This is a genomic window from Nocardia sp. CC213A, from assembly GCF_030766805.1.
GTDB classification, from domain to species: Bacteria; Actinomycetota; Actinomycetes; order Mycobacteriales; family Mycobacteriaceae; genus Nocardia; species Nocardia otitidiscaviarum.
In genome coordinates, this window is the sequence record NZ_JASFXA010000018.1 from 113,263 (window position 1) to 168,722 (window position 55,460).

Sequence of the window (55,460 nt, forward strand, 5' to 3'; positions counted from 1 at the left end):
GCCTTGGTGGCGCAGATGTCGGGGTGGCAGTCGATATGGACTTGCATGGCGAGGTTGGGGCGGCTGCGTCCCCACTCGTGGTTGTCGTGGCGCAGGTAGTCCAGGCTCACGACGGCCACCCCCGCGACGGCAGGTAGGTGCGCTGCGCTTCGGTTTCCAGGCGGGCTTGGATGTCGGCGAACGACAGACCGTGACGGTGCCGGTTGGCACGCCGGGTTGGGAAGGGCGGATGGAGCGGATGGTCCAAGACCTTCGCATCGAGTTGGAGACTTCTCGGCGGTCTGGCGAGGCAACGCCCTGTGGATAACCGTCCAGTGATGGCTGTGGCGACGATTTGGGGCATCCGACGGCAATCGCGGCTAGGGTCGTGGGCCAAGTGTGATCGGCTCTGCCGTGAGTCGGTCAACAGACCGACCACGCGGTAAAGTCCGATTTGTCTGAAACGCGGTGGGTGTCGGGAACTGACAGTCGCCGCCGGACGTTGGAGACTGTAGAACGAGGCCACGAGTGTCGTGAGCCACGACTCCAGAAAGGGACGCGCCTTGCGCACCACAAGCAACCCGGTCTTCCGGAACCTGTCGCCGCAACAGCAGCAGGGCGGCGGCTACGCCGGATTTGGTTCGGCGGCCGCTGGAGCCGGACAGTTCGCACAGCAGCAGCCGTACGGGTACGGCCAGCCTCCGGGCGGCTACCCGCCGCAGGGCTACCAGCAGATGCCGGTGCCGACCACTCGGCCGATGACCATCGACGATGTGGTCACCAAGACCGGCATCACGCTGGGCGTGGTCACCCTCGGCGCGGTCCTGTCGTACGGCCTCACCTCCTACAACCACAACCTGGCCCCGCTGTTCGTCATCGTCGGCGGCCTGGTGGGCCTGGGTCTGGTGCTGGTCGCCAGCTTCGGGCGCAAGCAGGACAACCCGGCCATCGTGCTGAGCTACGCGGCGTTCGAGGGCCTGTTCCTCGGTGCGCTGTCGTACATGTTCACCGGCGTCGAATTCGGCGGCGTGGGCGGTGCGGGCATGATCGCGCAGGCGGTGCTCGGCACCTTCGGCGTGTTCTTCGGCATGCTGGTCGTCTACAAGACCGGAGCCATCCGGGTCACCCCGCGCTTCACCCGCATGATCGTCGGCGCCATGATCGGCATCCTGGTACTGGTGCTGGGCAACTTCATCGCCGCGTTCTTCACCCCCGGCGGCTTCGGCCTGCGCGACGGTGGCCCCATCGCCATCATCTTCAGCCTGGTGGTCATCGCCATCGCCGCGTTCAGCTTCCTGCTGGACTTCGACGCCGCCGACCAGCTCATCCGCGCCAACGCCCCGGCGAAGGCGGCCTGGGGCGTCGCCCTCGGCCTGACCGTCACCCTGGTGTGGCTGTACATCGAGATCCTGCGCCTGCTGTCGTACTTCCAGAACGACTAGCGGCCCGATAGCCGAATGCGGGGCGGGCACCGGAGCACGGTGCCCGCCCCGCAGTGCGTCTGGACTCTCCCCTTACGGGAGGGCGCATGCTGGAGCGGCCGCGCGAGCGATGCCCATTACCCGGCGGGTAATCGCCTTCGCGGCCCGCACCGGGAATTATCGGGTGCGGTAACTGAAATCTCCTCCAGGAGCCCGCCATGACCGCCTACGCCGTCGCCCACATTCACGACCTGGACCTCAATGCCGACATCGTCGAGTACCTCGAGCGGATCGACGAAACCCTCGCCCCCTTCGGCGGCCGCTTTCTGGTGCACGGCGGCCGTCAGCAGGCCACGGAGGGCCCGGAGGAGGCTTTCATCGTCATCCTCGAATTCCCGGAGTACGACCGGGCCGTGCAGTGGTACAACTCCCCGGCCTACCAGGCGATCCTTCCGCTCCGCCTGAAGAACTCCGTCAGCGTGGCGGTACTCGCCGACGGCTGCCGCGCTGACCACCGCTCCACCGATCTGCTCACCGAGTTAGGTCTTCGCTGACCCGTCCGGCCGCACATCGACCGCCCGCGCGGCGTGCATGCCCGCGCGGCGGCCGGAGAAGACGCAGTCCGCGATCGACAGTCCGCTGACGTAGCCGTTCGAGCAGACGCCGACGGCGGCGCGGCCCGCGGCGAACAGCCCCGGGACGGGTGCGCCGGTGTCGGTGAGCACCGCGCCGGTGGATTCGTCGACGCGGACGCCGCCCAGGGTGAGCATCGGCGTCGGATAGGTGAGCGCCGCACGGATCGAGATGTCCAGCAGTGTGAACGGCCCCCGCTGGATCGGGCGGCGGATATCGGCAGGCTTGCCCATCGGATCGGGGCGGTCGGCGGCGATGGCGGCATTGTGCGCGTCCACGGTGCGCCGCAGCCCAGTCGGGTCGATACCGGCCCGCGCGGCGATCTCCTCGAGCGAACCGCCGGTGATCCGGCCGAACCGCAGCAGTCGTTCGGCCTGCATGCGCTGGAACCACACCGACTGCGTGGCGAGCTGCCCGCGGGCCTCGGCGAGCAGGTCGGCGTCGAGCACCAGCCACGCCCGCTGGCCGGGCCGGGTGACGATGGCACCGCCGAGCGCCGCGCCGTAGCGGGACTCGTCGATCATGCGTTCACCGTTGACGTCCACCGCGAGCGCGCTGAAGAAGGCGCTGGACGGCGCGATGAACCGCCAGGTCGAGATGGTGCCCATCTTGTCGGTGGCGGCACCGAGTTCCTGCGCCATGCGGATGCCGCTGCCGTCGTCGGCCGCCGTGCCCAGTGGCAGACCGGAGGCCCAGGGATACTCGGGTGCGTGCCGTCGTACCATCTCGCCGTCGGCGATGAAACCACCGGTGGCCATGATGACGGCGGAATCGGCGCGCAGCCGCGTCACGGTGCCGTAGCGCTGTTCGATGCGGTCGAGACGGCGCTGCACCATGCGTCGCAAACCCGGGTGGTACACACCGGGTTTCGCCGAGATCCGCGCCAGCGCCGCGAACTGCCGCCGCACCGCGCGGGGTGCGTGCGCGAGCGTCACGGCCTCCACACCGACGACGCGCCCGTCCTCCTCGACGAATCGCGTTGCCCTGGTGGCGGTTCGCACGTCCACGCCATGTGCCGCGGCCGACGCGGCCAGCGGCGCGAACACCTTCTTGCCCGAGACGCCCGGCCCGTGGGCGCGATGCCCGCGCTGCGCCGGAGCGGCCAATTCCCGGAAACCACCGGCGATTTCGCTGCCCGAGTAGTACAGGTAGTGGTTGTCGGTCGGATACGAGGTCTTGTACGGGCACAGTGACGCCTCGAAGGGCACACCGTGCTCGGTCAGCCAGTCGATCATCGCCGGTGACTCCTCGCAGAACCGGCGCAGCGTCGCCTCGCCCACCGCGTCGCCGACCTCGGCACGCAGGTACGCGTACATGGCATCGACGTCATCGACGACCCCGGCCGCCCGCTGCACCCACGTCCCGCCCCCGGCGTAGATGATGCCCCCGGACAGCGCGGTCGCACCCCCACCAGCGAACCGATCGATCGCCAACACCCCCGCCCCGGCCTCCCGCGCCGCGAGCGCCGCCGCGACCCCCGCCCCGCCGTACCCGACGACCAGCACGTCCGCCGCCTCGTCCCAGGTCCGCACCATTGCTGTCACCCTCCCACGCCGGTCCCCCGGCCGCTCGGAACACGTGGGGCAGACTATAACGCGTTCTAGTTTGGGGTGCGTTTCGGGCGCGAGAGCCGAGACTACGGCGGATACTCGTCCTCTCCCCGGAACGGCGGAAGGCCCGCCCGACGGTCAGTCGGGCGGGCCTTCCGGCTTTGCGGAGACGGTTCGATCGGGTGCGGCTCAGCTGAGGCGTTCGATGATCATCGCCATGCCCTGGCCGCCGCCAACGCACATGGTCTCCAGGCCGAACTGCTTGTCCTGGGTCTGGAGGTTGTTGATCAGGGTGGCGGTGATGCGGGCGCCGGTCATGCCGAAGGGGTGGCCGAGGGCGATGGCGCCGCCGGAGATGTTCAGCTTGTCCAGGTCCATGTTCAGTTCGCGGGCCGAACCGAGCACCTGCACCGCGAACGCCTCGTTGATCTCGTACAGATCGAGGTCGTCGATGGTCATGTTGGCGGTCTTCAGGGTCTTGCGCACCGCCTCGATCGGGCCGAGGCCCATGATCTCGGGCGACAGGCCCGAGACGCCGGTCGCCACGATGCGGGCCAGCGGGGTCAGGCCGAGCTCGCGGGCCTTGGTGTCGCTCATGACCACCAGCGCCGCCGCACCGTCGTTGAGCGGACAGGCGTTACCGGCGGTAATGGTGCCGTCGGGGCGGAAGACCGGCTTCAGCTGCGAGATCTTCTCGTAGGTGGTGCCGGGGCGGGGGCCGTCGTCGGTCGAGACCACGGTGCCGTCGGGCAGCGTCACCGGGGTGATCTCACGCTCGAAGAAACCGGACTTGATGGCCTCCTCGGCCCGGTTCTGCGACCGCACACCCCAGTGGTCCTGCTCCTCGCGGGAGATGCCGGTGAACTGGGCGACGTTCTCGGCGGTCTGGCCCATGGCGATGTAGACGTCGGGCAGGATGTCGTTCTCGCGCGGGTCGGTCCACACCTGCGCCCCGCCCTCGGCGCGCTTGGCGGTACGCGCCTCGGCGTCGGCGAACAGCGGGTTGTGGGTGTCGGGCCAGCCGTCGGCGGTGCCCTTCGGGAAGCGCGACACCGTCTCCACACCGGCGGAGATGAACACATCGCCCTCACCGGCCTTGATGGCGTGGAAGGCCATCCGGGTGGTCTGCAGCGAGGACGAGCAGTAGCGGTTGAGGGTGACGCCGGGCAGGGTGTCGTAACCCAGCTGCACGGCGACCGAGCGGGCCATATTGAAGCCGCCCTCACCGGCGGGCTGACCGCAGCCCAGGATCAGATCGTCGATATCGGTCGGCGCGAGGGCGGGCACCTTGTCCAGGGCCGCGCGCACCATCTGCGCCGTGAGGTCGTCGGGGCGCATGCTCACCAGCGAACCCTTGCCTGCGCGGCCGATAGGTGAACGGGCGAACGAAACGATGACGGCCTCTGGCATGAGGACTCCTTACTCGCAGGGGTGGAACCGCATTCGAATCTACGACGGCCGTGTGAGCGGGGAAACATCCGGTATGCCGGTATCCCGTTCAGTGACGGTGGGATTTCTCACTGCTCGTCGGGCTCGGCGGGCGGCGGGGGCGGTGCGGGAACGACGAAACTGCCGTGCTGCGGCACATTCGGCATGTCCGTGAAGATCGTCACGTCGACCCGTCCCGGCCCGGTGTCCTGGAACTGCGCGTACTGGATGCTGCCGTAGATCCCCGCCACCACGGTGACCCGGTACTCGCCCGCCGCGCCGGTGTCCACATTCCGCCAGGCGACCGTGGTGACCGTCTCGCACAGCGGTGCGGCCGAATACGTGCCCGGCCCCAGCCCGCCGATCGGCAGCGCCTGCACATTGATGATCGCCCGGCCCGGATACTCCGGCCCGGTCTCCGCCCAGCTGCGGATCGCGCCTCCGCAGTATCCGTTCCGCATCAGGCTCGGCACCTGCGGGAATTCGACGGCCGCCGCGGCCGCGGGCGTGGCCGCGAACACCGTTGCGGCACAGGCGAGACTTCCGAACACCGCGGCACTGCGAACGCTCGTCGGCGACGTCATAGCTGCCCAGGGTAGTGTGGCGCGCCCCGCCATCGGCCGATGTGCGCGCAGGCCCCGATCTCCTTTCTGCAACGATGGGGGGCATGCGCATTGCTGACCATGTCGTCGATCTGATCGGAAACACCCCGCTGGTCCGGCTGAACTCCGTGGTGGGTCCGAACTCGGGACTGGTGGCCGCGAAGGTCGAGTACCTCAATCCCGGCGGCAGTTCCAAGGACCGCATCGCCGTCAAGATGATCGACGCCGCCGAGCAGGCCGGGCTGCTACGGCCGGGCGGCACGATCGTCGAACCCACCTCCGGCAATACCGGCGTGGGTCTGGCGCTGGTCGCGCAGCAGCGCGGCTACAAGTGCGTGTTCGTCTGCCCGGACAAGGTGAGCGAGGACAAGCGCAACGTCCTGCGTGCCTACGGCGCCGAGGTCGTGGTGTGCCCGACCGCCGTCGCGCCCGAGGACCCGCAGAGCTACTACAACGTCTCCGACCGCCTGGTGCGCGAGATCCCGGGCGCGTGGAAGCCGGACCAGTACTCCAACCCGGGCGGTCCGGACTCGCACTACGAGACCACCGGCCCGGAGATCTGGCGCGACACCGAGGGCAAGGTCACCCACTTCGTGGCGGGCGTCGGCACCGGCGGCACCATCACCGGCACCGGTCGGTACCTCAAGGAGGTCTCCGGCGGCACGGTGAAGATCATCGGCGCGGATCCGGAGGGTTCGGTGTACTCCGGCGGCACCGGCCGCCCCTACCTGGTCGAGGGGGTGGGCGAGGACTTCTGGCCCAGCGCCTACGACCCGGCCGTCCCGGACGAGATCATCGCCGTCTCCGACGCCGACTCCTTCGATATGACCCGTCGCCTGGCCCGCGAGGAGGGGCTGCTGGTCGGCGGCTCCTGCGGTATGGCCGTGGTGGCGGCGCTGCGGGTGGCCGAGCGCGATCCGGACGCGGTGGTCGTGGTGCTGCTGCCCGACGGCGGCCGCGGCTACCTGTCGAAGATCTTCAACGACGACTGGATGAGCTCGTACGGCTTCCTGCGCTCGCGCCTGGACGGTTCCACCGCCACCGAACCGCTCGTCGGCGACGTGCTGCGCGGCAAGTCCGGCGCGCTGCCCGATCTGGTGCACACCCACCCGCAGGAGACGCTGCGCGACGCCATCGAGATCCTGCGCGAATACGGTGTCTCGCAGATGCCGGTGGTCGGCGCGGAGCCGCCCGTCATGGCGGGGGAGGTCGCGGGCAGCGTGTCCGAACGCGATCTGCTGTCCGCGGTGTTCGAGGGTCGTGCCCACCTCACCGATTCGGTCAAGCAGCATATGAGCCCCGCGTTCCCGCTGATCGGTTCGGGTGAACCGGTGTCCGCCGCCACCAAGGCGCTGGAGGAGACCGACGCCCTCATGGTGGTCGAGGACGGCAAGCCGGTCGGGGTGATCACCCGCCACGATCTGCTCGGCTTCCTGAGCACGGGAGCCCTCGGGCACTGAGCCCGCGGCACGGTCGCCGAAGCCCGTCCGACCGGGAGGTCGGGCGGGCTTCTTCGTGTCGCAAGGGAATAGCTGTGCGGCGAAACGAATCTCGTCGCCACAATGCCCGCGCACAATGAAGCGATCGAGCTAAATGATCGAAATCCCGAGGTGGAGGTCACATTTCGGGATATCGGCCGGGGTCGTGATCGGGGTGCGACTCGAATCACCGTGGCGTGTCACAGGCGATAACTACCGTGTTACTGCTTGTTCATACTCGGCGAGAACGATCAGCACGCATGAGCCGGTGGCAGGTGGTTTCGTGGGCGGCCCTTCTGGGCACGGTGCTCGGTCTCGCCGAGCTGCTGGAACGCGTCCGGTTCCCCGCGCCGCAGATGATCGTGGCGATCGTCATCGGAGCCGGGTTGGCGTTGCTGGGTCGGCTGCCCGCGCCGCTGCCCCGGGAGGTGTCGCTCGGCGTGCAGGCCATGCTGGGTGTGCTCATGGGCAGCTATCTCGAAGTCTCGCTGCTGGTTTCGATCGGATGGGATCTGCTGCCGGTGCTGGCGGTGACCGCCGCGACGGTGCTGGTGAGCATTCTCATCGCGCTGGTGTTCGCGCGAATTGCCAAGGTGGAGTTGCCGACTGCGACGCTGGGACTGCTGGCGGGCGGGTCGGCGGCGGTGGTGTCGGTGGCCGACGAGTTGGAGGCCGACCCGCGGCGGGTGGCGTTCATGCAGTATCTGCGGGTCGCCCTGGTGGCGTTGACCGCGCCCGCGCTGGCGGCGTTCCTGGACGACGGCGAGCGCGGCAGCTACGGGGCGGCGGTGCTGGGCGGCGCGGTCACCGATCCCGATCTGCCGTCCTGGATGATCGTCGGCCGCGGCGATCAGGTCGCCGGGCTGTCCATAGCGATCATGTTGTGCCTCATCGGTCTTCGGCTCGGACGTTGGCTGCGGCTGCCGAGCCCGGCGCTCATCGGCCCCATGCTCGTCACCGCCGTGCTCACCGCGCTCGGCATCAGCCACGGCTACGCGCCCACCAACCTGTTGAAGGAGTTGCTGTTCGTCCTCATCGGCTTCGAGGTCGGCACCCGCTTCACCCGCGCCGTGGTGGTCGAGATGGCGCGCATGATCCCCGGCATGACGGCCGCCATCGTGGCGCTGTCCGGACTGGTCGCGGCGTTGGCGTTCGGATTGGCGTGGGTGGTCGACCTGGAGCTGTCCGACCTCTACCTGGCCACCACTCCGGGCGGCATCAACGCCGTCCTGGCCACCGGAGAGGGGATGGACGCGAACATGCCCCTCATCACCAGCGTGCAGAGCGTGCGCCTGCTGCTCATGGTGCTGCTGCTCCCGCTGATCATGCGCGTGCTGCGCCGCCGCGCCGATCCGGAACCCGAGCGGGCGGTGGTGCTGCCCGAGCCGGTCCGGATGGCCGCGTGAACCTGGACCGTGGCCCACGCCTGGCCGTCGCGCGCGACCCGGCGATTCCGCGCTGCTTGCGGCCCGCTTGCCGGTGAGACCGTGCCGGGCACCGGTGTGGCGTGCTCGCGCATACGGTGAGTTACCGCGGGTTCGCGGGGTGAACCGCGGCTGTCGGCCCTTGCCATCGGCCCGGTAGCGGCGCGGTGCGCCCCGGCCCTGCGGCTCGGCGTAGGCGACTACGACCGGCTCGGAATCGAGACGTTGCCCCCGCGCGACCGTGGCCCGGCGTCGTCCGAACCGTTAGCCAAACGATCGCGACACGCCGAGAATCCGGCGATTCGGGCTCATGTCCAGCGCGATGCGATAACTTTCTAAGTGAGCTGCATCACTTTCAGTTTGGAACAGGATGACCAGGTCAGGGCTGGAATTCGAGCAGGTGAGCGAGACTTACACTCGCGTGGTTCACCTGTAGTTCAACTGTGGTTCAGGCAGTGTTCATGTAGCGCAATCAGGCTGTGACCTTGTCAGAAACAGACCACAAGTCTGATCGACGCGAGGAGTTCCAACGCCTATGCGGAAAACGAATATGACGCCGGCGCCGGGAGGCGCCACGGCCGCAGCGGCCGCCCGCGTCCCGCACTGAACGCCTCGCGCACGCTGCACAGGAATTGATTCCTCTTCGCCCGCAACGGGTTTGAACGCAGCTCCCACAACAGACCGATAGCGCGTCCGACGAGCGCCGCCCCGGCGCTCGCCCGGTGTGGCGCGCTGTCTTCCAGGCCAAGCGACGGCCGAGACCGAATAGGAATCCAACTTCGCCATGCCCACCAACACCCTGACCGCTCTGCGCTGCCCGCATAAACGTAGCAAGGTGGTTGCCGCCGCCCGCACCGCGAGTGCCGCCGTGCTCGCCGTGGGCGTCTTCGGCGCCATCGCCACCGCGGGCGGCAACGCCAGCTCCTCCGAGATCCAGAAGGTCTCGCTCGCCGAGACCCTCGCGGCCACCGCGGAGCCCGCCGCTCCGGCCGAAAAGGCCGCCGAAGCGCCCGCTCCCGCGCCGATGCCCGCCCCCGAACTTCCGGCCCCGGCTCCCGAGCCCGCGCCGGCCCCCGCCCCGGTGTACGAGAACAATCTCGACGGCTGGATCCGCGAAGCGCTGGACATCATGCGCGCGCACGGCATCCCGGGCAGCTACGAGGGCATCTACCGCAACATCATCCGGGAGTCGAGCGGCAATCCGCAGGCCATCAACCTGTACGACTCCAATGCGGCCATGGGCATCCCGTCCAAGGGCCTGCTGCAGGTGATCGACCCCACCTTCGCCGCCTACCACGTCCCCGGCACCCCGTACGACGTGTGGGATCCGGTCGCGAACATCGTGGCGGCCTGCAACTACGCCGCCGCCCGCTACGGATCGATGGACAACGTCTTCGGCGCGTACTGACAACTCGCCGTCGCGGCCCTCGAACACCCTATTTGGCAACTTTTTCGCAAACTGCCATTTAGGGTGTTCGTTCAGGGGTATAACCCCCCTTGGAGCGAAGTTCTGGCAACCCGGCTGGAACAGATAGCGAAGGGATGGGGTTTGATGAACTCCTCGAGTCTGGCTATCGATATCCAGGGTGGGCTTTCCGACGCCTGGAGTTCCGTCGCCACGTTCGTGCCCAAACTCGCCGGCTTCCTGGTCATCCTGGTCGTCGGCTGGCTGGTGGCCAAGGTGGTCGCCAAGCTGGTGTCACGAATACTGCACCGGATCGGTTTCGACCGGATGGTGGAGCGCGGCGGCATCAATCGGATGCTCGAGAACAGCAGCTACGACGCGGTCGATATCCTCGCCAAACTGGCGTACTACGCGATCCTGCTGATCACGCTGCAACTCGGCTTCGGCGCCTTCGGGCCGAACCCGGTCAGCGATATGCTCAACGGCATCGTGGCCTGGCTGCCGCGGGCCTTCGTCGCCATCGTCATCGTGTGCATCGCCGGCGCGATCGCGAGCGCGGTCAAGGATCTGGTCTCCAATATGCTCAGCGGGCTCGAATACGGGCGCATGCTGGGCCGGGTCGCGGCCGTCTTCATCTGGGGCATCGGCATCATCGCCGCCCTGAACCAGATCGGGGTCGGCACCTCGGTGACCATGCCGATTCTCATCACCGTGCTCGCCACCATCGGCGGCGTGCTGGTGGTCGGCTTCGGCGGCGGTCTGGTGCGGCCCATGCAGCAGCGCTGGGATCGCTGGCTGAACACCATCGAGGGCGAGATGCCCGAACTCAAGGGACACGCGCAGGCGTACCAGCGCGGCCGGGAGGACGCCGCCCGGCAGCGGGAGGCCGCGCGGCAGCGGTCCACGTCCGGGCAGCAGATGCCGCCCGGTAAGTGGGCAGACCAGCCGGTCGGTGCGTCGGGCTACGGCGCGCAGCCGGGATACGGTGGTGCGCAACCGAGTTCGGGCGGATCCGAACAGCGCGGCTACGGCGGGCAGTCCGGCCAGGGCGGCGGGCAGTCCGGATACGGCGGCGGTCAGCTGGGGTCCGGCGGTGAGCGGATGGATTACAGCGGCGGACAGTACGGCGGCGGTGATGTGTCCGGCTGGCACCGCCAGGATCCGCCGATGGGCGGCCGGGGGCGCTACTCCGGCCCGGCCGGTGGCGATACCGGCTGGGACGATCCTTCCGTCGACCGCTGAGGACACTGCCCGCAGCGGCTTCGTACGGGCGGCTCGCACAGCTCGAAATACACGGTCCGAAAGCATCGGCCGCGCACCTTCCGTGCGCGGCCGATGCGCTGCCGGGAAGGAATCGAGCGATCCGGAGGAGTGGTCGGGCCGTGCGCAAATGCCCGGCAGCCGACCGTTGGGACAAGTCGGCGCGGTGGCGTGGACGCTGCCAGCACACGGCGCGGGCGGCGGTGGAGAGGCATCGCGGGGGCGGTGGCGGCGGTGGAGAGGCATCGCGGGGGCGGTGGCGGCCGTGGAGAGGCAGACTCCCACGTCGTCGGCGACGAGTGTCGTGGTCGCTGGATCGGTTGCCGCGGCAGCGGGCGGCGGCCCGCCGGGCGGGTGCGGGACCAGGGCGAACGATTCGGCCGGGCGGGCGTTCTCCGATACCGGAGAGTGGGCGGCGGTGGTCTCAGGCGCTGTGCGCGAGCTGACACACGCCCGCGAGCCGCAGGTGCAGCCAGTCGGCCGCGATCCAGTCGTGCGGCGTGGCGGGGGCTCCGCTCAGTTCGCGGAAATTGTCCAGCAGACCGCGCGCATAGCCCGCGAGCAGGACGCTCACCGGCACATTGCCGGAATTCTCCACACCCAGGTCGATGATGTCGCGGACGGCGGCGGCGTGCTGGTCGACCAGCGCCGAGACCGCCGGGTAGGCGGAAGCGGCCAGGGTCGCCGGAGCTCCGTGCGTCCGGTGCAGGCTTTTCAGAGTCTTGCGCGCCGACACTTCGAGCAACGCGGAGCCGAGCAAAAACACCCGCTCATGCTAGCAATCGGCGGGCATTCGCCACTGTGAGTTTCCGCGCACCGACCGATTCCGCACGAAGGTGCCGGAGGCGCGTTTCGACGACGGTCCTGGCGATGGGCGGCTGTGTCGGGGTGTCCGGTCGCGTCAGCGGAAGGCTTTGGACCCCGTGAGCGCCTCGCCGAGCACCAGTTGATGCACCTCCGCCGTGCCCTCGTAGGTGAGCACCGACTCCAGGTTGTTGGCGTGCCGCAGCACCGGATACTCCAGGGTGATGCCGTTCGCGCCGAGGATGGTGCGGCATTCGCGGGCGATGGCGATGGCTACCCGGGTGCTGTTGAGCTTGCCCGCACTGATCTGCTCGGGGCGGATCTCGTGGCGGTCCTTGAGTCGGCCCAGGTGCAGGGCGAGCAGTTGGCCGGTGCCGAGCTCGACGGCCATATCCGCCAGCTTGGCCTGGGTGAGCTGGTAGGCGGCCAGGGGTTTGTCGAAGACCTCCCGGGTGCGCGCGTAATCGATTGCGGCGGAGAGGCAGTCGCGGGCCGCGCCGAGTGCGCCGAAGACGATGCCGAACCGGGCCTCGCTCAGGCAGCCGAGCGGTCCGGCCAGGCCGCGCGCCTCCGGCAGCAGTGCGTCGGCGGGCAGACGGACGCCGTCCAGGGACAGTTCCGCGGTGATCGAGGCACGCAGCGACAGCTTGCGATGCATCTCGCGGGCGCTGAAACCCGGTGTGTCCGTGGGGACTACGAACCCGCGGACGACCTGTCGCTCACCCTCCTGCGTCTGCGCCCAGACGATCGCCACGTCGGCCACCGAGCCATTGGTGATCCACATCTTGGCGCCGTCGAGAATCCAGTCGTCCCCATCGCGCCGGGCCCGGGTCCGCATACCGCCCGGGTTGGACCCGAAATCCGGCTCGGTCAATCCGAAGCAGCCGATGAGCTGACCGGACGCCATCCCCGGCAGCCACCGCTGCTTCTGCTCCTCCGACCCGTACTTGTGGATGGCGGTCATGGCCAGCGACCCCTGCACCGAAACCATGCTCCGCACACCGGAATCCACGGCCTCCAGCTCCATGCAGGCCAGTCCGTACGCCGTCGCGGAGGTACCCGCGCACCCGTACCCGTCCAGGTGCATGCCGAGCAGCCCCAGCTTCCCGAGCTCGGGCGCGATCTCCCGAACCGGGAAGGTGCCCGCCTCGAACCAGTCCGCCACATTCGGCCGCAGCCGCTCCGCCGCGAAGGCCCGCACGGTATCCCGAATGTCGGTCTCCTCGGCGGACAGCAGGGACTCGATCGCGAACAGCTCGTCTACGGTGACCATTGCGCCAGCCTATGAGGGTGAGCCCGGTGCCACAACGCCCCCGATCACAACCCTCGATAGATGTCGCGTCGCCAGCCACCCGCGACCACGAGAATCACGAGGATGCCGTTGTCGACCCGGTAGATAACGCGAAAACGGCCTACCCGCAGGCGGTACAGTTCGTCCGCTCCGGTCAGCTTTCGGACGTCCAGCTCGGGTGCATACGGGTCCTCGCCCAGCGCTGTGATCGCCAGCAGAATGCGGCGTGCATCGGCAAGAGCGATGGCGCGCAATTCGCGGCGGGCGGCCGGATCCCATTCGAAGCGGTACTTCACGTCCTTTCCCCGAACAGGTCCGCGATCACCTCGGCCATCGAGACGGTCGGCTCGTTCGCGGCCAGCCGATCGCGAGCGATGCGGGCGAGCATCTCGTCCTCGGCGGCATCGAACGCTTCCACCATCTCCAGCGGAACCAGCGCCGCGGCGGGAGCGCCGTCCCGGAGGATGATCACTTCCTCCCCGCCCTGCGCCTCGGTGACATAACGGGCGAGGTTGGCGCGTAGCTCACGAATGCTGATCTCGGACATACCTGAAGTGTACACGTGATGTGTACACGGCGGGTTGCGGTGTCGAACGGTGATCAGGCGCGTGGGCCGAAGAGTTCGAGGAGGTGGGTTTGGCCGAACATCTCGGCCGCTTCGCGGGCGGTGGGGGCGCCGGCGTCGGGGCTGGCTCCGGCGGCGAGGAGGTCGCGGATGAGGTCGGCGTCGCCCTTGAAGACCGCGCCCGCGAGCGGGGTCTGGCCGGCGTCGTTGGTCTTGTCGGGGTCGGCGCCGCGGTCCAGCAGGACCTTCGTGGCGTCGCGGTGGCCGTGGTAGGCGGCGAGCATGAGCAGGCCGTCGCCGCGGGCGTTGGTGAGGTCGAGGGGGACGCCCGCGTCCAGGTAGGCGGCGAGGGTGGCGGCATCGCCCTGGCGGGCCAGGTCGAAGATCTTGGTGGCCAGCTCGATGACGTCGGCGTCGGGCTGCGGGGTGTCGGCGTTCGCATCGCTCATGAGCCCAGTACTACCACCACCGGCCGATCGCGGCGGCGGATCGTCACCGAGACGAACCGCGGCCGCCGCGCGGCGTGCACCCACCGCGAATTCGGGGCGATCGGCACGCGCAATAGACTCGGCTCATGAGCGATCAGCTGGGTTTCTCCACACGGGCCGTGCACGCCGGGTTCGACCCCGACCCTCAGACCGGTGCGGTGAACGTGCCCATCTACGCGAGTTCCACCTTCGCCCAGGACGGAGTGGGCGGAATGCGCGGCGGCTACGAGTACGCGCGCACCGGCAACCCGACCCGGACGGCTCTCGAAGCCAATCTGGCGGCGCTGGAGTCCGGCAGCTACGGGCGGGCGTTCGCCTCCGGCATGGCCGCCACCGACTGCGCGCTGCGCGCCACCCTGCGGCCCGGCGATCACCTGGTGATCCCGAACGACGCCTACGGCGGCACGTTCCGGCTGATCGACAAGGTGTTCACCGAATGGGGCATCGAGTACTCGGTCGCCGCGGTGAGCGACGCCGACGAGGTGGCGCGGGCCATGCGCCCCAACACCAAACTGGTGTGGATCGAGACCCCGACCAATCCGCTGCTGAACATCGGCGATATCGCAGCCATCGCGGAGGTCGCGCATCGGGGCGGCGCGAAGCTGGTGGTGGACAACACCTTCGCCTCGCCCTATCTGCAGCAGCCGCTGCTGCTGGGCGCGGATATCGTGATCCACTCGACCACCAAATACCTGGGCGGGCACTCCGATGTGGTCGGCGGTGCGCTCATCACCGACGACCAGGAGCTGGACGCCAAGTTCGCGTTCCTGCAGAACGGCGCGGGCGCGGTCCCCGGCCCCACCGACGCCTTCCTGACGTTGCGCGGCATCAAGACGCTGGCCCTGCGCATGGACCGGCATTGCGACAATGCCGAGACGCTGGCCGAATTCCTCGCCAACCATCCGAAGATCGCCCAGGTCATCTACCCGGGGCTGCCGGAGCACCCGGGGCACACCGTGGCGCAGAAGCAGATGCGGCGCTTCGGCGGCATGATCTCGGTGCGCCTGCACGGGGGCAAGGACGCGGCGCTCGACTTCTGCGCCCGCACCAAGATCTTCACCCTGGCCGAATCGCTGGGCGGCGTGGAATCGCTCATCGAACATCCCGGCGCGATGACGCACGCGTCGACGGCGGGCTCGGCCCTCGAGGTTCCGGCGGACCTGGTCCGGCTGTCGGTGGGCATCGAGGATGTGAGCGACCTGCTCTCCGATATCGAGCAGGCGCTGGCCTGACCGGAGGCCCCATGTACACGAAACGGCCGCATCGGATGAGATCCGATGCGGCCGTTTCGTGTTCGACAAGCGGGGCACCTCCCGGGCCGGCCGTGCCATATGGCGGGCGACCCGCCCCGCGGTCATCGCGGTATTCGGTTCGTCGAATTGTGCTGTGCGCGCCCACTATCGAGTGCGGCCCCCGGTCGGTGAGGACCGGGGGCCGCGATGCTCGATGCGGTCGGTCGTCAGCTGTGGTAGGGCTCCGCGCTGACCAGCGTCACCTTCATGGTGTTGCCGTTGGGCAGCGTGTACTCGCGCGTCTCGCCCACCTTGGCGTCGATCAGAGCGCCGCCCAGCGGCGAGTTCGGCGAGTAGGTTTCCAGGTCGGCGCGGCCCAAACCCTCTTCGCGGGTCGCGATCAGGAACGTCTCGGTATCGGTCTCGTCACCGTCGTAGTAGACCTTGACGACGGAACCCGGCAGGGCGACACCCGACTTGCTCGGCGGCACACCCACCTTGGCGTTGTTGAGCAGTTCCTGCAGCTGGCGGATGCGCGCCTCCTGCTGGCCCTGCTCTTCACGCGCGGCGTGGTAGCCGCCGTTCTCCTTGAGGTCGCCTTCTTCACGGCGTTCGTTGATTTCGGCCGCGATGACCGGACGGTTGGCGATGAGCGCGTCGAGTTCGCCCTTGAGCCTCTCGTGCGACTCCGGGGTCAGCCAGGTCACGTTCGTCTCAGTCATCTCGATCACTCCCTAGTAGTTGTTCCCGGCATGCCGGGATTCCCTGATACCCGTCGCCGAAACCGCCTCGAGCGGGCACAGCGACAGTGAGCGGCTAGAGCGATCTCTGGGGGAGGTACCCGACAGCGCTGGCCGCCAATGCAGCAAACACGGCTCCGAGGTCCGGAACCGTGTGTCGGATCATTTTAGCACGATTCGGAAATGCGCAGGTAGAAGCGCCAAAGCGGGTCGCTTACCGGACTTTTCAGCCAGCGTGCAGGTAGGCGGGTACCTTGTCGCTACAACCGTAGACGCTGGCCGCGCCCGTACGGGCCGAGGTGCGGATGACGGTATCGATCCGGACGGTTTTGTCCGTTGAGCCCGCGATCAGCACTTCGCGGCGGCCGACCTCGACCTGGTCGGGGTCCAATGCCCGAACGTAGCACACGACCGGTTTGTTCGGATCCGCACGCGTGACCTTGAAGTCGAGGGTCACGGTGGAGTCGTCGATGATGTCGTAGCCGATGCGCTCGGCCACGATGTCCTGCGGTCCGTACTGGCGATAGCCCAGGTAGGCGACCACGAGACCGGCGACGACGACCAGAACGCCGAGCAGGATCAGGACCGATCGGGGGGCCTTGCGCGGTGCTGTTCCGTACCGGTCGGCCGGTCTCTGGATCACCACTGCGCGCTCCCGGGGGGTAGGTCGGAACAAATAACAATCGGATGGAACTATAGGGAATGAAGATCTGACACCCCCTGCCTGGACTACCCGGCGGAGAGCATTGAGGTGAAGACTGTGATCGGTGAGGTGAACGAGAAGTGAGCGGACTTCGCCTCATGGCGGTGCATGCCCATCCCGACGACGAATCCAGCAAGGGCGCGGCGACCACGGCCCGCTACGCCGCGGAAGGGCACGAGGTCCTCGTCGTCACCCTCACCGGCGGTGAGCGCGGCGACATCCTGAACCCCGCCATGAACATCCCCGGCATTCTCGACCGGATTTCCGACGTGCGCCGCGAGGAGATGGCGGAGGCGGCCAAGGCGCTCGGCGTCCGGCAGACCTGGCTGGGATTCGTGGACTCCGGGCTGCCCGAGGGTGACCCGCTGCCGCCGCTGCCCGAGGGCTGCTTCGCGCTGGTGCCCCTCGACGAGGCCACCGAGGCGCTGGTGAAGGTGGTGCGCGAATTCAAGCCGCACGTCATCACCACCTATGACGAGATGGGCGGCTACCCGCACCCGGACCACATCATGTGCCACAAGGTGTCGGCGGCCGCGTTCGACGCCGCGGGCGATCCCGAGCGCTTCCCCGACGCGGGCGAGCCGTGGACGCCGCTGAAGCTGTACTACAACCACGGCTTCAGCCTGGCCCGGCTGGAACTGTTCGCCGAGGAGTACGAGCGCATCGGCGAACCGTTCCCCATGCAGGACTGGATGGACCGCATGCGCAAGTACGCCGCCGAGCGCGGCGATATCATGGCTCGGGTCACCACCCAGGTCGAATGTGCCAAGTACTTCCCGCAGCGCGACGACGCCCTGCGGGCGCACGCCACGCAGATCGACCCGAACGGCGCGTTCTTCGCGATTCCACTGGAGATGCAGCAGCGGCTGTGGCCCACCGAGGAGTTCGAGCTCGCCCAGACCCGGGTGCGCACCGCCATCCCGGAGACCGACCTGTTCGCCGGAATCGAAGACGCCGACGAGGAAGCCCCCCGATGATCACAGCCCTGCTCGCCCAGACCCCCGGCACCCCGACCGGTCCGGAGTTCGGCAAGGCGTCTCCGCTGGGCCTCGTCATTGTCCTGGTGCTGCTGGCGGGCACGGTGCTGCTCATCTGGAGCATGAACAAGCACATCAAGAATCTGCCCGCCACCTTCTCCCCGGAGCATCCGGAACCGGACCAGGCGGCGGACGAGGGCACCGACCCCGGAGCGGTGCACGCCGACGCGAAGACGGTCGAGCAGGGCCTGAAGAACGAATCCTCGGGCGCTTCCTGAGCGTCGCCCGACCCGATCGGAGCCCGTGCCGGACATCCGGCGCGGGCTCCGATCGTGCGTAGCGGAAGTTTGGTCGCCCTGAGAGCCGGTACCTGTGCACTCGGGCGCGGTGGACGACTGTAGTGGTAGCGACCCGGACGTCGCATCCGATTTTCGGCGGGCGGGCGGCGACACCTCTGCGGATGTCGTCGCTCGACCGGGCGGCGATATCGACACCGCCGGTGCGCGCGCCGCACCGGTGTCCAGCCGGACGCGGTCTCCCGGCTCGACGCCGAATAGTGCTGCCGCGCAACGATCGTCAACTCTGACGCCAGGTCACACCGGGCACGAAGTACACGTCGTAACGCTGTTGCTCCGGCAGCAGGCTCGCGAATTCGGCCTGTCCGTGTCGGATGCGGCCGAGCTGGCGGAAGTATTCGAACCGGTCCACTCCCGGCCCGAGGACGATGAGCACGTCGGCCGTCGATCCGGGTGCCGCGCCGAAGGCGTGCGGCATGCCCGGCGGCACGATGATCAGGCTGCCCGCCGTCACGGTCGTGGATCGACCGTCGAGGTAGAACTCCATGGTGCCGTCGAGGATGTAGAACAGTTCCGCGGACCGGGCGTGACAGTGCGGTGCGGCGCCGTCCGCGCCGGGGCCGAGGGTCAGTCGGTTGACGCTCAGCGCGCCCGCGGTGTCACCGGCCTCGGCGAGCAGGTGGAAGGCGCCGCCGTGCGGCAGTGTCACGGTTTCGGCGGTCGCGTTCGGGACGATCAGGGCGTCGGCGGTGGTGGACGACATGGTGTGCTCCTTCGTTCGGTGCCGATATCAGTGCACCTCGGGAAGAAAGCGGGAACCAGAAGCGGTTGCCGCACACAGTGATCACGAATCCAGATCGGTCGGAGGCACGGTGGAACTGCGGCAGCTCGAATACTTCGTGGCCGTGGCGGAGGAGGGCGGCTTCGGCCGGGCGGCGCAGCGGTTGACCATCGTGCAGTCGGCGGTGAGCCAGCAGATCGCGCGACTGGAGCGCGAGTTCGGGGTGCGCCTGTTCGACAGGTCGACCAGGCATGTGCGGCTCACCGGGGCGGGGGAGCGGTTGCTGATGGAGGCGCGGGCCGTGCTGGCCGCTGCGGACCGCGTGCGCGAGGTCGCGACCGATATCGCGGCGGGGGCCGATGGCGTACTGCGAGTGGGCACCCTCCACGCGCCCGACGACCGGGTCTACCGCGCCCTGAACGAATTGGCCGGAATCGCACCACGCCTGCGGGTGCGCCCCCGGCGGCTGCCTCCGGCCGAGCGGCTGGCCGCGGTGCGGGCGGGTGAATTGGATGCCGCGCTGGTGCGCGCCCTGCGTCACGCGCCCGGCCTCGAGGTGCTCGAGGTCTGGGACGATCCGCTGTACGTGGCGCTGCCCGCCGCCCACCCCCTCGCCGCGCATCCCGGACTGCGGCTCGATCAGCTGGGGCGAATTCCCCTGCGACTGGCGGCCCGTGCGGCCAATCCCGCGTTCCACGATCTGATCACCGAGTCGTGCCGGGCCGCCGGTATCGCCCCGCCCGCCGGTCCGCCGTTCACCACCTTGCAGCAGACGCTGGCCGAGATCGCTTCCGGCACACCGTCGTGGACGGTGTTCTACGCGGTCTCCACCCTGCCGCGCATGCACGGGGTGGCGATCGTGCCGTTGACCGGACTGTCGGTGACCACGGCGCTCGCCGTGCCGCCCGGCCCACCCACCCCGGCCGTCCGGCATCTGCTCGAGGCATTGCGCCGCACCCCGATCCGGGCGGCGTGAATCGTTCCGCGCATGGTGCACGCTCGTCGCGGGGCCGTCTTCCCGGCTCCCGAAGTCAGGACGCGCAGGCGGCGGCGTGCGGCGTTTCGGATGCGACCCTGGTCGGTGCGACTGGTGGGTACGGCGCGGCCTACCGGTGTGCTGGGCACTCGGGCTCGGCCGCGGTCACTGCGTGCGTCCCACTCCTCTGTCCACGCGTCGAACGGTGTGACGGCCGCGTACTGGCCCGAGCCGAGCGGGCCTCCCTCCGCTGCGGCGGGTGCCGGAGCGGCCGTGCGATCGGCTCTCACCACTGGCCGGGCACGTACTCCCCGCCCGGCAGCCCCGCGATGACATTGAGGCGATTCCAGGCGTTGATGGTGGCGATCAGGCCGATCAGTGCGCCGATCTGGTTGTCGTCGTAATGCTTGCGGATCTCGGACCAGGTCTCTTCGGAGATGCCGCGGCCGTTGTCGGCCAGGCGGGTGCCTTCCTCGGTGAGCGCTAGGGCGGCGCGTTCGGCCTCGGTGAACACCGTCGACTCGCGCCAGGCGGCGACCATGGCCAGGCGCAGCGGCGTCTCGCCCGCGTGCGCCGCGTCCTTGGTGTGCATATCCAGGCACATTCCGCAGCCGTTGATCTGGGAGGCGCGGATCTTCACCAGCTCCTGGGTGGCCATGGGCAGTGTGGACTCGTCGATCACGCGGGCCGCGGTCACCAGGCGCTTGGTGAACTTGGCGGCGACTTCGTTCTCGTACAGGGCGAACCGGGTCATCGTCTTCTCTTTCCTGTTCGGGTTCGTGGTGCTTCGACAGGTTGACGACGCGGTCGGCCGAGGTGTGACATCGCTCGGCGATACAGTGCGGGGAGCTGATCGGGAGGAGCCGAGATGACGAAGCCGCCACTGTTGTTGCTGCACGGCGTGACCATGTCGGGGCGGGCGTGGAAGGAGCTGTCGCCCAGCCTGTCCGAACGCCACGACGTGCTCGCCCCGACGCTGCGCGGGCATCGGGGCGGCCCGCCACCGGAGCGGCGGCCGGTGCGAGTGCGCGACCTGGTCGACGATATGGAGCGGCTGCTCGATGAGAAGGGTTGGGAGACCGCGCATCTGGCCGGTAACTCGCTCGGCGGGTGGATCGCGGTGGAACTCGCCCGGCGTGGTCGGGCGCGCACCGTCTGCGCGCTGTCGCCCGCCGGGTTCTGGTCGGCCGGAGACGAGGAGCAGACGCACGGCACCACGATCCTGCGGTGGCTGGCTCGATTGGCCTCGGCCACACACACTCTCGCGCCGGTGGGGCTGGCCGTTGCGCCGGTGCGCACACTGGTGCTGCGCTCGGTCGCCCAGCACGGCGAGCGGCTGTCCCGCGCGGACGCCACCGCCGTCGTGCGCGATCTCGTCGGCTGCGCGGTGACGGGCGACATCCTGTCCTCCACCGAGGAGATCGCACCCCTGGACCCGGTGCCGTGCCCGATGACGATCGCCTGGTCGGAGCATGACCGTATCCTGCCGCTGGACGTCAACGGGGCTATCGCGCGGGAACGGGTGCCTGGGGCGCGGTTCGAGGTGCTCACCGGGGTGGGTCACGTGCCGATGATCGACGACCCGGCTCGGGTGGTCCGCGTCATCGAGGCCGCCACGGGTGTGCGCGACGCTTCCGGAGCGTCGGGGGAGTAGCGCGTGGTTCGGATTCGAACGGGTGGTCACCGGGGTGGGTAACACGCCGTCTCGTGCGGCCGACGGTATTGATACAGGCCGACCGGTCGGCCCGTCGTGTCCGGCGTGATCGACAACCGTGGTAGACACCGCCGGTAGCAGTGCACGACAGCTCGTAGACAACCGCCCGACGTCGAGTGGAGTACGACCATGAAACGCACGATCCGGTACCTGACCGCCGCCACCTTCCTGGGCGCCGGCGTGGCCGTCGCCGCCGCACCAGCCAATGCCGAGCACCCCGGCAGCCCGTGCCAGCTCGGCTGGTCCAATGTGGAGCCGCGCTCCTGTGAGCAGAACAGCTTCAACCTCGCTCCCACCTGGACCCTCGGCAACGGATTCTGTGCCGGGATGTTCACCACCGGCGGCACCGCCTTCGACGGCCCGCTCTACGAGTACTCCGAGGCCCCCGGTGCCACGCATGCGGTGGTCCTGCGCATCACCCAGGGCTTCTCGCCCGTCGGCTACTGGGGGCCGCAGTTCCTCGCCTGCGATGTCACCGCCGTCGTCGACTGGCACAACCTCGACACCGGTCAGTCCGGCAGCGTCAGCCAGTTCGTCCCCGCGGGCCAGCGCTCGGCACCGGCAATCCTGGTGGCGCACACCGGGTCCGGGCGAGTGCAGCTCACCGTGCGGACCGACCGGCCCTCCATCCCGGCCACGGCCGAGGTCTTCGTGCCGTAACCGACCCGGCCGGACCGCCGCCCGTCGCGGGCGGCGGTCGAATCTCGCCCAGCGGGTGAGCCAGCTCGCGCACGGGTGTCGGTCAGTTCGCGCACCGGGGCCAGTCAGCTTCGCGCACCGGTGTCGGTCAGCTCGCCCATCGGCGTCGGCCAGCTCGCCCATCGGCGGTGGCGGCCATGGCGACCCAGGTCATGGCCGCCACCGCGACCGGACGGGAACGCCAGCCTTCCAGCAGCGCGGCGTCATGGACCCGCCGCTGCCGCTGTTCGGCTGGGCGAGCCAGCGGGGGTGAGGTGCTCACCGACTGGCGAATAGGGCATTCGACCGATAGTGCGGTCCCGGTTCGCGCCATACGGTGACATCGCCGCGCGATTGTCGAATCCGGTTCCGGGAGCGCGCTTTCGGGCCGCCTAGCTGGAGGTATCGGCCGACCATGACACGAACTCGTGAATTCCACGCCACCCCGCGCCCCCTGGGCGGTGCGCGGACCACCGCACTCCGCATGGCAGCGGTGCTGGGTGGCGCTGCGTTGGCGCTGGCCGGCTGCACCACCGACTCCACGGGCAGCGCACCGGCTCCGGGCGGGACCACCACGGTTCCGGCCGCCGCGCCCACGACGGTGGGCGACGGCGGCACCAAGGCACCGGAGCCCACGCGTGCCGACACCGCTCCGATCGACAGCCCCGGGTCGGAACCCACGCGTGCCGACACCCCCGCGCCCGCTCCGATCGACAGCCCCGGGCCGGAACCCACGCGTCCCGACACCACCGCGCCCTCCACGGAGCCCGCGTCCGGTGCCTTCTGGGATCCCTGTTCGATCCCCGAATCCGAAGTTGTCGCAGTGGGGCTGGATCCCGCGACCGAGGTGCGAACGACCGAATCGATGTTCGCGTCCTGCCAATGGCTCGCTACCGATCGAAGCTTCGACCTGATCCTGACGCATTCGGGCGACTCGATGGATTATGTCCTCACGCCCGGAAACTACAAGGACCTCCGCCGCAGCGAGTACTACGGTCGCGAGTTCGCCGTTTTCCGCGCGGTATCCGACAGCGACAATATCGGCTGCCTGATCGTCACCCCGGCCGCCGCCGGCAGCTTCGTATTCACCCTCCGGAACTCCCGGCCCGATGGCGAGGACGCGTGTCTCACCATCCAGCGAGTCAGCGCCGGACTGTTCCATTCCCTGCCCTGACCAGCTCCTCCTTCGGCCGAGAGCCGCGACGACGGTGGTCGGTGTGGGCGGCTGTGACACAGGAACCGATTAGGTGGGTGCCACTTCGTCCCCCTCCGCCTGCTGTTAGTCATATTTTCGCAGGTAGATGCCATTCTCTGGGGTTCCCTTCGGTAAAGATCCGTCGTGGACCAGCTTCCGGTAGCATGTTTCCTACTTCAAGTAGTAAACTCGCGGTGTGACTGCACTACCTGAGGACTACTCGCCGGGCCACGGACCGGCGGCGAAGGTCAGCGTCTCGCTGCGGGCAGGGAATATCCGAGCCGTCAGGGAGCGTGTTGGCTCGCGGGGGTTCTCGGCCTATGTGGATGCCGCCGTGGAGCGTCAGATCGAGCGGGATCTGCTCGAGGAGGCGTTGCTTGCGAATGAAGAACAGGCCGGGGTCATTTCGCGGGAAATCAAGGATGAGGCAACGGCGCTGTTCCGTGAGGTGAAAGCCTCGCCCGAGTTGCAGGGGGACACCGGGTGGCACGCACGCGAAGCCGACTGAGCGCCGGAACGCTTGTTCTGGACTGTGAAGGACTGTCGAAGTGGTGTGTTGCGGATCCAAGGGTCACCGCGTACGTCCGTGAAGCACAGGACAACGACTTCCGGGTGATCGTCAGTGCTCTCACCCCCATCGAGGCATACGACAAGAGGGCCAAGAACGATCGTTGGCGCTGGCACCTGTCTCGCTTGCGGATCGAACCTGTTACGGACGAAATCGCATTCCACGCGATCGACCTACTGCGCGAAGCTGGTCTGCACGGCCATAAGTACGCGATAGACGCCGTGGTGGCCGCGACGGCGCTGCGGGCAGTGAAGCCGGTCGTGCTCTTGACTTCGGACGTGGATGACCTAACCAAATTGTGTGGCAAGCAGATTCGCATCGTGGAGGTATAGACAGCCACGATGCGGCGACAGGCGTATCCGCAAGCGGCGTGCGTCGCCATGTGGCAACGCCGAGGGGTGGGTGACACCGTCACCCGATCCTGCAGCAGCCCCATCGGGTCGAGAATGCTGTGGTGGGGTCCACGACATGCCCACCGGATCGATTGGGACAATGTTGATGCAACTAGTCCTATGTGATGGCGCATTAGTCGGAACGGGGGCGGATGGAAGGCGGCATGTCGGCTGTGCGTTCGCGTACCGTTCGCCCTGCGAGGTAATGCGTGGGTCACGCTGTGGGCTCACCAGGCATGGGAGGTTGGAACCGTGAACCAATTGGCCAGTGCGACATCGCCTTACCTGCGTCAGCATGCCGACAATCCGGTCGATTGGCGGGAGTGGGATGCGGAGGCGCTGGCCGAAGCGGCCGCGCGCGACGTGCCGATACTACTGTCCGTAGGATACGCGAGCTGTCACTGGTGCCACGTCATGGCGCACGAGTCGTTCGAGGACGCCGCCACCGCCGCGCTCATGAACGAGAACTTCGTGTGCGTGAAGGTGGATCGGGAGGAGCGGCCGGATCTGGATGCCGTGTACATGGCGGCGACCGTCGCCATGACGGGGCAGGGGGGCTGGCCGATGACGTGTTTTCTGACTCCGGCGGGGGAGCCGTTCTATTGCGGGACCTACTATCCGAAGACGCCGCGGCACGGGATGCCGTCGTTCACCCAGTTGTTGACGGCGGTGTCGGAGACCTGGCGGGATCGGCGCGGGGAGGTGGACCGGGCCGCCACGCAGGTGGGGGAGGCGCTGCGGCAGCAGTCGGGCGGGCTGCCCGAGGGGACGGTGACGGTCCGGCCGGAGCTGCTCGATCACGCGGTGGCGGCGGTGCTGCGGGAGGTGGACCACGAGCGGGGCGGGATCGGGAACGCGCCCAAGTTTCCGCCGTCGGCGCTCATGGAGGGGCTGCTGCGGGCCTACGAGCGCGGCGGGAACGAGCAGGCGCTGCACGCGGTGACGTTCACGGCGGAGGCCATGGCGCGGGGCGGCATCTACGACCAGCTGCGCGGCGGGTTCGCGCGCTATTCGGTGGACGCCGCCTGGGTGGTGCCGCATTTCGAGAAGATGCTCTACGACAATGCGCAACTGCTGCGGGTGTACGCGCACCTGGCCCGGCGGGTGGCGGCCGAGCGTGACGGGGTACTGGAATCCCTGCCCTTGCGAATCGCCAGGGAGACAGCGCATTTCCTGCTCGACGACCTCGGTACCGAACAGGGCGGGTTCGCGTCGGCGCTGGACGCCGACACGCATCTGGAGCCCGGTCGGCCCGGTGTCGAGGGCGCGACCTACGTGTGGACCCCGGCGGAGCTCAACGGAGCCCTGGGCGCTATCGACGGCGCTTGGGCCGCTGAGCTTTTCGGCGTCACCACGGCGGGCACCTTCGAACACGGCACCTCCGTGCTCACCCGCTACCGCGAACCCGTCGGCGAATACGAACGCTACGAACGCATTCGGGAGACCCTGCGCGCCGCCCGCGACCGCCGCCCGCAGCCCGAGCGCGACGACAAGGTGGTGACCGCCTGGAACGGCATGGCCGTCACCGCGCTGGCGGAGGCGGGCGGCGCGCACAGCCGCATGGACTGGATCGCGGCCGCCGAGGCGTGCGCGCTGTTCCTGCTGGACGTGCATGTGGTCGACGACCGGGTGCTGCGGGCCTCGCTGGGCGGCGTGGCGGGTGCGGCGCCCGGCGTGCTGGAGGATTACGCCTGGCTCACCACGGGTTTGCTGTCACTGCATCAGACCGTCGGCGGCCGCACCTGGCTCGACCACGGGCAGCGCATCCTGGACGCCGCCATCGCCCACTTCGCCGATCCGGACGCGCCCGGCAGCTGGTTCGATACCGCCGACGACGCCGAAACCCTGGTCGCCCGCCCACGCGATCCCCTGGACGGAGCCACCCCGTCCGGGTCCTCCGCCATGGCCGAGGCGCTGCTCACGGCCGCCGCACTCAGCGATCCGGAGCGTGCCACGCGCTACCGCGAACTCGCGGACCGCACCCTCGAACGCGGTGCGATCGTGCTGGCCCGCGCACCCCGCTCGGGTGGGCACTGGCTGACCGTCGCCGAGGCCGCCGTGCGCGGACCCATCCAGGTGGCCGTCGCCGTCGCACCCGACGACAGTCAGGGCTACTCGGCCGGATTGGCGCTCACCGCATGGGAATCCGCGCCCGGCGGCACGGTGATCGTGACCGGCGCCCCGGACAGTGCCCCGCTGCTCACCGATCGCCACCCCGTCTCCGGCCGCTCCGCCGCCTACGTCTGCCGCGGCGCGGTCTGCGACCTCCCGGTCACCTCCCCCGACGACCTGCGCGACTCGCTCGCCCGCTGAACCACCGCGGACGAACACGGCAAGGACGCGATCCCTCCCACGTCGATGTGAGGCCGTTCGCTGTTCCGTACAGCGTGATATCTCGGCAGGTCGCCGGAGCGGGCGCGCCTCGCGGGATCATCGGCCAGCGCGGACCAGGGCGGGGAGGGCGATGAGCACGGCCAGGATGTGGACGGCGCGAAGGGCTCCGATCACCACGGATTCCGTGGTCCAGCCCACCATCAGCTCGCCGAAATGCGGTGCCGTGAGCACCGCCCGCACCGGTTCGGCGAGCAGTGACAGCAGACCCGCCGTTCCCAATCCGGCGACGAGAGTCCAACGCGCCCAAGATGATCCGGCCGCCATGCGGAACGTGAGGACGACCACGGTCAGATAGACCGCGGCGCGCATGGCCAACGCGGGCAGCAGCCCGTCGATGTCGGCTTCGGGTCGCTCGAGCAGCATGGCCGCCCGCAGTAGCGTTTCACCGACTCCGCAGTACACGGCGATCAGCACGGCATGCAGCGCCACCGTCACCGAGTGGGGACGCGCGACCTCGGTGGTCTCGTGCGGTGAGCTCTCGATCATGTCCGTCACTGTGCGCGCGATCGGCCGCGCACCGGATCCCCCACGAGTATCGAAGGCGGGTCACCCGTCGGTATGAGCTCCCGCCGCGAGCCGAGGTCGGCCGGGGCAGGTGGGCCGCACCGGCGATTCCGGCCAGCGACGAAACCACGGGAACACGCGCGTCCTTCGCTGCCGACGCTCTGCCCATGGCTGGCACGGACGCTGTGTCCGTGGTCGGCATCGACGCTGCGTCCGGAGCCAGCACTCCCGAGGCCAGCACTGACGTGGTGTCCGGTGCTGTTTCGACGCCGCGTCCGGGCCAGCGCTGACGCTGCCCCCGATGCTGGCTCCGATGCCGTGCGCCCACGTCACTCGAGGGTCCCCGTCCGCATAATGTTTTGCCCACCGCCGACCCTGGGCCTACAGTCCGAAACATGTCCCTCTCAATCTGTCCAGCGCGCGATCGACGAGCACTCGGTGCTCGAGGCGATGACCGTGCATGACTGACAGCCGTCGATCGGGGGTGTTCGCGCCGCCCAATCGTGCGGACACGACCCGTGCTCTGAACGACCGCTACCTGCCGCACACCCGCCGCGCCACGGCTACCCGGCCCCCATCCAGCCGTCCGGGGGCGCGCCGCCGCTGAGCGGGTCGCGTGCCCGGGTACGGCTCGAGCGCTGGGAAGCGGTTCGGGGTGCTTCCGGCCGTCCCCGCGATGCCGACCTGCCGGGCGTCCTGGTCGCCTTCACCGGATAGCAGCGGGTCCGGTCGGCTGTGCCGCTCTCAGCACCGGTATTTCGCCACCCGCCGAGCCGGACCCGTGTTCGCGGTCGTGGCGGCGTGGGCCGATGGCGTGCGGGCGGACCGACTGCGGCGGGGGCCGTGGTCAGCTCGTCTCGGTGGCGGGTTCGGCGAGGGTGGTTGTGTCGGTAGGTGTTTCGTGCGGTGTCGGCTCCGCGACCCGCCGGGCGGCCAGATCCGTCCAGCAGTCGGTCGGGTTCTTGCGGCCGCGCAGCAGGATGGTTTCGTGCAGCGTCCACCGCGAGCGTTCGTAGTCGGCGGCGGCGTCGATGACGGCCCGGCTGGCGAGGATGCGCCGTGGCACCCGTTTGGCCTCGGTGGTGAGGCGGGCCGCCTCGTTCACCGCGTCGCCGATGACGGTGAACTCGAGGCGGGTGTCGGCTCCGATATCGCCCGCGAACACCAGGCCGCGCGCCACGCCGATGCCGATGTCGAGTTCTCCGGCGGCCGCCACCTCGTCGCGAATGCGGCGGGCGGCGCGCAGGGCGGGGGTGGCGTTGTCCGACAGGGAGATCGGTGCGCCGAAGATGCACAGCGCGGCGTCACCCTCGAACTTGTTGACCAGCCCGTGGTTGTCCTCGGTGGCCGCGACCACCGTGGACAGCAGCCGGTTGAGCTTGGCCACGAAGGCGTCCGGAGGGAGTTCGGTGGCCAGCGCCACCGACCCGGTCACATCCACGAACAGCGCCGTCACCACGCGCATATCGCCGGTGAGGTCGGCGCCCCCGGCGAGTGCCCGCTCGGCCACCTCCGCGCCGACGTGGCGGCCGAAGACGGTGCGCATGCGTTCGCGCTCGCTCAGATTCGCGGCCAGTTCGTTGACCGAGAGTTCCAGCCGCCCCAGCTCACTGGCGCTGCCGATGGGCACCCGCACGTCGAGGTCGCCGCGGGCGATCCGGTCCAGCGCCATCCGCAGTGTGTGCATGGGGGTGGCGACCGCGCGGGCCAGCGCCGCCGTCGCCACCGCACCCGCCGACAGTCCGACGACGGCGAGATAGATGCCGGTCCGAATCCGATCGTCCGGCGACGGCACCGGATCGGCCAGTACGGTGATGAGCATGAACAGCGGGACGGCTCCCGCCACCGCGAAGGTCACCAATACTCGGACCAGCACGGTGGAACTCCAGTGCGTGGTGCCGCCCACCACCTCCGCCACCGTGGGAATGGTCGGCCGGATGAGCCGATCCACGACGAGATAGGTGACGGCCGCCGACTCCAGTCCGCCGAAGGTGAACATGGCCAGCACCACGGCCAGATCCGGCCCGGTGGTGGCATTCGCGAACAGCGCGGCCGCGATGATCACACCGGGCAACCAGATGGCCAGCGCCCGCGCCGTGATGGTGATCGGCAGTGTCAGCAGGCGGCGCGCCTCGGATTCGGTGGGCTTGCGGCGCTCGTCCAGCCAGCCGAAGTAGTGGCTGCGGTCGCGGACCGCGAGCACGATGCCGGCCAGCGCGCCGAGGGTCGGATAGATCGCCGCGGGGGCGAGGGCGGTCAGCCAGTTCGGGCCGAGACGGCCGAGGTATCCGGCGAGCCAGAGTTCGGTGACGATGACGCCCAGGCCGCTGAGGTTGCACGCCATCACCACGGCGGCCAAGCCCCACCCGGCCCGCAACGCCCACAGGATAAGCCGACTCAACACCTTCGCCTCTCCGCGTTGTCAGCGCGCGGCCGAGAGCCGCCGGCGGCTGTGGACGCGTGCCGGCGGTTGGGAGCCGAAACCATTGTGGGCGTGCCCGATGAGTTACCCCGATCCTCGCGAAATCAGTCGTCACCACTCGGCAGTGTCGCTGCGATCAGCGCGGTTGCTCCGGTGATCATGAGTGGACAACAGTCTAAATGCGGTGATCAGGTCAGCGCAGCAGGACCAGCCAGACCGCGATGTAGTGGCAGAGGGCCGCGACGACCGTTGCCGCGTGGAAGAACTCGTGGTGGCCGAACACCTCGGGCCACGGATCGGGCCAGCGGGTGGCGTAGAGGATCGCGCCGCCGCTGTAGGCGAGGCCGCCGATGAGCAGCAGCAGCATCGGGGCGAGGCCGACATTGTGGGTGAGGGTTCCGGCGACCGGCACGATGGCCCAGCCCAGCAGCAGGTACAGCGGTACGCCGACCCAGCGGGGAGCGGTGGGCCACAGCAGTTTCAGGGCCACCCCGGCGAGCGCGCCGATCCACACCACGGTCAGCAGGACGGTGCCGGACCGTCCGCCCACCCCGAGCAGTGCGAAGGGCGTGTAACTGCCCGCGATGAACAGGAAGATCATCGAGTGGTCGGCGCGCTTCATGTGGATGCGGGCGCGATCGGTCTTCCAGTTCACCCGGTGATAGGTGGCGCTGACCCCGAACACCCCGCAGACGGTGAGCCCGTACACCAGCGTCGACCACGCCGCCGTCGCCGACACCGTGGTGCCCGCGATCACCAGCGCGATCACCCCGACGGCCGCGATACCGACCGCCCACGTATGTATCCATCCCCGCATGCGCGGTTTGAGCAATACCTCGACAACGTCCGCCACCGGAGCGGGCACCGCGGTATCCGACATCAGTTACCTCCTGAGTAACCTACGGTACCGTAGGTTAGCGGGTCGCAGACGCGCCGCGCATCACACTGCGGTACGAGTCACGGCTGGCGCTGCGGTATGTCGTGCACTGTCCCGGTCAGCCCGCCGCCGCGCGGCGGGGCGTACTGTTTTCGCCGTGAAGCTTGCGAGTCAGGTGCGTGGTTTTCCCTACCGCATCTACGAGGCCCGGCTGTCGAAGCAGCTGGCTGGCAAACAACATCCGCGTCATGTGGCGGTGATGTGCGACGGCAATCGTCGCTGGGCGCGGGAGAACGGCTTCTCCGATATCAGTCACGGGCACCGGGTGGGGGCGCTCAAGATCGCCGAGCTGGTGAGCTGGTGCGGTGAGGTCGGCATCGAGATGGTCACCGTGTACCTGCTCTCGACCGAGAACCTGCGCCGCGACCGCGAGGAGCTGGAGACGCTCTTCGACGTGATCACCGATGTGGTGGAGGAACTGTCCGCGCCGGAACAGAATTCCACCGTGCGCATCGTGGGCGCGCTGGATCAACTGCCCGAGGATATGGCGCGGCGGCTGCGCGACGCGGCCAAGCGCACCGACGGCCGCAATGGCGTCCACGTGAACGTGGCCATCGGATACGGCGGCCGCCAGGAGATCACCGATGCGGTGCGGTCGCTGGTTCGCCAGGAGATGGCGGCGGGCGAGACCGGCGAGGATCTGGTGCAGTCCATTACCGTCGACGCCATCGGCCAGCATCTCTACACCTCCGGTCAGCCGGATCCGGATCTGGTCATCCGCACCTCCGGTGAACAGCGCCTTTCCGGATTCCTGCTGTGGCAGAGCGCGTATTCGGAGATCTGGTTCACCGAGGCGTACTGGCCGGAATTCCGGCGCACCGATTTCCTGCGCGCCCTGCGCGATTACGCGGCCCGCCACCGCCGCTTCGGAGTTTGAATCGGCCCGGTCCGGGGAACGGGCGGGCCGCTGACAACGGCCAGCACACGGTTGGGTTGCAGTGCAATGGCTTTGGGGTTCGCGGGGGCCTTGCTGCCGTAGCGTCGGATGGCATGGGCGAGGTGCGCGAAGGGCCGTGGACCGCCGTGAACGCCGCGGCGGTGGTCGAGTCGGATCCATATATTTCCTACGAGGAGTTCGGTCGCAGATTCCTGGAATACGCGGCCTCCGAACACCGTATCCAGGGCGCGTTCGGGCAATTGACGGGCGAGGCGTTCGATTTCGGCCCGATCGGAGTGGGGCCGGGCCGGATCGCGAAGCTGTTCGCGACGGTGCGGCTCGGTAAGCCGAAACTCGATCGGGAGGTGCGGGACAATATCTCCTTCGCGCTGAAGATCCCCCTCGAGGTGGATCTGCTGGTCGATCTGGCCGTGGACCGCTATCCGTTCCATGTGGACGGCAAGATCCACCTGCATCTGACCGTGCGCACGGCCGAACCGCTGCGCGTGATCATCGATATCGCCGAACCCCGCCCGAGCGATGTGCGGGTGAATGTGGCGAGCGCGTCGCGGCGCGGTGAACTGCTGCGCATCCTTGCCAGCGTCGATCACGAGATTCGCCGTTTCGTGGCCCGCTACCTGGCCGAGGAGATCCGCAAACCGCATATCGTGGCCGCCACCGATATCGACGTGGCGGCACGGCTGGACGCGGCCTGGAAGCTCTAGAGCTTGCGCAGCCGCAGCCGGTTGATGCTGTGGTCGGAGTCCTTGCGCAGCACCAGGGTCGCGCGCGGGCGGGTGGGCAGGATGTTCTCCACCAGGTTGGGCCGGTTGGTGTTGTTCCAGATCTCGCGGGCCGCGCCGATGGCTTCCTGATCGTTGAATCGGGCGTAGTGGTGGAACGCGGAATTCGGATCGGAGAACGAGGTCTTGCGCAGCGCGAGAAAGCGCTCGATATACCAGTTCTCGATGTCCTCGATGCGCGCGTCGACATAGATGGAGAAGTCGAACAGGTCCGACACCATGAGCCGGGGACCGGTCTGCAACACGTTCAATCCCTCGACGATCAGGATGTCGGGCTGGCGCACGCAGTGTTTCTGATCCGGCACGATGTCGTAGGCGATATGCGAATACACCGGGGCGCACACTTCCGACGCACCGGATTTCACCTCGGTGACGAAGCGCAGCAGTTTGCGGCGGTCGTAGCTCTCCGGGAAGCCCTTGCGGTGCATGAGGCCGCGGCGGGTGAGTTCGGCGGTGGGGTAGAGGAATCCGTCGGTGGTCACCAGATCGACGCGCGGGTGGTGGTCCCAGCGGGCCAGCAACGCCTGGAGTACGCGGGCGGTGGTGGATTTGCCGACCGCGACACTGCCCGCGACACCGATGACGAACGGAACCTGGCGGTCCGGGTGGGTTTCCCCGAGGAAGGTGGCGGTGGCGGCGAAAAGGCGCTGTCTGGCGGCCACCTGGAGGTGGATGAGCCGGGCCAGCGGCAGGTAGACCTCGGCGACCTCTTCCAGGTCGATCTGTTCACCCAGGCCGCGCAGACCGATCAGTTCCTCCTCGGTGAGCACCAAGGGGGTCGACTTGCGCAGGGTGCGCCATTGTTTCCGGTCGAATTCCACATAGGGACTCGGCTCGCTCATCCGTGCCACGAAGTCTCACCGTTCCCGTGTCCGGTCCGGTGAGATCCGGTCCACACTCCACGCATAGGCGAATTCTGCTCGGGTGCAACGGGGCGGGAAAAACCGGGTGTTGTTACTCGCCAGTAGCCGGGGTGAGATATCCCACCCGGACCGCACGTTTGAAACGGCGTTCCGGCGCTCCACCGGTCCGGACCGTCGCCGCGCTCGCCCGGAGGCGGATAGTGTTCCCGGACATGGCAGCGCATCCCCTGGTTACCGACTATCTGCGACTGGGCTTGGCCTTCGACCGGCTCGAGGAAGGGTTCGTCGACGCGTACACCGGCGATCCCGCTCTGCGGCGCGAGGTGGAGAACGCGCCGCGGCCGGAGCCCCGCGATCTCGCGCACCGCGCCGCGGCACTGCGCAAGGAACTGCCCGAGGCCGGACTCACCACCGAACGCACCGAATTCCTGGAGGCGCATCTGCGCGCCATGGAGTGCTCGGCGTGCAAATTCGCCGGGGACGAGATTCCGTTCGTCGAGGAGGTGCGCGCCTACTTCGACGTGGATATCGCCCCCGGTGATGTGGCCGAATACCAGGAGGCGCACCGGCAGATGGACGAGGTGCTCGCGGGTGAGGGGGCACTGCTCGAGCGGGTGACCGCGCACCGGCGCGCGGACGAGATTCCGCCGGAGCGCCTGCGGGCGTGTGTGGACGCGTTCTCGGGCGCGCTGCGGGAACTGGTGCGCCAGCGCTACCCGCTGCCCGACCACGAATTCGTGGAGTACGAGGTGGTGGGCGACAAGCCGTGGTCCGGCTTCAACTACTACCTGGGCAACTACAAGTCCCGGGTCGCCATCAACTCGGACCTGAAGCAGCACATGGCGAACCTGCCGCATCTCATCGCGCACGAGTCGTATCCGGGGCATCACACCGAACACTGCCGCAAGGAAGCCGGGCTGGTGGCGGCCGGGCAGGCCGAGCAGACCCTGTTCCTGGTGAACACCCCGCAGTGCCTGATGGCGGAGGGGCTGGCGGATCTGGCGCTGAAGTCCATCGTGGGTCCCGGGTGGGGCGTGTGGGCGCAGGAGATCTACGCCGATCTCGGCCTGCGCTTCGACGGTGAACGCGCCGAACGCCTGTCGAACGCCTCCGCGAAACTGCTGAACGTGCGTCAGGACGCCGCGCTGCTGCTGCACGATCGCGGCAAGGACGCCGACGAGGTGGCGGCCTTCCTCGAACGCTGGAGCCTGGCGACACCCGAACGCGCCCGCCAATCCCTGCGCTTCCTGTCCTCCCCGCTGTGGCGCGCCTACATCTCCACCTACGTGGAGGGCTACCGCCTGCTCGGCGGCTGGCTCGACCGTGCCCCCGACACGGACGACCGCTCGGAGCGTTTCCGCCGTCTGCTGGACGAACCCCTGACCCCGGGCGCGATACGCCGGATGCCCTGAGGCCGTGCCGGGGCGCGCTGACCTCGCGGGATGTGTTCGGAGCGCGGAGTTGTCGGAGAATGGCGAGCGTGCTCGCCTTTGCGGAGGTGTGGCCGAGCTGGCCTTGCGGAGGTGTGGCCGAGCTGGCCTTGCGGAGGTGTGGCCGAGCTGGCCTTGCGGAGGTGTGGCCGCGCGTCTGGTGTGGCGGAGTGCTTGCGCGTCGCGGGGCGTGGCGGTGTGCTCGCATCGCGGGATGTGGCGGACGCGCTGATGGCGTGGCGGCGCTGACTACGGGCGGTGGTGCGGAGTGCGTGACGTGGGGTGGTGATGGAGCGTGTCGGCGTTGGCGATTGCGGGGCGGGCCGGGTCGCGCGGCGGCCGGGGAATGTGCGGGAGCTGTGCGGTGGCGGGGGCGAGCGACCGCTCGGTGGCTGCCCCCTAGACTGACCGTCGTGACCCAGACCGCCGCCTCCGTCAACACTCAGTCGCTCGCCGAGCTCGATCCGCAGGTCGCCGCCGCGATGGCCGAAGAGCTCGCCCGGGAACGCGACACCCTAGAGATGATCGCGTCCGAGAACTTCGTGCCGCGCGCCGTGCTCCAGGCACAGGGCAGCGTGCTCACCAACAAGTACGCCGAGGGGTACCCGGGGCGGCGCTACTACGGCGGCTGCGAGGCCGTCGACAAGGTCGAGGAGCTGGCGCGCGAGCGGGTGAAGGAGCTGTTCGGCGCGGAATTCGCCAATGTGCAGCCGCATTCGGGTGCGCAGGCCAATGCCGCCGTGCTCATGGCGCTGATGAACCCGGGCGACAAGCTGCTCGGACTGGATCTGGCGCACGGCGGCCACCTCACCCACGGAATGCGGCTGAACTTCTCCGGCAAGCTGTACGAGGTGCACGCCTACGGGGTGTCCAAGGAAGACCACCGGGTCGATATGGACGAGGTGCGCAAGATCGCCCGCGACACCCGCCCGAAGGTGATCGTGGCCGGTTGGTCGGCCTACCCCCGCCACCTCGACTTCGCCGCCTTCCGGGAGATCGCCGACGAGGTCGGCGCGTACCTGTGGGTCGATATGGCGCACTTCGCCGGTCTGGTCGCGGCGGGTCTGCATCCGTCGCCGGTGCCGCATGCCGACGTGGTGTCGTCCACCGTGCACAAGACCCTCGGCGGTCCGCGGTCGGGCCTCATCCTGGCCAAGCAGGATTACGCCAAGAAGCTGAACTCCGCGGTCTTCCCGGGCCAGCAGGGCGGCCCGCTCATGCACGCCATCGCCGCCAAGGCCGTGGCCTTCAAGATCGCGGGCGGCGACGAGTTCACCGAGCGCCAGCAGCGCACCGTGTCGGGTGCGAAGATCCTGGCCGAACGGCTCACCGGCGCGGATGTCAAGGACAAGGGCATCACCGTGCTCACCGGCGGCACCGATGTACACCTGGTGCTGGTCGACCTGCGCAATTCGGCGCTGGACGGCCAGCAGGGTGAGGATCTGCTGCACGAGGTCGGAATCACCGTGAACCGCAATGCCGTTCCGTTCGACCCGCGCCCGCCGATGGTCACCTCGGGCCTGCGCATCGGCACCGCCGCGCTGGCCACCCGCGGCTTCGGCGACACCGAGTTCACCGAGGTCGCCGACATCATCGCCACCGCCCTCGCCGGCGGCGACATCGCCGCCCTGCGCGCCCGGGTCGCCAAGCTGGCCCAGGACTTCCCGCTCTACGAGGGCCTCGAGGACTGGAAGCTGCTCGGCTGATCACCGTGCCGAAACGCCTGCGGCGCTGAAGCACTGGGGCCTGGTTGTCGTGCGTGATGACCAGGCCCCGACGTATCCGGGGCCGGTCTCGGCTACACGTCGCGAGCCGATCGGTGAAGCGGGCGGTCACATCACGCGGTGTGGTGCTACCGGCGGGCACGCTGGCGGCGTGGGGGCGCGTGCGTGCCGGTGGTCGAACGGTGGTGTGGCCGAGCGGATCTGGCCGCTCGTCCCGCTACCAGCTCCAGAATTTGCGCGGTCCCTCCGTGAGCGCGGGCGCTTCGTCGGCTATCGTGCGGATCAACCGCTTCGGTGACGGGTTGACCCACTGTTGTTCCCGCGCTTCGGTTTTCAGCACGACCGTCGGCACGGTCTCGTTGCCGTGGGCGACCGAGCGCACGAAGGCGGCCGCGTCCGGGTCCTTCCAGATGTCGATCTCACTGTGCACGATGCCGTGGCGGTTGAGCACCCGCCGCATCCGGGAGCAGTACGGGCAGCCCGCACGGCGGTAAACGAGCAGCTCCGGAGCGGTATCGGCGGTCATGCCCGGAGTCTAGGTCAGGGCGCGGATGCGCGCAGCCAGTCGAGCAGAGCGGTGGTGACCGCCGCGGTCCGCTTCTCCATGACGTAGTGATCCGCTCCGGCGATCCGGGTGAGGGTCGCGTTCGGCAGCCGCCGCGCCGGATCCTCGGCGATCGACCAGGGACACGGGACATCCCGGTCGCCCCACATCACGGCCGTGGGGTAGCGAACGGGGAGAGGTCGGCGAGCACCCGGCGCGGCGGCGGTCACATGGCCTCACGGTAGGACCGGCCGAGCCGGGCTGTCGAGCGCCACCGCTGGCAGCGCGGCCGAGACGGCTGATTCCGCAAGAGCTACGGCCGGAATCGTCGTGGTGTCGCGCCCGATCGGCTCAGGAATGCTTGACGAGGTAGTCCAGGTACATGGGCCGCAGCACCTCGGCGATATCGCCCTCGCCCGCGTGCACGTAGTCGTCGAGCACCGGGAGCACGTACTTGATGTCGGCTTCGCTCTCCCCGATGTTCCCGGCCGCGGCCTCGGCGGCCGGAATCGATTTCAGCAGCTCCCACAGGAATTTCACGTCACCGTGCCGGACGGCCAGCTTCACGGCGCGGTCGTGCAGTTCCTTGGCGGAGAGCTTCTCGAGATCCTGATCGTCGGCCATGGTTCGACTGTATCGGCTCCGGAATCGGAATCGGCGGCGTGGTGTATCGCGTCGGCCGCCTGGTCGTGCTGCCATACGGAGATGGCACAGCAACCGCGTTTCCAGGTCAAGCGGGTGTACGACCCGCCGGAGCCGAGTGACGGCCGTCGAATTCTGGTGGATCGGCTGTGGCCGCGCGGGATCAGCAAACAGGCGGCGGAGATCGACGAGTGGGCCAGGGAGGTGACGCCCTCGTCGGCGCTGCGGAAGTGGTTCCACGCCGACCCGTCGGGGCGGCGGGCGGAGTTCGCGCGCCGGTACCGCGCCGAGCTCGCCGACGATGCCGCGCGGGAGGTGCTGGCGCGGTTGCGACACGAGGCCGATTCGCAGCCGTTGACGCTGGTCACGGCCGTGAAAGAACCTGATCACAGCCATATTCCGATCCTGCTCGACGAATTGGGCGAATCGCCCGAATAGGGCGTCCGTTAACGGGATCTTCACCAACACGCCTGTAACTCGGTAGGCCGGAAGTCCAATTCGGCTGTAGCGTCGGGGGTGCGGGTCGCGTAGAGGTGGCCCGTACGGGAGGTCCTGGTCGTGACTGAGCAACTCAGTGCGAGGGGGCCGGCACCCGGCCCTCGGGTCTACTGACCTACAGGGCGGACCGGCCCAGCGAGAACACCCGCGCGGGGCCGCGTGGGTGACAAAGGAGCCCACCGTGACTGATGCACGCTCCGTAACCGCTCCCAGCAGGGATGCCCGCACCGCGAGCACCGGAAAGGGAGTTCGCGCCTCGCAGTCGTCCGAATCCGGACGTAAAACCTTTGTCGTGGACACCTCGGTGTTGCTGTCGGATCCTTGGGCGGTCACCCGCTTCGGTGAGCATCATGTGGTGCTGCCGATCGTGGTGATCAGCGAGCTCGAGGCCAAACGCCACCACCACGAGCTGGGCTGGTTCGCCCGCGAGGCACTGCGCATGCTGGACGATCTCCGACTCCAGCACGGACGACTCGACCAGGAGATTCCGGTCGGCGTCGACGGTGGGACCTTGCAGGTCGAGCTGAACCACACCGATCCGGAGGTGCTGCCGGTCGGGTTCCGCACCGATACCAACGACTCCCGGATTCTGGCCTGTGCGCTGAATCTGGCCGCCGAGGGGCATCGAGTCGTGCTGGTTTCCAAGGACATTCCGCTGCGCGTCAAGGCGAGCGCGGTCGGCTTGGCCGCCGACGAGTACCACGCCCAGGATGTGGTCACCTCCGGCTGGACCGGCATGGCCGAGCTGGATGTCAGTGCGGCGGTGGTGGACAAGCTCTACGCCGACTCCGTCATCGATCTGGACGAGGCCCGGGATCTGCCGTGCCACACCGGCATTCGGCTGCTCGGCACCAACGGCAGCGCCCTGGCCCGGGTGACCCCGGACAAGCGGGTGCAGTTGGTGCGCGGTGATCGCGAGGCGTTCGGTTTGCACGGCCGCTCCGCCGAACAGCGCATCGCCCTGGATCTGCTGCTCGACGAGAGCGTGGGCATCGTGTCCATGGGCGGCCGCGCCGGTACCGGAAAGTCGGCGCTGGCGCTGATGGCCGGTCTGGAGGCTGTGCTGGAGCGCCGCTCGCATCGCAAGGTCGTGGTGTTCCGGCCGCTGTACGCGGTCGGCGGCCAGGATCTCGGCTACCTGCCCGGTTCGGAGAGCGAGAAGATGGGGCCGTGGGCGCAGGCCGTCTTCGACACCCTCGAGGGTCTCGCCAGCCAGGAGGTGATGGAGGAGGTGCAGGCGCGCGGCATGCTGGAGGTGCTACCGCTCACCCACATTCGCGGTCGGTCGCTGCACGACTCCTTCGTGATCGTGGACGAGGCGCAGTCGCTGGAACGCAATGTGCTGCTCACCGTGCTCAGCCGCCTGGGCACGGGATCGCGGGTGGTGCTCACCCACGATGTGGCGCAGCGCGACAACCTCCGGGTCGGTCGGCACGACGGCGTGGCCGCCGTGATCGAGAAGCTGAAGGGGCATCCGCTGTTCGCCCACATCACCCTGACCCGCAGCGAGCGTTCGCCGATCGCCGCCCTGGTCACCGAGATGCTGGAGGAGTACGGGCCGAACTCCTGATCCGGTTAACGCCGGGCGTGTGGTTTGCCTCACGGATCGACGGGTATATTCCGGCAAAGTACCTGCTAGAAGCTGATTTCGGTTGATACCGAACGGTTTGCCGAACAGCTGCCGAATGTCGATCCGAGCCGCCGGGGGTGTCGTGGGAACGCGGCACCCCCGTGCGGCCCGCAGCGGGAGGATGATCATGCACCACTTCGCTCGACGCACGGCCGGATTCATGACCGCGATCGCCCTGGTGGCGTTGCCGCTCGCCGGCTGCGCCAAGGACGACAAGGATGCCAAACCCGACACCGGGATGGCGACGACCACGGCGATGGCCACGGCCACCGAACACACCGACGGCCATTCCGACGATGCCCACGACAACGAGACCGACCGTAACGACGCCGATCGCAACGAGACCGACCGCGACGACACCCCGACAACGAAGATCCCCACCGCCGCCGGGGACATCGAGGTGTCCGGCTCGATTCTGGAGAAGTACAACGCCGTCGGCGGCGTGACGAGCCCGCTGGGCGAACCCACCGGGGAATCCCAGGACGCTCCCGGTGGCGGCACCATGCAGGCGTTCGAGGGCGGAGCCATCTACAGCAGCCCCGACACCGGCGCGCACATCGTCTGGGGCGAGATCCGGGACGCCTGGATGGCGAACGGCGGCCCCGGCGGCAAGCTCGGCTACCCGACCAGCGACGAGATGGATATCGCGGGCGGCAAGCAGAGCGATTTCACCGGCGGCACCATCACCTGGGTGGATCGGCAGATCACCGTCACAGAGAAGTAGTCCGACCACCGCGGGCTCGGCGGCTGCGCTCCGAGCCCGCGGTGTGGCGGGCTTCGTGGTGTGGCGGGCTCCGCGATCGCGGTGCGGTGGGACTGGTCGTGCGGTGGGACTGGTCGTGCGGTGGACTGGTTGTGCGGTGGGGGCGGGTGTGGGGAGCGGACACGACATGACCGCCGTGTGCTGTTCGGGGTACCGACTGGTCGGCGGGGCGCTGGAGTGTCGCGGGGCATCGCGGGCGCGTGTTCGCGTGGCTCGCGCGACACGCGCCACGGGGCGGCGACACGCGGCGCGAGGCTGGGTTTTGCGATAGCCGTTGTGAATACGGCGCGAAGATCCCCATGTTTGCCGCGCAGCCGCTAGATTGTGCCGGTGCAGAACGTGCTGTCCGACCGCGACCTCCTCGACGCACTCGCGCCGGAGGTGGAGACCAATCTGACCCGCCACATCGCCGCTGCCGCGGGGTGGCAGCCGCATGACTACGTGCCCTGGGACGACGGTCGCAATTTCGCCTTCCTCGGTGGGATCGACTGGGACCCCGAGCAATCCGAGCTCAGCGAGACCGCGAAACTGGCGCTCACCGTCAGCGTGCTCATCGCCGACAACCTGCCGTCCTACCACCGGGAACTGGGCAGGCATCTGCGTCGCGGCCCGTGGTGGCGCTGGGTCGGTCGGTGGACCGCGGAGGAGAACCGGCACGAGATCCTCATCCGCAACTACCTCATGGTCACCCGTGCGGTGGACCCGGTGGAGCTGGAGCGGATGCGCATGGAGCATATGACCCGCGGCTTCCGCCGCCCGCCCATGCACCTGCTGGACGTGCTGGCGGTCTGCGCCCTCGAGGAGACCGCGTCCGCGGTGCGGCATCGCAATACCGAGGCACTCGGCGAGAACCCCCTGGTCACCGAGATCGCCCGGCGCATCGCCGTCGACGACGAACTCCAGGCGGAATTCTTCGCCAACCTGATCGCCGCCGCCCTGGACCGCTTCCCGGACCAGACCATGCGCGCCATCGCCGACCGCATCGCCGACTTCCGGGTCCCCGAGGCCACCCTCACCGACGGCCGCAGCAGCGATGAGGTTCTCGCCGACGCGGGCATCTACGACCGCACCAAGGAACCCGAACTCGTCTACGCCCCCCTGCTGGAGCGCTGGAACGTCTTCGGTCGCACCGACCTCGGCGAATCCGGCGAACAGGCCCGCGCGGAACTCGAATCCCTGCGCCTGGTCGTCGCCCGCTAGCGAGTTCCGTCGAAGCCATCGAGTGGGTGGCCGCCCCGGCCGCCCAGCTCATGAGTTCTGTGCATCGTGGCTCATTCGGGGTGATCGGAGGCGGCGCTGATCGCCGCCACGATGCGGTCCACATCCGTACGTTCCGGTTCGGGCAGTGGTGCTCCCGCCGCATCGCGCGCCGCTGCCGCCGTGCGGAGCAGGCGGCGGGCGCGTCCGATGTGCCCGGCGAGGGCGGCGGCACCCGCGAGACCCTCGTGTGCGAGGGCTATCGCGCGGGGATCGCCGATCCGCCGGGCCACCGCCAAGCCTTCCCGATGGTAGGCGTGAGCCTGCTCGGGATCGCCGCGCAGTTCGGCGATGAATCCGAGTTCGGCGAGGCTGTGGGCGATACCGGGCGCGTAGTCGACTTCGCGATTCCAGTCCAGGGACGCTCGGGTGTGTTTCTCGGCCTCGTCGAGGCGTCCCTCGCGTCTGGCGCCGAGGCCGAGGCCGACCGCCGCGAAGATCCGGCCGGGTTCGTGACCCTGGTTCAGCGAGAGTTCGAGGGCGCGTTCGTGGAGTACTCGCGCTTGGGTCAGGTCGCCCGCGAGCAGGGCGAGCCGACCCAGTCCCGACATCATGTCGGCCGCCCGCGGCCACAGTCCGAGTTCCTCGGCCCGGTGCAGTCCGTCGCGGCGTAGACGCGTGGACTCGGCGTAGTCACCGACGATCTCGGCGTGTCGGCCGAGTAATTCATCGGCACGCAGCTGTCCCCATCGATCGCCCAGAACCGCGAAAAGACGGGCACTTTCGGTCGCGTCGCGGACCATGGCCGCCAGGTCGCCGCGCAGCATGGCGTGGTGGGCCGCGCTGCTGAGCGCGGCGGCGATACCCCACTGATCCCCGGACGTGCGGAAGCCCGCCAGAGACCGCTGAGCCAGCATGGCGCTGACCGACTGGTCGCCGCCGCCGAGCAGCACCTCGCCGAGTATCCATTCGGTGAAGGCGCGGCCCGACGGATCGCTCACCACGTCGAATCCCGCGAGTCCGGCCTCGACCAGCTCCGGTCGGTCGGACGCGGCGATGCTGAGCAGCGTGAGCGCCGATCGCCAGCCATTGGCCCGCGCCCACAGTTCGGGGGCCGCCTCCCGGCCGGTGCCGAGCGCCGCGTCGAGTTGTCGGATGCCCTCCCCGATCCGCCCGCGGAGAAACCAGTACCAGCCCAGCGCGCCGACGAGGCGCAGTGCGACGCCGGAATCACCACGCCGCACCGAATCCTCGACCACGGACCGCAGATTCGGGTACTCGATGTCGAGCACGGCCAGCCAACGCCGCTGGTCGGCGCTTCGCAGCTGTGCGTGCGCCCGCTCGGACAGCGCCGTGTAGTACTCGTTGCGGACCGTGTGCAGCGAGTCGGTCTCACCGGCCTCCGACAGTCGATCCGAGCAGTACAGTGCGACCGATTCCAGCAGTCGGTAGCGGGGACCCGCATCGGTGTCGGTCATCGCGACCAGCGAGCGATCCACCAGGCGGGCAAGCAGGTCCGCGATCCGTTCCGGGGTGAGGTCCCCACTCGCGCAGACATACTCGGCCGCCGCCAGTCCGAACCCGTCGCTGTGGACCGAGAGCCTGCGCAGCACGGCCTGCTCCGGTTCGGTCAACTGTTCCCAGCTCCAGTCGATGACCGCGCGCAGCGTCTGCTGGCGGCCTGGCCCGCTCCGGCGTCCGGCAACCAACAGCTCGAATCGATCGTCCATCCGCGCCGCCAATTCGCGGACGCCGAACGCCCGCACCCGGGCGGCGGCCAGCTCCAGGGCCAGCGGGATTCCGTCGAGTCGGCGACAGATCGTCGCGACGGCCGCGGCGTTTCCCGCGTCGATGGCGAAACCGGGGGAAGCGGCCGCCGCGCGAGCGGTGAACAGCCGGACGGCACTGAACTTCGGCAGTGCCGCCACGCCGATATCAGCGGGCGAGTACGGCAGTTCGAGCGCGGCGACCGGATAGACGGCTTCACCGGAGACCCCGAGTGGTTCCCGGCTCGTGGCCAGGATCCGCAGACCGGGCACCGACCGCAGGAGTTGCTCGGTCAGGTCGGCGACCACGGCGACCAGATGTTCGCAATTGTCGAGGACGAGCAGCACCTGTTTGCCGTTCCACGCGGTGACGAGTCGGTCGAGCGGACCGGCGGCGGTCCGAATGTCGCTGTGGATTCCGACCACCGCGTGCACGGTGTCCAGAATGGAAGTGCGGGCGACGGTGGTCGGGTTCATCCCGGCGAGCTCGACGAACCACACGCCGTCGGGGTGGTCGGTGATCAGTCCGCGCGCCGCCTCGATCGAGAGTCGAGTCTTGCCGACTCCGCCGGGTCCGACGAGGGTCACCAGGCGGTAGTCGCCGACCAGGCCATGCACCTCGTGCACCGCTTCGGCCCGACCGATCAGTTCGGTCAACTGGCCGGGCAGGTTCGTCGGCACGGTGGTCGAGCGCGGCGTGAGCGCCGGGTCCTGAGCGAGGATGGCCCGATGCACCTCGGCGATCTCGGGGCCGGGATCGATGCCGAGGTCGGCGCGCAATCGTTCCCGCAACTCGGTGAAAGCGGCGAGGGCCTCACTCTGGCGGCCGGATCCGTACAGCGCGCGCAGATACGCGGCGCACAGCCGTTCCCGCAGCGGATATTCGGCGACCAGCGGCCCCAATTCCGCTACCAGGTTGGTGCATTCGCCGAGTTCGAGCAGTGCGGCGGCCCAGGACTCCACCGCCGAGAGCCGCAGTTCCGCCAAGCGCGCCGTTTCGACAGCCGCGAATTCCGCATCGGCCACATCGGCGAAGGGGGCGCCGCGCCAGAGCCTGAGCGCGGCGGTCAATCCGTCCGCCCGCGAGCGCGCGTCCAGGCCGGTGGTGGATGCCAGCATTGCCTCGAACCGGCCCGCGTCCACCGCGTCGGCCGTGACATCGAGGCGATAGCCCCCGGACCCGGACACCACCAGGGCGCGAGCGTTCGGCTCGGCGGCGGCGAGCGCACCGCGCAGTTGCGACACCTTGACCTGTAGGGCGGCCGCGGCGTCCCGGGGAGTCCGCCGCGGCCACAGCACATCGACGAGGCGATCGGTGGACACCGAATGACCGCGGTGGACCAGGAGCACGGCGAGCACCGTTCGCAACTGCCCGGCCGGGATCGCGACCTCTACTTCCCGATCCGTCCATACCTCGAGTGGACCGAGCACACCGAACCTCATCCCCGTGACGATACGGACCGCACGGGCGTGGTCGACCGGCGTGTAGGTCGGTCGTAGGGGTCCTGTAGGCCCCGGACGTGAAGGTCGTGGGGATCGACTTCACTGTGGAAAGGCAGACGCGATGCAAGCAACCGATCCCCTGCGCGTGGCGATCATCATCGGCAGCACGCGAGCACAGCGATTCGGACCGACGGTGGCGACCTGGTTCCACGGTCACGCGAGGGCGCACGGCGGGCTCGACCTCGACCTGATCGATCTCGCCGACGTCGGTCTGTCCGATGTCCTGGACGAAACCGACGCTGCGATCGATTCCCTGGCTCCGCGCCTGGCCGGGGCAGACGCCTTCGTGATCGTCTCGCCCGAGTACAACCGCGGTTATCCCGCCCCGCTCAAGACCGCCATCGACTCCTATGTCGACGAGTGGAAGGCGAAACCGGTCGCCTTCGTCAGTTACGGCGGAGTCTCGGGGGGACTGCGCGCCGTCGAGCAATTGCGCCAGGTGTTCGGCGAACTGCACGCGATCACCATCCGCAACACCGTGAGCTTCCACTCGTGCTGGAACAGGTTCGACGACGCGGGCCGCCCGCTGGACGCCGCCGGCGCGGAAGCCGCCGCGACCGCACTGCTCCACCAACTCACCTGGTGGGCCCGTGCACTACACGACGCCCGGGCCACCCGGCCGTATGCGCACTAGTACCGGAGAAGGACAGCTCATGAGACGACCTGCGACAACCCTCGCCCTTTTGGCATTCTCCAGCCTGATCACCTCGCTGGACTTCACGATCATCTATGTCGCTCTCCCCGATATAGCCAGCGACGTCGGGTTCTCCGGCCACTCGATGCAGTGGGTGGTCAGCGCCTACGCCGTCTTCTTCGGCGGCCTGCTGCTGCTGGGCGGACGCTCCGCGGATCTGCTCGGTAAGCGGCGGATGTTCGTCCTCGGCATGGTGGTTTTCGGCGCCGCGTCGCTGCTGGGCGGCCTGGCCACCACCACGACCGCGCTGATCGTCGCCCGGGCGCTGCAGGGGGCCGGTGCGGCGCTGCTGTTCCCCGCGACCCTGTCGCTGGTCAACACCATGTTCGAGGAGGGGGCACAGCGGATTCGCGCGCTCGCGGTCTGGGCGATGGCCGGTGCTGGTGGTCTCAGCCTCGGCGCATTGCTCGGCGGCGTGCTGACCAGTGCCTTCGGGTGGCCGGCAGTGTTCTTGATCAACATCCCGCTGGTCGTCATCGGCGCGGCGGCGGCATTCGGGTTGCTGCGCCCGGATGGGCCACGCGATCGGGGCCGCGGATTCGACGTGCCCGGTGCGCTCACCGGAACCGTGGGCGTCACCCTGCTGGTATTCACCGTGGCGCAGGGGCCGGAGTCCGGGTGGACCTCGACACCTGTCCTCGGAGGTGCCGCGGCGGCGGTGGCGCTGCTGGTCGCGTTCGTGGTCATCGAAGCGCGCAGTGCCAGCCCGCTGATGCCGTTGCGGCTGGCCCGCGCGCTGGGACCGGTGCTGGCGGTCATCTTCGTGTTCGGCGCGACGGTGCAGAACATCGTCTACTTCCTCACGCTGTTCCTGCAGAACGTGTGGCGCTACAGCGCACTGGTCACCGGACTCGTGTTCCTGAGCCTGTCGCTGGTCATCGCGGTCGCGAACTTCCTCGCCGAGCGGCTCATCGTCCGGATCGGTCTCCGCGTCACCCTGGTCATCGGCTTGGTGCTCGCGGCGGCCGGCGGTGCTCTGCTCGCGGTAGGGATGGTCGCCGACGGGTCCTACCGGACGATCCTGGCCGGAATCGTGGTCTACGGCATGGGGACGGGCACGGTCTTCCCGACCATGTTCGCCGCGGCCGGTACCGGCGTTGCCGCGCAGGAACAGGGCACCGCCGGTGGGATGGCGAATACCGCGATGCAGGTCGGTATCGGCGCCGGACTCGCGATTCTCGTCGGCGTCGCGAACGCGGGCACCGCCGGGCTCGACGACGAGCCCCTGCGGATCGCGACCGGGGACGGTCTGCGCGGCACGGTCGTCATGGCCGCCGCACTCACCCTGCTCGGCCTGATCGCCGCGGCGGCGCTGCCCGGGCGTCGCGCGGTCGACCGCGAATACGCCGCGACCGAGTCCGCCCCGGTCCGGGGCGGATAGTCGCCGAAGCGGGGCCGGCACGTATCCGACCGGGGCGACCGCCGGAGCGGCGACGAATCGGGCCGCGTCGACAACCAGGACTGTGGGTGCGGCTGGATCGCACCCACCGAGCGTATTCGTCGAGTCACCGCTCGACGGATATCACCGAGAAACAGGAGGAATCATCGTGAAGAAGGCGATCATCAATGCGGCGCGATTCGCGGCCGCCGGCATGTCGGGCCTGGCCCTCACCGCGGTCATCGGTTCCGGAACGGCCCACGCGGCGCCACAGGATTGCGTGGTCGAACGGGATCTGCTCGGAGCCTCGGCGATCTGTCGGCCCGACGGCGGGAACAACTACGTGCTGCGCGTCGAGTGCGTCGGGCTGCACGCCGCCGGCCCGTTCCCGCTGTACGCCATCGGTCCCTACCACTCCCTCAGCTACCCGTTCAACCCCTCCGGCGACCGGATCACCGCGGGCTGCATGGGAGCTGGCCCCGGCATCCTCGCCGTCACGACCAACGCCTACGTAGAGATCTATCGGGGCTAGCGCGCCGGGTGGGGCCGCTGCCGCAGGTCGCGGCCCCGCCACCCGATGGCCAGGGATATCGATCGCACGTACACACATCCGCACGTACACACACATCGAGGAAAGAGACGCTGTGGTGACCGCACAACCCGCGCAGAAGATCGCTACCACCCCCGACTGGTACGCGCCGTACAAGATCTCGCAGGCCATCGAGGCGAACGGCCTCATCCACGTGTCCGGGCAGGCGGGCATAGACGAGCGGGGCCGTACCGTCTCCGACGACTTCCTGGCGCAGGGGCGGCAGGCGTTCGCCAACATCCGACGGGTGCTCGCGGCGGCCGGGGCCGGTCTGGAAGACGTGGTCAAGGTTGGCATCTTCGTCACCGATATGGCCGCCAACCTCGGCAACGTCATCGCACTGCGAGGGGAATTCCTCAGCGAGCCCTACCCGGCCGACACCTTGCTCGAGGTGTCCGCCCTCGCCCAGCCCGACTGGCAGATCGAGGTGGAGGTCACCGCCCTCGCCCGCTGATCCCGGTCCGAACTCGAGCCTGGACAGCACCGGGAGGCGCGCAGTGATTCGACCGGTGTCGGGAACTCGATCACGGCCCATCGGCAGACCGCTCCGCTGTAATGCGCTTGTGGTGCAGGCGGTTACCGAACTGCGATGGGTGGAGGTATGACCCGGCCGGTGAGCGCTCAGCGCGAGAACAGTGCCCGCGCCACTCCCACGGCGGTCCCCCGCAGGAAGTTCTCCCACGAGAAGTGGTCGTGCCACACGAAGATCCGCCCGTCGACGAATTCGAACGTCCCGCACACCCAGAAGGCCACTTCCACCGAACCCACCCGCAGGTAGTCGGTGCGCTCGGTGAGCACGACGCCGTCCTCGGTGGCCGCCACATGGTGCATATCGGCGCGGAACCCGTATCGGGGTCCCGCGAAGCGATTCAGCACCCAGCGCACGCGGTCGGCTCCGCGCACGTCCGGCAGCGAGGTGTTCTTCCAGACGATTCCGGGATGGACGAGGTCCATGGCCTCGTCGAGGGCGTTGACCTCGAGGGCGGCGAAGAATTCGCGCACCGTCGTGACGGCGTCCTGCCGCAGTTCGGGTAAGTCGGACATCTTCCGACTCTAAGCCCGGGCGCTGCCGGGCAACAGTATTCGGCTCACTTCCGCCGTGCGACCAGTGCCGCCACCCCGTCGAGAATCCGGTCGATGCCGAATCTCAGCGCGTTGTCGCGTCCGGCCTCCCCGGTCGGCCCGGCCGTCGCCGCGGCCAGCGCGGCGACCACGTGCGGGAAATCCCGACCGTGCGCGGCCAGCACCGCCGCCATCTCCCGCTGCAACCGGCCTTCCGCGTCGGCGCCGTCGCCGCCGCCGATCTGCTGGACGAGGCTGCGCACGTGCCCGATCAGCAGCACCACGGTGTCGAACTGTTCGGCGGCCGTCAACCCGGTGTCGGCGAGCGCGTGCAGCGCGGTCTCCACCCAGCTCATCTCGTGCGGACCCATGACGTGCGCGCCGACGGAGAGTTCGATGGTCCACGGATGGGTGTGCATGCGCTCGTACAGCGTTTCCGCCCACCGGCCCAGGTATTCGCGCCACGGTTCGTCGGCGTCGAGGTCCGGCGGCGCGCCCACGGCGGTATCGAGCATGAGGGCGGTGAGTTCGGACTTCCCGGGCACATAGCGGTAGAGCGCCATCTTGGCGCAGCCGAGCCGCTCACCGAGCCGCGCCATGGACAGGCTCGCGAGCCCTTCCATGTCGGCGAGGGCGATGGCCTCGGCGACGATGCGTTCCAGCGTGAGCGAGGGTTTGGGGCCGCGTTTGGGCCGCTGCCGGGTGCCCCACAGCAGTTCCGTGGTGGTGGGTGCCGCCATGGGGGCCATCCTTCCGGAAAACGGCGTTGACGTCTAACTGCGTCCGCCATACGCTTTATGGCGTCCGATGGACGCAGTTGAAGGGAACGTCATGCGCAACACTTCCGTCCTCATCTCCGGCGCGAGCATCGCCGGGCCCGCGCTCGCCTACTGGCTGCACCGCTACGGCTTCGACGTGACCGTGGTGGAGCGGGCTCCCGCGCCGCGGCCCGGCGGTCAGGCCGTCGACTTCAAGGGCGAGACCCAGTTGACCGTGCTCGCGCGCATGGGTGTGCTCGACGACCTGCGCGCCCGCCGCACCGGCACCACCGACACCCGGTTCGTCGACGCCGACGGCACCGAATTGGCGTTCATGTCGGGAGATTTCACCGGCGGCGAGCTCGAGATCCGGCGCGGTGACCTGGCGCGTGTGCTGTACGACCACAGCGCGGCGAATTGCGAATACATCTTCGGGGATCGGATCACCGGTCTGCGAGCGGATTCCGACGGTGTGCACGTCGAATTCGAGAAGGCTCCGGCTCGGGTTTTCGACCTGGTTTTCGGCGCGGACGGAATCTATTCCGGCGTACGACGATTGGCATTCGGTCCGGAGCGCGACCACGTGCGCCATCGCGGCTGGTATTACTGCATTGCCGGTGACCGACCGATCGACCTCGGCACGCCGCGAACGCGGGAAACGGCCTATGCGTACAACACCCCCGGACGGCTCGTCATCGCGGGCGGGCCGAAATCACCGCAGCTGTATATGTTCGCGTCCCCGGAACTCGACTACCCCCGGGACGACACCGCCGCACAGAAACGCATCGTCATCGACAGGTTCACCGGAATGGGTTGGCGAGTACCCGAAATGCTCCGCGAACTCGAAGCCTCCGACACCTGCTATCTGGATTCGATCAGCCGGGTGCGAATGAACAAATTCACCACCGGGCGCGTGGCGCTCGTCGGCGATGCCGCCCACGGTAATACGCTCGCCGGTTTCGGTACCGGGCTCGCGGTGGTGGGCGCCTACGTTCTCGCAGGTGAGCTCGCCGTTGCGGGCGGCGACCACACGGTGGCCTTCGCGCGCTACGACGAGGTCATGAAGCGATACCTGCGCACGGTCGACGGTGCCAACCCGGGACCCTTCCTGGCCCCGAAGACCGCGCTGGGAATTCGTTTCCGGAACCGGTTCCTGGGTTCGCGCGCCTTCGCGTGGATGGTGAAGTACGGCGACAGGGCCGCGAACGACATCGACCTGAGGGATTATCCGGAAAATATCGGTGCGAGATGACAATCGTCGCACCCCGGTGCGTGGGTATGGCGACCGACGCCACCATACCCACCGACCGAGATATTCAAATGATGATGCCCAGTGTCGCCAGGGCGGCCACGAGTCCAGCTGCGCCGAGAGCGACGAAGAAGGCAGCGAGTCCAGTCAACATTGTTCTTTCCTTTCGTGGAACATCCGCTTTATGCGGACACCCAGCTAATCGGGAGCAATGCGTGACCCGTTTCACATTTCGTCCGGCATTCGGAAAATAGGTCGCTGACCGGGCAGGTGCCGAGTCCCGTTTTTCAGCAGCTGCCCGCGCCGAATCCCACCTCGCCGGTGGTGAGAGTAATCAAAGTCCCAGCAGTCACTTTCGTACCAGCGCCGGGATCCTGTTCCGCCACCACGCATTGCCCGTCGTGCGGCCCGCGATCGGTGCCGCCCACGACCTTCGCCAGCAGTCCGGCCTCGGCGAGCAGGTTCTCCGCGCGGATCGGCCGCTCACCGCGCACATCGGGCACCGCGACCGGCGTCGCGTCCGCCCCGCCGGAGCTCTCCAGCCGACTGGATTCCTTCGAGACGAAGAACGACGCCCCGGACGACCGCTGCTCACACGTGATGCCGACCTCGCGGGACAGGCATCGCACATTCCCGATCTCCAGATAGGAGTCGTACGGCAGCGCCGCGATATCGCCCGGACCGTAGAACAATCCCTCGGTGGTGCAGGCGAACCGCGGCCCGTCCAGGCTCAGGCCGAAGGCGGGCATCGGCGGTTGCGCCCCGGATGTCTCCGCGCACGGCTGCTCGCCGTCCGGAATCGCCGCGACGCGCCCTTGGCAACCGGCCTCGACGGCCGTATCGGCGAGCGCCAGCGGTTCGTCGAAGATGGCGCAGCGGAAATTGCCGCTGGGCGTCCGGAAGTAGTACCCGGGCGTGCCGGTCGGCGTATCCGCCAGGTGGTACGCCGCCGCGTCGACGGGCTCGCCCGTACTCGGGGCGGTCGTGGTCGGTGCGGTGGTGCCCGTCGTCGGTGCGGCGGTTGTCGTCGCGGTCGGCTCCGTCGCGGTGTCGGGCTGTTCACTCGAGCAGCCGGACAGCAGGGCGGTCAGTGTCGCCGCGACCGCGACGACAACGCGCATTCTCACAAGCATCCCTTCGGGTAGGTCATACCCGCACGAGATTATTTGTCGTCGTTGACTTTTGCCATCGACAGCACGTCCAGGCGGCGGTCGAGTTCCTCGACCGTGAGCGCGTCGCCGATGAGGCCGCGGTCGATGACGGTCTGGCGGATCGTCTTGTTCTCCTTCAGCGCCTGCTTGGCAACCGCGGCGGCCTCCTCATAGCCGATGGCGGAATTGAGCGGGGTCACGATGGAGGGGGAGGATTCGGCCAGCCGCCGCAGCCGCTCGACATCGGCGGTGAGGCCGCGCACGCACTTGTCGGCGAACAGGCGCGAGACGTTCGCGAGCAGCCGGATCGACTCCAGCACATTGCGGGCCATCATCGGAATGTAGACATTGAGTTCGAAATGGCCGTTGCCGCCGCCCCAGGCGACCGCCGCGTCATTGCCGATCACCTGCGCGGCCACCTGGGTAACCGCTTCGGGGAGAACGGGATTCACCTTGCCCGGCATGATGGACGAGCCCGGCTGGAGATCCGGCAGTTGCAGCTCGGCCAAGCCGGTGAGCGGACCCGACCCCATCCAGCGGATATCGTTGGCGATCTTGGTGAGGCTGATGGCGACGGTGCGCAGCGCACCGGATACCTCGACCAGCCCGTCCCGGGCGGCCTGGGCCTCGAAGTGGTCCTTCGCCTCCGACAGGGCGTCCAGCCCGGTCGACTTCTTCAGTTCCGCAACGACTTTCGCACCGAAATCGGCCGGGGCATTGAGGCCGGTGCCCACCGCGGTGCCGCCGATAGGCAGCTCGCCCAGACGGGGCAGAGTGGCCAGCAGGCGCTCGATTCCGGCGCTCACCTGCCGGGTGTAACCGCCGAACTCCTGCCCCAGGGTGACCGGTACGGCGTCCATCAGATGGGTGCGGCCGGACTTCACCACGTCGCGCCATTCGGCGGACTTGTCCAGCAGCGCCAGCCGCAGATGATCCAGTGCCGGAACCAGATCCTTCACCACGGCCTCGGTGGCGGCCAGATGCGTGGCGGTCGGAAAGGTGTCGTTGGACGACTGCGACATGTTCACGTCGTCGTTGGGGTGCACGGTCACACCGGCCCGGGCGGCGATGGTCGCGATCACCTCGTTGGCGTTCATATTCGAACTGGTGCCGGACCCGGTCTGAAAGACATCGATCGGGAACTGGTCGTCGTGCGCGCCGTCGGCGATCTCACCGGCGGCCGCGATGATGGCATCGGCCTTGGTGGTGTCCAACAGACCCAGATCCCGGTTCACCACCGCGGTGGCGGCCTTCAGCAACCCCAGCGCCCGGATCTGCGCCCGCTCCAGCCCGCGCCCGCTGATCGGGAAGTTCTCCACCGCGCGCTGGGTCTGCGCCCGCCACAGCGCGTCGACGGGGACGCGGACCTCGCCCATGGTGTCGTGTTCGATGCGGTACTCGGTCTCCTCGCTCATGCACTCGACCCTAGGCCCGCGCGGGGGGCCGTGGGGATGCCACGCCTGAGGGGATGAGCACACCGAAGGCGGTGGCGCACTGGGAATAAGCGGGGGTGTCGTTCGGCCGCCCGCCGCCGGGGCGGAGCGGGCGGCCGGGCGGGGTCAGGGCATCGGGGGAGCGGCGTCCTCGTCGCCCACGAAGTCGACCGAGGAGTACTCGCGCAGTTTGGTGAGGCGGTGGTAGGCGTCGATGATGCGGACGGTGCCGGACTTGGCGCGCATGACGATGGACTGGCTGTACGCGCCGCCGCCGAAGTAGCGCACGCCGCGCAGCAGATCGCCGTCGGTGACGCCGGTGGCGCTGAAGAACACGTCCTCGCCGGAGACCAGGTCCTCGGTATTGAGGATGCGGTCCAGGTCGTGTCCGGCGTCGATGGCCTTCTGGCGCTCCTCGTCGTCCTTGGGGGCCAGCTTGCCCTGCAACGCGCCGCCCATGCAGCGCATGGCGGCGGCGGCGATGATGCCCTCGGGGGTGCCGCCGATGCCGATCAGCATGTCCACGCCGGATTCGGGGCGGGCGGTGGCGATGGCTCCGGCCACGTCACCGTCGGAGATGAGGCGGATGCGGGCGCCCGCGTCGCGCACCTCTTGGATGTGGCGGGCGTGGCGCGGGCGGTCCAGCACGACGACGGTCAGGTCGGAGACGGCGGAGTTCTTGGCCTTGGCGACGCGGCGCAGGTTCTCGCCGATGGGGGCCGACAGGTCGATGACATCGGCGGCCTCGGGGCCGACCGCGATCTTCTCCATGTAGAACACCGCGGAGGGGTCGAACATGGCGCCGCGCTCGGCCACCGCCAGCACGGAGATCGCACCCGCCGAACCCTTGGACATGAGGGTGGTGCCGTCGATGGGGTCGACCGCGAAGTCCAGCTCCGGGCCGGTGCCGTCGCCGACCAGCTCACCGTTGTACAGCATGGGCGCTTCGTCCTTCTCGCCCTCGCCGATCACCACGATGCCACGCATGGAGACGGTCGCCACCAGCTGCCGCATGGCGTCGACGGCCGCACCGTCGCCGCCTTCCTTGTCGCCGCGCCCCACCCAGCGTCCGGCGGCCATGGCCCCGGCCTCGGTGACTCGGACCAACTCCAGGGCCAGGTTGCGATCCGGAGCCTCGCGGCGGCTGGATGCGGTCATGACGGGTGCCTCCTTGGTTGTCTATTGCTGCGTGAATTGTCGCATTGAGGTCGGCGGCGGCATTCAGGTACTCACGTTCCAATTCCGTAAGAACGGGGAGGCGCACCTGTGTGCCGGGTCGCACCACCCGGCCGTGGATACTGGGTGCGTGTCGTATCAAAAGCCGCGGATCATGAACGACTGGAAGGACCTGTTCTGGTCGTTGTTCCCGCTGGTGCTGATCTGCTTGGTCATCGCCGGGATCGCCAGCCAGTGCACCTTCTCGGCGAAAGGTCCGACGCCGGGGCAGATTCCGGACTTCGACGTGAGCGCCGCGCTGGCCGACGACGCCGCGAATATGCCGTTCGCCATTCGGGAACCGGCGCTCCCGGAGGGATGGACGCCCAACTCGGGACATCGCGACACCATCGCGGGCACCGGCGGCGGCCCGGTGAGCACCGTGGGGTACATCACCCCGCAGGGCACCTACATGCAGCTCTCGCAGACCGACGCCACCGAGGAAGCCCTCGCCAAACACGTGGTCGACACCCGCTACGCCACCGGCACCGAGCAGATCGGCGACCGTAAGTGGGTGGTCTACGCCGAGCCCGGCACCGAAACCGCCTGGATCACCGACTTCGGCGACTCCCGCGTCCTCATCAAGGGCGCGGGCAACCCCGCCGCCTACACGACGCTCGCCACCGCCATCGGCAGCGCCGACCCGCTGTAGCGCACCGGCCACGGGGGCTGTGGTCGTGCCCTACTGCGGGCCGTGCTCGCGCTGGACTGCGGGGTCGTACTCGTGCCTGACCGCTGGGGCCGCACTCGCGCAGGAGCTCGGGGCCGCGCTCGCCCCCAGCTCATGCTCGGCCCCAGGGAATTCGGGGCGTGCCGACTCTCGCGCACCGGCGAATACTCCTCGTCGTGAGAAG

General features: G+C 68.7%; 57 protein-coding genes (1 of these 57 running past the window's edge). 30 read left to right on the forward strand and 27 right to left on the reverse strand.

Annotated elements, in window-relative coordinates; all coding sequences use genetic code 11:
- Window positions 1-110, reverse strand: the 5' portion of a protein-coding gene (locus QJS31_RS28175) for a hypothetical protein (RefSeq protein WP_282782462.1). Its footprint begins 67 nt before the window's first position; only the first 110 of its 177 coding nucleotides appear in the window; the start codon lies at window positions 108-110; its stop codon lies beyond the left edge, outside the window.
- Window positions 111-542: 432 nt separating this feature from the next.
- On the opposite strand from QJS31_RS28175, the gene QJS31_RS28180 reads away from it, so the two are divergent.
- Both QJS31_RS28180 and QJS31_RS28185 read left to right on the forward strand, forming a co-directional pair.
- Window positions 543-1,421, forward strand: a complete 879-nt coding sequence (locus tag QJS31_RS28180) for a Bax inhibitor-1/YccA family protein (protein WP_306358135.1) — start codon at window positions 543-545, stop codon at window positions 1,419-1,421.
- 197 nt (window positions 1,422-1,618) lie between these two features.
- Window positions 1,619-1,954 carry a DUF1330 domain-containing protein gene (locus QJS31_RS28185; RefSeq protein WP_282786489.1) on the forward strand — a complete coding sequence of 112 codons (336 nt, stop codon included), beginning with the start codon at window positions 1,619-1,621 and terminating at the stop codon, window positions 1,952-1,954.
- On the opposite strand, the gene QJS31_RS28190 is transcribed toward QJS31_RS28185, so the two are convergent.
- From QJS31_RS28190 to QJS31_RS28200, 3 genes are all read right to left on the reverse strand, one after another.
- A complete protein-coding gene (locus QJS31_RS28190; protein WP_282786487.1) occupies window positions 1,940-3,568 on the reverse strand; it encodes an FAD-binding protein in 1,629 nt (542 codons plus the stop codon). The two genes, QJS31_RS28185 and QJS31_RS28190, sit on opposite strands and share 15 nt — an antisense overlap.
- A gap of 204 nt (window positions 3,569-3,772) precedes the next feature.
- A complete protein-coding gene (locus tag QJS31_RS28195; protein WP_306358136.1) occupies window positions 3,773-4,993 on the reverse strand; it encodes an acetyl-CoA C-acetyltransferase in 1,221 nt (406 codons plus the stop codon).
- Window positions 4,994-5,100: 107 nt separating this feature from the next.
- Window positions 5,101-5,595 carry a hypothetical protein gene (locus tag QJS31_RS28200; protein WP_306358137.1) on the reverse strand — a complete coding sequence of 165 codons (495 nt, stop codon included), beginning with the start codon at window positions 5,593-5,595 and terminating at the stop codon, window positions 5,101-5,103.
- Between the two features lie 83 nt (window positions 5,596-5,678).
- Between QJS31_RS28200 and QJS31_RS28205 the strand changes: the two genes are divergently transcribed.
- From QJS31_RS28205 to QJS31_RS28220, 4 genes are all read left to right on the forward strand, one after another.
- Window positions 5,679-7,073 carry a cystathionine beta-synthase gene (locus QJS31_RS28205; RefSeq protein WP_282786203.1) on the forward strand — a complete coding sequence of 465 codons (1,395 nt, stop codon included), beginning with the start codon at window positions 5,679-5,681 and terminating at the stop codon, window positions 7,071-7,073.
- Between the two features lie 278 nt (window positions 7,074-7,351).
- The gene (locus QJS31_RS28210) at window positions 7,352-8,497 is read left to right on the forward strand and encodes an AbrB family transcriptional regulator (RefSeq protein ID WP_282786079.1); all 1,146 of its coding nucleotides are present in this window, start codon (window positions 7,352-7,354) and stop codon (window positions 8,495-8,497) included.
- A gap of 802 nt (window positions 8,498-9,299) precedes the next feature.
- Window positions 9,300-9,923 (forward strand): transglycosylase SLT domain-containing protein, encoded by a 624-nt coding sequence (locus tag QJS31_RS28215; protein WP_039817050.1) that lies wholly within the window; start codon window positions 9,300-9,302, stop codon window positions 9,921-9,923.
- A 144-nt stretch (window positions 9,924-10,067) separates the two neighbouring features.
- Entirely contained in the window at window positions 10,068-11,162 is a 1,095-nt protein-coding gene (locus QJS31_RS28220; protein WP_282786080.1) for a hypothetical protein, read from the forward strand.
- A 442-nt stretch (window positions 11,163-11,604) separates the two neighbouring features.
- Here QJS31_RS28220 and QJS31_RS28225 read toward each other — a convergent pair whose 3' ends face one another.
- The 5 genes from QJS31_RS28225 to QJS31_RS28245 form a co-directional block, all read right to left on the reverse strand.
- The gene (locus QJS31_RS28225; protein WP_282786020.1) at window positions 11,605-11,946 is read right to left on the reverse strand and encodes a DUF6401 family natural product biosynthesis protein; all 342 of its coding nucleotides are present in this window, start codon (window positions 11,944-11,946) and stop codon (window positions 11,605-11,607) included.
- Between the two features lie 135 nt (window positions 11,947-12,081).
- Window positions 12,082-13,257, reverse strand: a complete 1,176-nt coding sequence (locus QJS31_RS28230) for an acyl-CoA dehydrogenase family protein (protein WP_306358138.1) — start codon at window positions 13,255-13,257, stop codon at window positions 12,082-12,084.
- A gap of 44 nt (window positions 13,258-13,301) precedes the next feature.
- A complete protein-coding gene (locus tag QJS31_RS28235; protein ID WP_306358139.1) occupies window positions 13,302-13,571 on the reverse strand; it encodes a type II toxin-antitoxin system RelE/ParE family toxin in 270 nt (89 codons plus the stop codon).
- The gene (locus QJS31_RS28240; RefSeq protein WP_280354738.1) at window positions 13,568-13,822 is read right to left on the reverse strand and encodes a type II toxin-antitoxin system Phd/YefM family antitoxin; all 255 of its coding nucleotides are present in this window, start codon (window positions 13,820-13,822) and stop codon (window positions 13,568-13,570) included. Before QJS31_RS28240 ends, QJS31_RS28235 begins: the two co-directional genes overlap by 4 nt.
- Before the next feature lie 53 nt (window positions 13,823-13,875).
- Window positions 13,876-14,289: an ankyrin repeat domain-containing protein gene (locus QJS31_RS28245; RefSeq protein ID WP_039817048.1), complete on the reverse strand. Its 414-nt coding sequence runs from the start codon at window positions 14,287-14,289 to the stop codon at window positions 13,876-13,878.
- Between the two features lie 125 nt (window positions 14,290-14,414).
- Between QJS31_RS28245 and QJS31_RS28250 the strand changes: the two genes are divergently transcribed.
- Window positions 14,415-15,560 (forward strand): cystathionine gamma-synthase, encoded by a 1,146-nt coding sequence (locus QJS31_RS28250; RefSeq protein WP_143979451.1) that lies wholly within the window; start codon window positions 14,415-14,417, stop codon window positions 15,558-15,560.
- Window positions 15,561-15,787: 227 nt separating this feature from the next.
- On the opposite strand, the gene greA is transcribed toward QJS31_RS28250, so the two are convergent.
- Both greA and QJS31_RS28260 read right to left on the reverse strand, forming a co-directional pair.
- The gene (greA, locus tag QJS31_RS28255) at window positions 15,788-16,282 is read right to left on the reverse strand and encodes a transcription elongation factor GreA (protein WP_029931336.1); all 495 of its coding nucleotides are present in this window, start codon (window positions 16,280-16,282) and stop codon (window positions 15,788-15,790) included.
- 244 nt (window positions 16,283-16,526) lie between these two features.
- On the reverse strand, window positions 16,527-16,946 hold the full coding sequence (locus QJS31_RS28260) for a DUF4307 domain-containing protein (RefSeq protein ID WP_282785501.1): 420 nt from the start codon (window positions 16,944-16,946) through the stop codon (window positions 16,527-16,529).
- A 155-nt stretch (window positions 16,947-17,101) separates the two neighbouring features.
- On the opposite strand from QJS31_RS28260, the gene mca reads away from it, so the two are divergent.
- Both mca and QJS31_RS28270 read left to right on the forward strand, forming a co-directional pair.
- Complete coding sequence (gene mca / locus QJS31_RS28265; RefSeq protein WP_029931338.1) at window positions 17,102-17,980, forward strand: mycothiol conjugate amidase Mca; 879 nt, start codon at window positions 17,102-17,104, stop codon at window positions 17,978-17,980.
- Window positions 17,977-18,258: a hypothetical protein gene (locus QJS31_RS28270; RefSeq protein WP_282785500.1), complete on the forward strand. Its 282-nt coding sequence runs from the start codon at window positions 17,977-17,979 to the stop codon at window positions 18,256-18,258. Before mca ends, QJS31_RS28270 begins: the two co-directional genes overlap by 4 nt.
- Window positions 18,259-18,556: 298 nt before the next feature.
- Here the strand turns inward: QJS31_RS28270 and QJS31_RS28275 are convergent, their stop codons facing one another.
- Window positions 18,557-19,039, reverse strand: coding sequence for a cupin domain-containing protein (locus tag QJS31_RS28275; RefSeq protein WP_282785499.1), 483 nt, complete (start codon window positions 19,037-19,039; stop codon window positions 18,557-18,559).
- A gap of 109 nt (window positions 19,040-19,148) precedes the next feature.
- Here QJS31_RS28275 and QJS31_RS28280 point away from each other — a divergent pair, with 109 nt between their 5' ends.
- A complete protein-coding gene (locus tag QJS31_RS28280) occupies window positions 19,149-20,033 on the forward strand; it encodes a LysR family transcriptional regulator (RefSeq protein ID WP_306358140.1) in 885 nt (294 codons plus the stop codon).
- Between the two features lie 286 nt (window positions 20,034-20,319).
- On the opposite strand, the gene QJS31_RS28285 is transcribed toward QJS31_RS28280, so the two are convergent.
- Window positions 20,320-20,787, reverse strand: a complete 468-nt coding sequence (locus QJS31_RS28285; protein WP_306358141.1) for a carboxymuconolactone decarboxylase family protein — start codon at window positions 20,785-20,787, stop codon at window positions 20,320-20,322.
- 114 nt (window positions 20,788-20,901) lie between these two features.
- On the opposite strand from QJS31_RS28285, the gene QJS31_RS28290 reads away from it, so the two are divergent.
- Together QJS31_RS28290 and QJS31_RS28295 are read left to right on the forward strand one after the other, a co-directional pair.
- A complete protein-coding gene (locus tag QJS31_RS28290) occupies window positions 20,902-21,687 on the forward strand; it encodes an alpha/beta fold hydrolase (protein ID WP_282785496.1) in 786 nt (261 codons plus the stop codon).
- A 189-nt stretch (window positions 21,688-21,876) separates the two neighbouring features.
- Entirely contained in the window at window positions 21,877-22,407 is a 531-nt protein-coding gene (locus QJS31_RS28295; RefSeq protein WP_306358142.1) for a hypothetical protein, read from the forward strand.
- Window positions 22,408-22,534: 127 nt separating this feature from the next.
- Here the strand turns inward: QJS31_RS28295 and QJS31_RS28300 are convergent, their stop codons facing one another.
- A complete protein-coding gene (locus tag QJS31_RS28300; RefSeq protein WP_306358143.1) occupies window positions 22,535-22,708 on the reverse strand; it encodes a hypothetical protein in 174 nt (57 codons plus the stop codon).
- Window positions 22,709-22,840: 132 nt separating this feature from the next.
- Here QJS31_RS28300 and QJS31_RS28305 point away from each other — a divergent pair, with 132 nt between their 5' ends.
- The 4 genes from QJS31_RS28305 to QJS31_RS28320 all read left to right on the forward strand — a co-directional run bounded on the left by QJS31_RS28305 (window position 22,841) and on the right by QJS31_RS28320 (window position 26,893).
- Window positions 22,841-23,599 (forward strand): DUF3558 family protein, encoded by a 759-nt coding sequence (locus QJS31_RS28305; RefSeq protein ID WP_306358144.1) that lies wholly within the window; start codon window positions 22,841-22,843, stop codon window positions 23,597-23,599.
- A gap of 217 nt (window positions 23,600-23,816) precedes the next feature.
- Complete coding sequence (locus tag QJS31_RS28310) at window positions 23,817-24,128, forward strand: hypothetical protein (protein WP_306358145.1); 312 nt, start codon at window positions 23,817-23,819, stop codon at window positions 24,126-24,128.
- Window positions 24,104-24,520 carry a type II toxin-antitoxin system VapC family toxin gene (locus QJS31_RS28315; protein WP_306358146.1) on the forward strand — a complete coding sequence of 139 codons (417 nt, stop codon included), beginning with the start codon at window positions 24,104-24,106 and terminating at the stop codon, window positions 24,518-24,520. Before QJS31_RS28310 ends, QJS31_RS28315 begins: the two co-directional genes overlap by 25 nt.
- A gap of 312 nt (window positions 24,521-24,832) precedes the next feature.
- Entirely contained in the window at window positions 24,833-26,893 is a 2,061-nt protein-coding gene (locus QJS31_RS28320; RefSeq protein ID WP_306358147.1) for a thioredoxin domain-containing protein, read from the forward strand.
- A 117-nt stretch (window positions 26,894-27,010) separates the two neighbouring features.
- On the opposite strand, the gene QJS31_RS28325 is transcribed toward QJS31_RS28320, so the two are convergent.
- The 3 genes from QJS31_RS28325 to QJS31_RS28335 all read right to left on the reverse strand — a co-directional run bounded on the left by QJS31_RS28325 (window position 27,011) and on the right by QJS31_RS28335 (window position 30,780).
- A complete protein-coding gene (locus QJS31_RS28325) occupies window positions 27,011-27,460 on the reverse strand; it encodes a hypothetical protein (RefSeq protein ID WP_282777700.1) in 450 nt (149 codons plus the stop codon).
- Window positions 27,461-28,325: 865 nt separating this feature from the next.
- The gene (locus QJS31_RS28330; RefSeq protein WP_306358148.1) at window positions 28,326-29,882 is read right to left on the reverse strand and encodes an adenylate/guanylate cyclase domain-containing protein; all 1,557 of its coding nucleotides are present in this window, start codon (window positions 29,880-29,882) and stop codon (window positions 28,326-28,328) included.
- Between the two features lie 211 nt (window positions 29,883-30,093).
- Window positions 30,094-30,780 carry a hemolysin III family protein gene (locus tag QJS31_RS28335; protein WP_282777704.1) on the reverse strand — a complete coding sequence of 229 codons (687 nt, stop codon included), beginning with the start codon at window positions 30,778-30,780 and terminating at the stop codon, window positions 30,094-30,096.
- 154 nt (window positions 30,781-30,934) lie between these two features.
- On the opposite strand from QJS31_RS28335, the gene QJS31_RS28340 reads away from it, so the two are divergent.
- Together QJS31_RS28340 and QJS31_RS28345 are read left to right on the forward strand one after the other, a co-directional pair.
- Entirely contained in the window at window positions 30,935-31,714 is a 780-nt protein-coding gene (locus tag QJS31_RS28340; protein WP_143979466.1) for an isoprenyl transferase, read from the forward strand.
- Window positions 31,715-31,827: 113 nt separating this feature from the next.
- On the forward strand, window positions 31,828-32,439 hold the full coding sequence (locus tag QJS31_RS28345; RefSeq protein ID WP_051037681.1) for a hypothetical protein: 612 nt from the start codon (window positions 31,828-31,830) through the stop codon (window positions 32,437-32,439).
- On the opposite strand, the gene coaA is transcribed toward QJS31_RS28345, so the two are convergent.
- Entirely contained in the window at window positions 32,436-33,368 is a 933-nt protein-coding gene (gene coaA / locus QJS31_RS28350) for a type I pantothenate kinase (RefSeq protein WP_029931355.1), read from the reverse strand. The genes QJS31_RS28345 and coaA overlap by 4 nt on opposite strands.
- 224 nt (window positions 33,369-33,592) lie before the next feature.
- Between coaA and QJS31_RS28355 the strand changes: the two genes are divergently transcribed.
- Together QJS31_RS28355 and glyA are read left to right on the forward strand one after the other, a co-directional pair.
- Window positions 33,593-34,792 carry a DUF885 domain-containing protein gene (locus tag QJS31_RS28355; RefSeq protein ID WP_306358149.1) on the forward strand — a complete coding sequence of 400 codons (1,200 nt, stop codon included), beginning with the start codon at window positions 33,593-33,595 and terminating at the stop codon, window positions 34,790-34,792.
- A 431-nt stretch (window positions 34,793-35,223) separates the two neighbouring features.
- Window positions 35,224-36,516, forward strand: a complete 1,293-nt coding sequence (gene glyA, locus QJS31_RS28360) for a serine hydroxymethyltransferase (protein WP_306358150.1) — start codon at window positions 35,224-35,226, stop codon at window positions 36,514-36,516.
- Between the two features lie 235 nt (window positions 36,517-36,751).
- Here glyA and QJS31_RS28365 read toward each other — a convergent pair whose 3' ends face one another.
- The 3 genes from QJS31_RS28365 to QJS31_RS28375 form a co-directional block, all read right to left on the reverse strand.
- The gene (locus tag QJS31_RS28365) at window positions 36,752-37,060 is read right to left on the reverse strand and encodes a glutaredoxin domain-containing protein (protein ID WP_282777712.1); all 309 of its coding nucleotides are present in this window, start codon (window positions 37,058-37,060) and stop codon (window positions 36,752-36,754) included.
- 14 nt (window positions 37,061-37,074) lie between these two features.
- Window positions 37,075-37,251 (reverse strand): alpha/beta fold hydrolase, encoded by a 177-nt coding sequence (locus QJS31_RS28370; RefSeq protein ID WP_282777714.1) that lies wholly within the window; start codon window positions 37,249-37,251, stop codon window positions 37,075-37,077.
- Window positions 37,252-37,429: 178 nt separating this feature from the next.
- Complete coding sequence (locus QJS31_RS28375; RefSeq protein WP_306358151.1) at window positions 37,430-37,702, reverse strand: hypothetical protein; 273 nt, start codon at window positions 37,700-37,702, stop codon at window positions 37,430-37,432.
- 81 nt (window positions 37,703-37,783) lie between these two features.
- On the opposite strand from QJS31_RS28375, the gene QJS31_RS28380 reads away from it, so the two are divergent.
- The 4 genes from QJS31_RS28380 (at window position 37,784) to QJS31_RS28395 (ending at window position 41,811) form a co-directional block, all read left to right on the forward strand.
- Window positions 37,784-38,158 carry a DUF488 domain-containing protein gene (locus QJS31_RS28380; protein WP_282777718.1) on the forward strand — a complete coding sequence of 125 codons (375 nt, stop codon included), beginning with the start codon at window positions 37,784-37,786 and terminating at the stop codon, window positions 38,156-38,158.
- Between the two features lie 352 nt (window positions 38,159-38,510).
- Window positions 38,511-39,788: a PhoH family protein gene (locus QJS31_RS28385; protein WP_282777743.1), complete on the forward strand. Its 1,278-nt coding sequence runs from the start codon at window positions 38,511-38,513 to the stop codon at window positions 39,786-39,788.
- Window positions 39,789-39,975: 187 nt separating this feature from the next.
- Window positions 39,976-40,572: an LGFP repeat-containing protein gene (locus tag QJS31_RS28390; protein WP_282777720.1), complete on the forward strand. Its 597-nt coding sequence runs from the start codon at window positions 39,976-39,978 to the stop codon at window positions 40,570-40,572.
- Between the two features lie 369 nt (window positions 40,573-40,941).
- The gene (locus QJS31_RS28395) at window positions 40,942-41,811 is read left to right on the forward strand and encodes an acyl-ACP desaturase (protein ID WP_282777722.1); all 870 of its coding nucleotides are present in this window, start codon (window positions 40,942-40,944) and stop codon (window positions 41,809-41,811) included.
- Between the two features lie 71 nt (window positions 41,812-41,882).
- Here the strand turns inward: QJS31_RS28395 and QJS31_RS28400 are convergent, their stop codons facing one another.
- A complete protein-coding gene (locus tag QJS31_RS28400; protein ID WP_306358152.1) occupies window positions 41,883-45,017 on the reverse strand; it encodes a BTAD domain-containing putative transcriptional regulator in 3,135 nt (1,044 codons plus the stop codon).
- Between the two features lie 121 nt (window positions 45,018-45,138).
- Between QJS31_RS28400 and QJS31_RS28405 the strand changes: the two genes are divergently transcribed.
- The 4 genes from QJS31_RS28405 to QJS31_RS28420 all read left to right on the forward strand — a co-directional run bounded on the left by QJS31_RS28405 (window position 45,139) and on the right by QJS31_RS28420 (window position 48,192).
- Window positions 45,139-45,711: an NADPH-dependent FMN reductase gene (locus QJS31_RS28405; RefSeq protein ID WP_306358153.1), complete on the forward strand. Its 573-nt coding sequence runs from the start codon at window positions 45,139-45,141 to the stop codon at window positions 45,709-45,711.
- Window positions 45,712-45,730: 19 nt separating this feature from the next.
- Window positions 45,731-47,152: an MFS transporter gene (locus QJS31_RS28410; RefSeq protein ID WP_282777728.1), complete on the forward strand. Its 1,422-nt coding sequence runs from the start codon at window positions 45,731-45,733 to the stop codon at window positions 47,150-47,152.
- 166 nt (window positions 47,153-47,318) lie between these two features.
- Window positions 47,319-47,681, forward strand: coding sequence for a hypothetical protein (locus QJS31_RS28415; protein WP_282777730.1), 363 nt, complete (start codon window positions 47,319-47,321; stop codon window positions 47,679-47,681).
- Between the two features lie 115 nt (window positions 47,682-47,796).
- On the forward strand, window positions 47,797-48,192 hold the full coding sequence (locus tag QJS31_RS28420) for a RidA family protein (RefSeq protein ID WP_282777732.1): 396 nt from the start codon (window positions 47,797-47,799) through the stop codon (window positions 48,190-48,192).
- A 167-nt stretch (window positions 48,193-48,359) separates the two neighbouring features.
- On the opposite strand, the gene QJS31_RS28425 is transcribed toward QJS31_RS28420, so the two are convergent.
- Both QJS31_RS28425 and QJS31_RS28430 read right to left on the reverse strand, forming a co-directional pair.
- Window positions 48,360-48,782 carry a limonene-1,2-epoxide hydrolase family protein gene (locus QJS31_RS28425; protein WP_282777734.1) on the reverse strand — a complete coding sequence of 141 codons (423 nt, stop codon included), beginning with the start codon at window positions 48,780-48,782 and terminating at the stop codon, window positions 48,360-48,362.
- Window positions 48,783-48,826: 44 nt separating this feature from the next.
- Window positions 48,827-49,540 carry a TetR/AcrR family transcriptional regulator gene (locus tag QJS31_RS28430; RefSeq protein WP_282777736.1) on the reverse strand — a complete coding sequence of 238 codons (714 nt, stop codon included), beginning with the start codon at window positions 49,538-49,540 and terminating at the stop codon, window positions 48,827-48,829.
- A gap of 91 nt (window positions 49,541-49,631) precedes the next feature.
- On the opposite strand from QJS31_RS28430, the gene QJS31_RS28435 reads away from it, so the two are divergent.
- Window positions 49,632-50,810 (forward strand): FAD-dependent monooxygenase, encoded by a 1,179-nt coding sequence (locus tag QJS31_RS28435; RefSeq protein ID WP_282777738.1) that lies wholly within the window; start codon window positions 49,632-49,634, stop codon window positions 50,808-50,810.
- Window positions 50,811-51,094: 284 nt separating this feature from the next.
- Here QJS31_RS28435 and QJS31_RS28440 read toward each other — a convergent pair whose 3' ends face one another.
- From QJS31_RS28440 to glpX, 3 genes are all read right to left on the reverse strand, one after another.
- A complete protein-coding gene (locus tag QJS31_RS28440; RefSeq protein WP_306358154.1) occupies window positions 51,095-51,928 on the reverse strand; it encodes a PASTA domain-containing protein in 834 nt (277 codons plus the stop codon).
- A gap of 41 nt (window positions 51,929-51,969) precedes the next feature.
- Window positions 51,970-53,373 carry a class II fumarate hydratase gene (locus tag QJS31_RS28445; RefSeq protein WP_306358155.1) on the reverse strand — a complete coding sequence of 468 codons (1,404 nt, stop codon included), beginning with the start codon at window positions 53,371-53,373 and terminating at the stop codon, window positions 51,970-51,972.
- Between the two features lie 144 nt (window positions 53,374-53,517).
- The gene (glpX, locus tag QJS31_RS28450) at window positions 53,518-54,549 is read right to left on the reverse strand and encodes a class II fructose-bisphosphatase (protein WP_029931375.1); all 1,032 of its coding nucleotides are present in this window, start codon (window positions 54,547-54,549) and stop codon (window positions 53,518-53,520) included.
- Between the two features lie 148 nt (window positions 54,550-54,697).
- Between glpX and QJS31_RS28455 the strand changes: the two genes are divergently transcribed.
- A complete protein-coding gene (locus tag QJS31_RS28455; RefSeq protein ID WP_195121632.1) occupies window positions 54,698-55,258 on the forward strand; it encodes a DUF4245 domain-containing protein in 561 nt (186 codons plus the stop codon).
- The last annotated feature ends 202 nt before the right edge of the window (window positions 55,259-55,460 follow it).

Bases quoted from the DNA above. Each gene is read 5' to 3' on its own strand.
- QJS31_RS28185 (WP_282786489.1), top strand. From the start codon at position 1,619: ATGACCGCCTACGCCGTCGCCCACATTCACGACCTGGACCTCAATGCC.
- QJS31_RS28190 (WP_282786487.1), bottom strand. From the start codon at position 3,568: ATGGTGCGGACCTGGGACGAGGCGGCGGACGTGCTGGTCGTCGGGTAC.
- QJS31_RS28195 (WP_306358136.1), bottom strand. From the start codon at position 4,993: ATGCCAGAGGCCGTCATCGTTTCGTTCGCCCGTTCACCTATCGGCCGC.
- QJS31_RS28200 (WP_306358137.1), bottom strand. From the start codon at position 5,595: ATGACGTCGCCGACGAGCGTTCGCAGTGCCGCGGTGTTCGGAAGTCTC.
- QJS31_RS28205 (WP_282786203.1), top strand. From the start codon at position 5,679: ATGCGCATTGCTGACCATGTCGTCGATCTGATCGGAAACACCCCGCTG.
- QJS31_RS28210 (WP_282786079.1), top strand. From the start codon at position 7,352: ATGAGCCGGTGGCAGGTGGTTTCGTGGGCGGCCCTTCTGGGCACGGTG.
- QJS31_RS28215 (WP_039817050.1), top strand. From the start codon at position 9,300: ATGCCCACCAACACCCTGACCGCTCTGCGCTGCCCGCATAAACGTAGC.
- QJS31_RS28220 (WP_282786080.1), top strand. From the start codon at position 10,068: ATGAACTCCTCGAGTCTGGCTATCGATATCCAGGGTGGGCTTTCCGAC.
- QJS31_RS28230 (WP_306358138.1), bottom strand. From the start codon at position 13,257: ATGGTCACCGTAGACGAGCTGTTCGCGATCGAGTCCCTGCTGTCCGCC.
- QJS31_RS28240 (WP_280354738.1), bottom strand. From the start codon at position 13,822: ATGTCCGAGATCAGCATTCGTGAGCTACGCGCCAACCTCGCCCGTTAT.
- QJS31_RS28245 (WP_039817048.1), bottom strand. From the start codon at position 14,289: ATGAGCGATGCGAACGCCGACACCCCGCAGCCCGACGCCGACGTCATC.
- QJS31_RS28250 (WP_143979451.1), top strand. From the start codon at position 14,415: ATGAGCGATCAGCTGGGTTTCTCCACACGGGCCGTGCACGCCGGGTTC.
- greA (WP_029931336.1), bottom strand. From the start codon at position 16,282: ATGACTGAGACGAACGTGACCTGGCTGACCCCGGAGTCGCACGAGAGG.
- mca (WP_029931338.1), top strand. From the start codon at position 17,102: ATGGCGGTGCATGCCCATCCCGACGACGAATCCAGCAAGGGCGCGGCG.
- QJS31_RS28270 (WP_282785500.1), top strand. From the start codon at position 17,977: ATGATCACAGCCCTGCTCGCCCAGACCCCCGGCACCCCGACCGGTCCG.
- QJS31_RS28275 (WP_282785499.1), bottom strand. From the start codon at position 19,039: ATGTCGTCCACCACCGCCGACGCCCTGATCGTCCCGAACGCGACCGCC.
- QJS31_RS28285 (WP_306358141.1), bottom strand. From the start codon at position 20,787: ATGACCCGGTTCGCCCTGTACGAGAACGAAGTCGCCGCCAAGTTCACC.
- QJS31_RS28290 (WP_282785496.1), top strand. From the start codon at position 20,902: ATGACGAAGCCGCCACTGTTGTTGCTGCACGGCGTGACCATGTCGGGG.
- QJS31_RS28295 (WP_306358142.1), top strand. From the start codon at position 21,877: ATGAAACGCACGATCCGGTACCTGACCGCCGCCACCTTCCTGGGCGCC.
- QJS31_RS28305 (WP_306358144.1), top strand. From the start codon at position 22,841: ATGACACGAACTCGTGAATTCCACGCCACCCCGCGCCCCCTGGGCGGT.
- QJS31_RS28325 (WP_282777700.1), bottom strand. From the start codon at position 27,460: ATGATCGAGAGCTCACCGCACGAGACCACCGAGGTCGCGCGTCCCCAC.
- QJS31_RS28335 (WP_282777704.1), bottom strand. From the start codon at position 30,780: ATGTCGGATACCGCGGTGCCCGCTCCGGTGGCGGACGTTGTCGAGGTA.
- QJS31_RS28345 (WP_051037681.1), top strand. From the start codon at position 31,828: ATGGGCGAGGTGCGCGAAGGGCCGTGGACCGCCGTGAACGCCGCGGCG.
- QJS31_RS28355 (WP_306358149.1), top strand. From the start codon at position 33,593: ATGGCAGCGCATCCCCTGGTTACCGACTATCTGCGACTGGGCTTGGCC.
- QJS31_RS28365 (WP_282777712.1), bottom strand. From the start codon at position 37,060: ATGACCGCCGATACCGCTCCGGAGCTGCTCGTTTACCGCCGTGCGGGC.
- QJS31_RS28375 (WP_306358151.1), bottom strand. From the start codon at position 37,702: ATGGCCGACGATCAGGATCTCGAGAAGCTCTCCGCCAAGGAACTGCAC.
- QJS31_RS28380 (WP_282777718.1), top strand. From the start codon at position 37,784: ATGGCACAGCAACCGCGTTTCCAGGTCAAGCGGGTGTACGACCCGCCG.
- QJS31_RS28390 (WP_282777720.1), top strand. From the start codon at position 39,976: ATGCACCACTTCGCTCGACGCACGGCCGGATTCATGACCGCGATCGCC.
- QJS31_RS28400 (WP_306358152.1), bottom strand. From the start codon at position 45,017: ATGAGGTTCGGTGTGCTCGGTCCACTCGAGGTATGGACGGATCGGGAA.
- QJS31_RS28405 (WP_306358153.1), top strand. From the start codon at position 45,139: ATGCAAGCAACCGATCCCCTGCGCGTGGCGATCATCATCGGCAGCACG.
- QJS31_RS28410 (WP_282777728.1), top strand. From the start codon at position 45,731: ATGAGACGACCTGCGACAACCCTCGCCCTTTTGGCATTCTCCAGCCTG.
- QJS31_RS28425 (WP_282777734.1), bottom strand. From the start codon at position 48,782: ATGTCCGACTTACCCGAACTGCGGCAGGACGCCGTCACGACGGTGCGC.
- QJS31_RS28430 (WP_282777736.1), bottom strand. From the start codon at position 49,540: ATGGCGGCACCCACCACCACGGAACTGCTGTGGGGCACCCGGCAGCGG.
- QJS31_RS28435 (WP_282777738.1), top strand. From the start codon at position 49,632: ATGCGCAACACTTCCGTCCTCATCTCCGGCGCGAGCATCGCCGGGCCC.
- QJS31_RS28440 (WP_306358154.1), bottom strand. From the start codon at position 51,928: ATGCGCGTTGTCGTCGCGGTCGCGGCGACACTGACCGCCCTGCTGTCC.
- QJS31_RS28445 (WP_306358155.1), bottom strand. From the start codon at position 53,373: ATGAGCGAGGAGACCGAGTACCGCATCGAACACGACACCATGGGCGAG.
- glpX (WP_029931375.1), bottom strand. From the start codon at position 54,549: ATGACCGCATCCAGCCGCCGCGAGGCTCCGGATCGCAACCTGGCCCTG.